The sequence below is a fragment of the Leucobacter aridicollis genome, from assembly GCF_024399335.1.
Taxonomy (GTDB): Bacteria; Actinomycetota; Actinomycetes; order Actinomycetales; family Microbacteriaceae; genus Leucobacter; species Leucobacter aridicollis_A.
Genome location: NZ_CP075339.1, coordinates 1602004 through 1659674 on the forward strand (window position 1 = coordinate 1602004; position 57671 = coordinate 1659674).

47 protein-coding genes, 1 tRNA gene and 2 pseudogenes (1 of these 50 running past the window's edge) are annotated in these 57671 nt (G+C 66.5%); 33 read left to right on the plus strand and 17 right to left on the minus strand.

From position 1 onward, the window contains the following. On the plus strand, positions 1 to 418 hold the 3' portion of the coding sequence (locus KI794_RS07190) for a GNAT family N-acetyltransferase (protein WP_255809621.1). 1214 nt of this gene lie to the left of the window's left edge; only the last 418 of its 1632 coding nucleotides appear in the window; its start codon lies off the left edge, out of view; it ends in the stop codon at positions 416 to 418. Between the two features lie 25 nt (positions 419 to 443). Here KI794_RS07190 and cyoE read toward each other — a convergent pair whose 3' ends face one another. Beyond that, positions 444 to 1511: a heme o synthase gene (gene cyoE, locus KI794_RS07195; RefSeq protein WP_255809622.1), complete on the minus strand. Its 1068-nt coding sequence runs from the start codon at positions 1509 to 1511 to the stop codon at positions 444 to 446. Between the two features lie 229 nt (positions 1512 to 1740). Here cyoE and KI794_RS07200 point away from each other — a divergent pair, with 229 nt between their 5' ends. After that, entirely contained in the window at positions 1741 to 5034 is a 3294-nt protein-coding gene (locus KI794_RS07200; RefSeq protein WP_255809623.1) for a DEAD/DEAH box helicase, read from the plus strand. Positions 5035 to 5061: 27 nt separating this feature from the next. Here KI794_RS07200 and KI794_RS07205 read toward each other — a convergent pair whose 3' ends face one another. Then, positions 5062 to 6495 carry an HNH endonuclease signature motif containing protein gene (locus tag KI794_RS07205; protein WP_255809624.1) on the minus strand — a complete coding sequence of 478 codons (1434 nt, stop codon included), beginning with the start codon at positions 6493 to 6495 and terminating at the stop codon, positions 5062 to 5064. A gap of 495 nt (positions 6496 to 6990) precedes the next feature. Between KI794_RS07205 and KI794_RS07210 the strand changes: the two genes are divergently transcribed. From KI794_RS07210 to KI794_RS07235, 6 genes are all read left to right on the plus strand, one after another. Then, a complete protein-coding gene (locus KI794_RS07210; protein WP_255809625.1) occupies positions 6991 to 7686 on the plus strand; it encodes a hypothetical protein in 696 nt (231 codons plus the stop codon). Between the two features lie 209 nt (positions 7687 to 7895). Then, positions 7896 to 8885 carry an NUDIX hydrolase gene (locus KI794_RS07215; protein ID WP_255809626.1) on the plus strand — a complete coding sequence of 330 codons (990 nt, stop codon included), beginning with the start codon at positions 7896 to 7898 and terminating at the stop codon, positions 8883 to 8885. Beyond that, on the plus strand, positions 8882 to 10219 hold the full coding sequence (nadA, locus tag KI794_RS07220; RefSeq protein ID WP_119279453.1) for a quinolinate synthase NadA: 1338 nt from the start codon (positions 8882 to 8884) through the stop codon (positions 10217 to 10219). Before KI794_RS07215 ends, nadA begins: the two co-directional genes overlap by 4 nt. Further along, complete coding sequence (locus tag KI794_RS07225; protein WP_255809627.1) at positions 10216 to 11886, plus strand: L-aspartate oxidase; 1671 nt, start codon at positions 10216 to 10218, stop codon at positions 11884 to 11886. Before nadA ends, KI794_RS07225 begins: the two co-directional genes overlap by 4 nt. 83 nt (positions 11887 to 11969) lie before the next feature. Next, entirely contained in the window at positions 11970 to 12818 is an 849-nt protein-coding gene (gene nadC / locus KI794_RS07230; protein ID WP_255809628.1) for a carboxylating nicotinate-nucleotide diphosphorylase, read from the plus strand. Beyond that, the gene (locus tag KI794_RS07235; RefSeq protein ID WP_255809629.1) at positions 12815 to 14005 is read left to right on the plus strand and encodes a cysteine desulfurase family protein; all 1191 of its coding nucleotides are present in this window, start codon (positions 12815 to 12817) and stop codon (positions 14003 to 14005) included. The genes nadC and KI794_RS07235 overlap by 4 nt, the downstream gene beginning before the upstream one ends. Here the strand turns inward: KI794_RS07235 and KI794_RS07240 are convergent. Beyond that, positions 13917 to 14942, minus strand: a complete 1026-nt coding sequence (locus KI794_RS07240; protein ID WP_255809630.1) for an EamA family transporter — start codon at positions 14940 to 14942, stop codon at positions 13917 to 13919. The genes KI794_RS07235 and KI794_RS07240 overlap by 89 nt on opposite strands. A gap of 79 nt (positions 14943 to 15021) precedes the next feature. Between KI794_RS07240 and KI794_RS07245 the strand changes: the two genes are divergently transcribed. After that, positions 15022 to 15906 carry a LysR family transcriptional regulator gene (locus tag KI794_RS07245; RefSeq protein WP_255809631.1) on the plus strand — a complete coding sequence of 295 codons (885 nt, stop codon included), beginning with the start codon at positions 15022 to 15024 and terminating at the stop codon, positions 15904 to 15906. A gap of 12 nt (positions 15907 to 15918) precedes the next feature. Here KI794_RS07245 and KI794_RS07250 read toward each other — a convergent pair whose 3' ends face one another. Together KI794_RS07250 and KI794_RS07255 are read right to left on the minus strand one after the other, a co-directional pair. Beyond that, positions 15919 to 17550: an ABC-F family ATP-binding cassette domain-containing protein gene (locus tag KI794_RS07250; RefSeq protein WP_255809632.1), complete on the minus strand. Its 1632-nt coding sequence runs from the start codon at positions 17548 to 17550 to the stop codon at positions 15919 to 15921. Positions 17551 to 17832: 282 nt separating this feature from the next. After that, positions 17833 to 18486: a TetR/AcrR family transcriptional regulator gene (locus tag KI794_RS07255; protein ID WP_119279465.1), complete on the minus strand. Its 654-nt coding sequence runs from the start codon at positions 18484 to 18486 to the stop codon at positions 17833 to 17835. An 86-nt stretch (positions 18487 to 18572) separates the two neighbouring features. Here KI794_RS07255 and KI794_RS07260 point away from each other — a divergent pair, with 86 nt between their 5' ends. After that, positions 18573 to 19358: an SDR family NAD(P)-dependent oxidoreductase gene (locus KI794_RS07260; protein WP_255809633.1), complete on the plus strand. Its 786-nt coding sequence runs from the start codon at positions 18573 to 18575 to the stop codon at positions 19356 to 19358. A gap of 56 nt (positions 19359 to 19414) precedes the next feature. Here KI794_RS07260 and KI794_RS07265 read toward each other — a convergent pair whose 3' ends face one another. Beyond that, on the minus strand, positions 19415 to 21163 hold the full coding sequence (locus tag KI794_RS07265; protein ID WP_119279469.1) for an FAD-binding protein: 1749 nt from the start codon (positions 21161 to 21163) through the stop codon (positions 19415 to 19417). A gap of 77 nt (positions 21164 to 21240) precedes the next feature. Between KI794_RS07265 and KI794_RS07270 the strand changes: the two genes are divergently transcribed. From KI794_RS07270 to erm, 3 genes are all read left to right on the plus strand, one after another. Continuing rightward, positions 21241 to 22197: a LysR family transcriptional regulator gene (locus tag KI794_RS07270; protein WP_255809634.1), complete on the plus strand. Its 957-nt coding sequence runs from the start codon at positions 21241 to 21243 to the stop codon at positions 22195 to 22197. 9 nt (positions 22198 to 22206) lie between these two features. Then, positions 22207 to 22887 carry an SOS response-associated peptidase family protein gene (locus tag KI794_RS07275; RefSeq protein WP_255809635.1) on the plus strand — a complete coding sequence of 227 codons (681 nt, stop codon included), beginning with the start codon at positions 22207 to 22209 and terminating at the stop codon, positions 22885 to 22887. Positions 22888 to 23111: 224 nt separating this feature from the next. Further along, on the plus strand, positions 23112 to 23888 hold the full coding sequence (gene erm / locus KI794_RS07280) for a 23S ribosomal RNA methyltransferase Erm (RefSeq protein WP_119279473.1): 777 nt from the start codon (positions 23112 to 23114) through the stop codon (positions 23886 to 23888). Here erm and KI794_RS07285 read toward each other — a convergent pair. Further along, positions 23863 to 25098 (minus strand): aminotransferase class I/II-fold pyridoxal phosphate-dependent enzyme, encoded by a 1236-nt coding sequence (locus KI794_RS07285; RefSeq protein ID WP_255809637.1) that lies wholly within the window; start codon positions 25096 to 25098, stop codon positions 23863 to 23865. The genes erm and KI794_RS07285 overlap by 26 nt on opposite strands. A 64-nt stretch (positions 25099 to 25162) precedes the next feature. Between KI794_RS07285 and KI794_RS07290 the strand changes: the two genes are divergently transcribed. From KI794_RS07290 to KI794_RS07300, 3 genes are read left to right on the plus strand one after another with little or no spacing between them, the layout of a single operon-like run. Further along, positions 25163 to 26008 (plus strand): GNAT family N-acetyltransferase, encoded by an 846-nt coding sequence (locus tag KI794_RS07290; protein ID WP_255809639.1) that lies wholly within the window; start codon positions 25163 to 25165, stop codon positions 26006 to 26008. Beyond that, entirely contained in the window at positions 26005 to 26394 is a 390-nt protein-coding gene (locus KI794_RS07295; protein WP_119279477.1) for a fluoride efflux transporter FluC, read from the plus strand. The genes KI794_RS07290 and KI794_RS07295 overlap by 4 nt, the downstream gene beginning before the upstream one ends. Further along, positions 26394 to 26831, plus strand: a complete 438-nt coding sequence (locus KI794_RS07300) for a fluoride efflux transporter FluC (RefSeq protein WP_119279479.1) — start codon at positions 26394 to 26396, stop codon at positions 26829 to 26831. The genes KI794_RS07295 and KI794_RS07300 overlap by 1 nt, the downstream gene beginning before the upstream one ends. Here the strand turns inward: KI794_RS07300 and KI794_RS07305 are convergent. Continuing rightward, complete coding sequence (locus tag KI794_RS07305; RefSeq protein ID WP_255809642.1) at positions 26824 to 27687, minus strand: SDR family oxidoreductase; 864 nt, start codon at positions 27685 to 27687, stop codon at positions 26824 to 26826. The two genes, KI794_RS07300 and KI794_RS07305, sit on opposite strands and share 8 nt — an antisense overlap. Before the next feature lie 64 nt (positions 27688 to 27751). Here KI794_RS07305 and KI794_RS07310 point away from each other — a divergent pair, with 64 nt between their 5' ends. The 6 genes and pseudogenes from KI794_RS07310 (at position 27752) to KI794_RS07335 (ending at position 36438) form a co-directional block, all read left to right on the plus strand. Continuing rightward, positions 27752 to 28078, plus strand: coding sequence for a winged helix-turn-helix transcriptional regulator (locus KI794_RS07310; RefSeq protein ID WP_119279482.1), 327 nt, complete (start codon positions 27752 to 27754; stop codon positions 28076 to 28078). A 32-nt stretch (positions 28079 to 28110) separates the two neighbouring features. Beyond that, positions 28111 to 29939, plus strand: a pseudogene (locus KI794_RS07315) (gamma-glutamyltransferase family protein). A 400-nt stretch (positions 29940 to 30339) separates the two neighbouring features. Then, the gene (locus KI794_RS07320) at positions 30340 to 30744 is read left to right on the plus strand and encodes a hypothetical protein (protein ID WP_119279486.1); all 405 of its coding nucleotides are present in this window, start codon (positions 30340 to 30342) and stop codon (positions 30742 to 30744) included. 119 nt (positions 30745 to 30863) lie between these two features. Next, the gene (locus tag KI794_RS07325; RefSeq protein ID WP_119279489.1) at positions 30864 to 32366 is read left to right on the plus strand and encodes a DUF3375 domain-containing protein; all 1503 of its coding nucleotides are present in this window, start codon (positions 30864 to 30866) and stop codon (positions 32364 to 32366) included. A gap of 56 nt (positions 32367 to 32422) precedes the next feature. Beyond that, positions 32423 to 33085 carry a DUF4194 domain-containing protein gene (locus tag KI794_RS07330; RefSeq protein WP_370647884.1) on the plus strand — a complete coding sequence of 221 codons (663 nt, stop codon included), beginning with the start codon at positions 32423 to 32425 and terminating at the stop codon, positions 33083 to 33085. Further along, entirely contained in the window at positions 33082 to 36438 is a 3357-nt protein-coding gene (locus tag KI794_RS07335; RefSeq protein ID WP_119279491.1) for an ATP-binding protein, read from the plus strand. The genes KI794_RS07330 and KI794_RS07335 overlap by 4 nt, the downstream gene beginning before the upstream one ends. A gap of 38 nt (positions 36439 to 36476) precedes the next feature. Here the strand turns inward: KI794_RS07335 and pdxY are convergent, their stop codons facing one another. Both pdxY and KI794_RS07345 read right to left on the minus strand, forming a co-directional pair. Further along, positions 36477 to 37331 carry a pyridoxal kinase PdxY gene (gene pdxY, locus KI794_RS07340; protein ID WP_255809644.1) on the minus strand — a complete coding sequence of 285 codons (855 nt, stop codon included), beginning with the start codon at positions 37329 to 37331 and terminating at the stop codon, positions 36477 to 36479. A 77-nt stretch (positions 37332 to 37408) separates the two neighbouring features. Continuing rightward, the gene (locus tag KI794_RS07345; RefSeq protein ID WP_255809645.1) at positions 37409 to 38791 is read right to left on the minus strand and encodes an FAD-binding oxidoreductase; all 1383 of its coding nucleotides are present in this window, start codon (positions 38789 to 38791) and stop codon (positions 37409 to 37411) included. Positions 38792 to 38874: 83 nt separating this feature from the next. Here KI794_RS07345 and gluQRS point away from each other — a divergent pair, with 83 nt between their 5' ends. After that, positions 38875 to 39840 (plus strand): tRNA glutamyl-Q(34) synthetase GluQRS, encoded by a 966-nt coding sequence (gluQRS, locus tag KI794_RS07350; RefSeq protein WP_255809646.1) that lies wholly within the window; start codon positions 38875 to 38877, stop codon positions 39838 to 39840. On the opposite strand, the gene KI794_RS07355 is transcribed toward gluQRS, so the two are convergent. After that, positions 39830 to 40186 (minus strand): hypothetical protein, encoded by a 357-nt coding sequence (locus KI794_RS07355; protein ID WP_119279497.1) that lies wholly within the window; start codon positions 40184 to 40186, stop codon positions 39830 to 39832. The genes gluQRS and KI794_RS07355 overlap by 11 nt on opposite strands. Before the next feature lie 53 nt (positions 40187 to 40239). Next, positions 40240 to 41064 (minus strand): SGNH/GDSL hydrolase family protein, encoded by an 825-nt coding sequence (locus tag KI794_RS07360; RefSeq protein ID WP_119279642.1) that lies wholly within the window; start codon positions 41062 to 41064, stop codon positions 40240 to 40242. 194 nt (positions 41065 to 41258) lie between these two features. Between KI794_RS07360 and KI794_RS07365 the strand changes: the two genes are divergently transcribed. The 6 genes from KI794_RS07365 (at position 41259) to KI794_RS07390 (ending at position 47434) form a co-directional block, all read left to right on the plus strand. Beyond that, entirely contained in the window at positions 41259 to 43070 is a 1812-nt protein-coding gene (locus KI794_RS07365) for a DEAD/DEAH box helicase (protein ID WP_370647872.1), read from the plus strand. Between the two features lie 35 nt (positions 43071 to 43105). Beyond that, positions 43106 to 43594: a Cys-tRNA(Pro) deacylase gene (ybaK, locus tag KI794_RS07370; RefSeq protein ID WP_255809647.1), complete on the plus strand. Its 489-nt coding sequence runs from the start codon at positions 43106 to 43108 to the stop codon at positions 43592 to 43594. Between the two features lie 158 nt (positions 43595 to 43752). After that, a tRNA-Leu gene (locus KI794_RS07375) sits at positions 43753 to 43838 on the plus strand. Between the two features lie 417 nt (positions 43839 to 44255). Next, positions 44256 to 44741 carry a hypothetical protein gene (locus KI794_RS07380; protein ID WP_119279500.1) on the plus strand — a complete coding sequence of 162 codons (486 nt, stop codon included), beginning with the start codon at positions 44256 to 44258 and terminating at the stop codon, positions 44739 to 44741. Positions 44742 to 44846: 105 nt separating this feature from the next. Next, positions 44847 to 46526 (plus strand): ABC-F family ATP-binding cassette domain-containing protein, encoded by a 1680-nt coding sequence (locus tag KI794_RS07385; RefSeq protein ID WP_255809648.1) that lies wholly within the window; start codon positions 44847 to 44849, stop codon positions 46524 to 46526. Continuing rightward, positions 46523 to 47434, plus strand: a complete 912-nt coding sequence (locus tag KI794_RS07390) for a M23 family metallopeptidase (protein WP_255809649.1) — start codon at positions 46523 to 46525, stop codon at positions 47432 to 47434. The genes KI794_RS07385 and KI794_RS07390 overlap by 4 nt, the downstream gene beginning before the upstream one ends. 32 nt (positions 47435 to 47466) lie before the next feature. On the opposite strand, the gene KI794_RS07395 is transcribed toward KI794_RS07390, so the two are convergent. From KI794_RS07395 to KI794_RS07410, 4 genes are all read right to left on the minus strand, one after another. Continuing rightward, positions 47467 to 48234, minus strand: coding sequence for an SDR family NAD(P)-dependent oxidoreductase (locus KI794_RS07395; RefSeq protein WP_255809650.1), 768 nt, complete (start codon positions 48232 to 48234; stop codon positions 47467 to 47469). Between the two features lie 8 nt (positions 48235 to 48242). After that, entirely contained in the window at positions 48243 to 49202 is a 960-nt protein-coding gene (locus tag KI794_RS07400) for a M23 family metallopeptidase (protein WP_255809651.1), read from the minus strand. Positions 49203 to 49415: 213 nt separating this feature from the next. Further along, positions 49416 to 51233 carry an ABC-F family ATP-binding cassette domain-containing protein gene (locus KI794_RS07405; protein WP_255809652.1) on the minus strand — a complete coding sequence of 606 codons (1818 nt, stop codon included), beginning with the start codon at positions 51231 to 51233 and terminating at the stop codon, positions 49416 to 49418. Between the two features lie 7 nt (positions 51234 to 51240). Continuing rightward, positions 51241 to 52197, minus strand: a complete 957-nt coding sequence (locus tag KI794_RS07410; protein WP_119279510.1) for an EamA family transporter — start codon at positions 52195 to 52197, stop codon at positions 51241 to 51243. A gap of 100 nt (positions 52198 to 52297) precedes the next feature. Here KI794_RS07410 and KI794_RS07415 point away from each other — a divergent pair, with 100 nt between their 5' ends. The 3 genes from KI794_RS07415 (at position 52298) to mshC (ending at position 55822) form a co-directional block, all read left to right on the plus strand. Next, a complete protein-coding gene (locus KI794_RS07415) occupies positions 52298 to 53608 on the plus strand; it encodes a M20/M25/M40 family metallo-hydrolase (protein ID WP_119279512.1) in 1311 nt (436 codons plus the stop codon). Between the two features lie 73 nt (positions 53609 to 53681). Beyond that, complete coding sequence (locus tag KI794_RS07420) at positions 53682 to 54551, plus strand: undecaprenyl-diphosphate phosphatase (protein WP_119279514.1); 870 nt, start codon at positions 53682 to 53684, stop codon at positions 54549 to 54551. Continuing rightward, positions 54548 to 55822, plus strand: coding sequence for a cysteine--1-D-myo-inosityl 2-amino-2-deoxy-alpha-D-glucopyranoside ligase (mshC, locus tag KI794_RS07425; RefSeq protein ID WP_255809653.1), 1275 nt, complete (start codon positions 54548 to 54550; stop codon positions 55820 to 55822). Before KI794_RS07420 ends, mshC begins: the two co-directional genes overlap by 4 nt. 27 nt (positions 55823 to 55849) lie before the next feature. Here mshC and KI794_RS07430 read toward each other — a convergent pair whose 3' ends face one another. Further along, positions 55850 to 56821 (minus strand): PAC2 family protein, encoded by a 972-nt coding sequence (locus KI794_RS07430; protein WP_119279518.1) that lies wholly within the window; start codon positions 56819 to 56821, stop codon positions 55850 to 55852. Positions 56822 to 56917: 96 nt separating this feature from the next. On the opposite strand from KI794_RS07430, the pseudogene KI794_RS07435 reads away from it, so the two are divergent. Beyond that, positions 56918 to 57475: pseudogene (locus tag KI794_RS07435) on the plus strand (HAD family hydrolase); the annotation flags it as partial. Positions 57476 to 57671 lie beyond the last annotated feature (196 nt).

Sequence of the window (57671 nt, forward strand, 5' to 3'; positions counted from 1 at the left end):
CGACGCCTTTCGAGACCACTGGGGTTCGCGCCCCATGAGCGCGCAAGAGTGGGCGGACGAACGAGAGCTCGGGGAGTTTTCCCCTGAACTGTCGCGCGTGCTCGTCACGGGTCGCGGCTCAGACGCCGACCCGATTCGGGTTGTTGCCGCCGCGCTCACGGAGGTGAACGAGGACGAGTGGGAGCTGAACGGCGGCCCGTTTGGGTACATGTCGACAATCGGCGTCGTACGCGATTGGCGAGGTCGCGGGCTGTCGTCAGCGGTGATTTCGGCAGTGCTCGAAGCGTACCGCGCCGCGGGTTTCGTCAACGCCCTGCTCGACGTCGACTCTGCGAACCCGAGTGGCGCGCTCGGCATGTATGAGCGTCTCGGGTTTACCGCCCGTGACCGTTCGGTGACGCTCGCGAAGTGGGTCTAGGGGAGCCGCAGCCGGGCGTCTCCGTTTAGGGGAGGAGGGCGCCGATCGAGATCATCAGGCTGTATGCCATGATGATGATCAGGGAGAACCTGAACATGCGACGTGCCCAGGCGTTGTCGTCCTTTGCGCTGAAGCCCTGGATGCCGATGACGATCCACCAGACGCCAAGCGCCCCCATGACCGCCGCATACACCCAGCCTGTGTAACCGAGCGGGGTGAGCGCGACCGATGCCACGACGTACGCGATCGTGTACAGCAGGATCTGGATCTTGGCCGCTGGAATCCCATGCACCACGGTGATCACGGGAACGCCGGCACGAGCGTACTCGTCTCGACGGTACACGGCGATTGAGTAGAATTCGGGCATCTGCCAGAAGAAGATGGCGAGGAAGGCGAGGATCGCCGCCGCATCAACCGTCCCGGTGACCGCAACGTAGCCCGCGAAGATCGGCGCTGCGCCTGAGATACTTCCCACGAGCGTGCCGTGCACGCTCATGCGCTTTGACAGCATGCCGTACAGCACCACGTACGTGAAGAACCCGGCGAGGCCAGTCACGACGACGAGCCAGTTTGTCCAGGCAACGAGGATCGCGTTGCCGAACACAAACAGCACAACCGAGAAGGTCACCGCGTTTCGCACGCTAACGCTGCCAGATACGGTTGCGCGTTTCTTCGTGCGCTCCATCCGGTCATCAATATCGCGGTCGAGCACGTTGTTCAGCACGCAAGCGGCGGCGATGACGAGCGTGGTGCCAACGATCGTCGCGAGAAAGAGAAGCCCGTCAAAGGCGCGCGCAACACCGGCGGCGAGCAGGAAGCCGGCTGCGGCAGTCAGGACGTTTCCGTACAGCACGCCCGGCTTGGTCAGCGAGTAGTATCGCGCGAATGTAGCGCGTAGGGTATCGCCGTCTGCACGGGACGCGATCTTCGCGTCAGTTCCCCGGCTGCGCTCGGAGAAGACTGCCGCGTCTGCGAGCTCGGCGAACTCTGGAGCGATCTCGCTTTCTCGCGCAGCGGTCTCACGATGACCCTTCGGCGTCTCAGGGGTGCTCGGGACCTGCTGGTCGTCCTCAGGGATCCCATTTGCGGGCATACGAATCTGGCCTTTCTCAAGCCCGTGCGCCATTTGGCTCCGGCTTGCCGCCTGCTGTGCGGCGTGTCTGCAGCGCTGGCGGTGCCAGGCGCCGTAGCCGATAGGCCGCAGACTTTGCTCTTCAAATATACCGTGTCTCTGCACGCCGAAAGGCCAGCTGGCGTGCAGGTTCACGTGTACTCACTCGACGCAGGGAGCGTCTCCGGCACGGCGTAGCATTGAGGCACGTATGAATAGTCCCGATGTCGATGCTCCTCCGCCAGCGCAGCGTGGCCCTGAGGCTGCGTGGCGAGCGCGGCTCGGGGAGCTCCTTGGGAGCAGGGACGGCTCGCTCGATGGTACGCAGCGAGCGGTCCGCGAACGCGGTGCCTCCTCGGCACGCGGAAGCGTCATAGCGGGGGGACAGTTCGCGCAGCTCGGCCTGCAATTCGAGGTTCGCGAGATGATTCCCCGCTCCGCAGACAACTGGAATGGGCCGCTGTCGCGCTCAGTGAAGCCCGGGCAGGACGCCGGGAGCGGTATCTTCCAGTTGGGAATTCGGCCGGCGATCAGAACGGAGCGCGGCTGGGCTCGGGGGAGCCTCACCTGGGCGAACATCGGCCATCACGGGAGTCGGTTAAGCCTTGACCCCGCGCAGCAGCGATGGTTTCGGCAGCTGCACGCTCTGCACCGAGCCGGCGAGACTGTCGCCATCGGGAAGGATCCTGATTGGGTCTTTCTCGACGAATACCTGAGTCCGGCGTTGTGGACTCTGCTCCGTCAGTCTGAACGCCTTGGAATCGCGCTCGTCGTCGCCGGAAAGGGCGCTTCGGTTCGGTTGCACGAACGGGCAGAGCTCTGGCTTGACACCGTCGCAGCCGGCGGCGGCGCGGTCGTGCTGACGCCGAGGCTTGAACTCGACGGCGCAGAGGTACCTTTCGTCGAAACCGGTGCAGTAGGAAACCACGGTGTCTACATCGCCGGGCGCGGGCGCGACCGCTCCGTCCACCTCGCGCCGACGACGAACGAGACGACAGCCTCGGAGGTGGCGCTCCTTTCGGGGGCACTCGAGCCGGGCGGCCTTACAATCGCTGCACAGGAGCGGACAGAGTTCCTCGCCGACGGACTGCCAGAGCTGCAGTCGGAGTTCACCGTGGCGAGCAGCGACGGGTCGGTGACGCTGCCCGATCCGGACCGGGTGCGGCTCTTGCTGACGGCGGCCTGGCGCGCAGGACACCGACTGCTACTCACCTGGAGCGATGAACGCCCCACTCGACGCCGCGGCGAGGGGCGCCCAGCGACCCTCGGCAGTGTGATCCCCGATGAGATCCTTGCCCAAGAACTCTTCCCCGACGCATGGCGCGGGGATGCGCCAGAATGGCTCGACGCCGAGGCGCAGCGCGGGCTGCCCGGCCCCCTTGAGCTTCGTGGGGTGGCTGCCGCCGAATTCTTGACGAAGGTGGTCCCTCAGCTCCGCGATACACCGGGGGTCACGGTGCGTGTTTCGGGGGCTGTCCCTGCGTACCGCGAGCTGCAAGGGGTGCCGCACCTCAAAGTGACGACGGTGCCGAGCGAACGGGAGGATTGGTTCGACCTCGGCGTGCTCGTCACGATCGAGGGGCGGACAGTGCCGTTTGGGCCGCTATTTAAAGCGCTCGCGACAGGGCGAACAAAGCTGCTGCTTGTCGACAATACGTATCTTCACCTGAACCACCCTGCATTTGCGCCGCTGGCGGCCCTCATTGCGGAGGGCCAGGACCTTGACGAATGGGAGACTGGGCCGCGTGTTCCGAGGCACCAGGTGCCGAATTGGGCAGACTTTGAAGACCTCGCAGACGAGTCGGAAGCCGCCGTTGAATGGCGTGAACTGGCCCGTGAGATCGGCGCTGCGCGACCCGTGCCAGTGCCCGAGCCTGCCGGTATCACTGCTGAACTTCGGTCATATCAGCGCGACGGCTTCCACTGGTTGGCGTTTCTGTGGCGCAACAGACTGGGCGGCATCCTCGCTGACGACATGGGGCTCGGAAAGACCCTCCAATGCCTGACGCTGATCGCCTACGCCAAGGAAGGCGAGCGTGGTGGTCTTGATGGGCCGGGTGTGTTGCGCGATTCAGTCGAACCCGGCGATTATCGCGAGTCTGGCGGGCCTGCAGAGTCCAACGGCTCCGATGGTTCCGGTGGTTTCGGCGGCGCTTCGATCCCCTGGCGGCGAGCCGCCGGGCGGGCCGAACGTCGGCCGTTCCTCGTTGTCGCGCCAACGTCAGTGATGAGTAACTGGGCCGCGGAGGCGGCACGCTTCGCGCCGGGCCTGCGCGTTCGCGTCCGCGCAGCGACGGAGGCCGCGAGCGGTCGCACGGTGCGAGATGATGCCGCCGAGGCGGACCTCATCGTGACGAGCTACGCGCTGTTCCGACTCGACTTTGCGAGCTATCGGTCAGCCGCTGAAGACCCGGAACTCGGAATCGCGGGCCTCATTCTCGACGAGGCGCAGTTCGTGAAGAACTCGGCTGCCCAAGGAAATGAGCTTGCCGAGACCCTCCCGGTGGGATGGAAGCTCGCCGTGACGGGAACACCGATTGAGAATTCGCTCCGAGAGCTGCACGCGCTCACCAAGATTGTCGCGCCTGGGCTCTTCCCGTCCGCTCGCCGCTTCGAAGAAGACTACGTGCGTGCCATTGAGCAGCCTGCGCCGGGTAACTCGGTCGGTACAGGGGCCGGGAGCGGCCCGAAACTGCAGCGAGAACTCCGTGCGCGGCGCACGAAGGAACTTCGACGTAGGATCAGGCCGTTCATGCTGCGCCGTACCAAGGCTAGCGTCGCTGCAGAGCTTCCCGAGAAGCAGGAACAGATCCTTGAAATCGAGCTAGACTCACGTCATCGGGCGCTCTACGACGCCTTCCTGCAGCGGGAACGGCAGAAACTGTTCGGGCTGATGGAAGATCTTGATCGGAGTCGGTTCACTTTCTTCCGGTCGCTCACGCTCCTGCGCATGCTCGCGCTCGATGCGACGCTGATCGATGGGCAATACTCTGAGATTCCTTCTGCGAAGCTCGAGGCACTCGCGGAGCATGCCCGCGCGCTTGCCTCCGAAGGTCGGCGTGCGCTCGTGTTTAGCCAGTTCACCTCGTTCCTTGAGCGCGCGTCGGCTCACCTCGCGGCTGAAGGGATCCGTACGATTACGCTTGATGGCGGGACCCGAAATCGAGACTCGGTCATCGAGCGTTTCCGAGATGGTGAAGTGGATGTATTTCTCATCAGCTTGAAGGCGGGAGGAGTGGGTCTCAACCTCACCGAAGCCGACACCGTGATTCTGCTTGATCCCTGGTGGAACCCGGCGAGCGAGGCCCAGGCAATCGACCGTACTCACCGGATCGGTCAGCAGAAGCCTGTAAACGTTGTCCGCATGATTGCGCTCGGGACGATTGAGGAGAAAGTCCTTGAACTGCAGCGACGCAAGCGTGCACTCTTCGACGCAGTGATTGACGATGAGGAACTCTTTTCCAAATCTCTCACGGCCGATGACATGAGAGACCTGCTCGCCTGATCGTTTCCTCGCCTGGTAGCGGGCCCGTCACTCCGCATGCGCCCTGCTCGTGCGAGCGCGAAACCTGACAGTGCTGGGAGCGCGTGAGGTGTGCTCGGCCCCCGTCGGGCTCACCCACGTGAGTGCCCCAGCATCGTGTTGGATGAGCCTCCAACCGCTTGTGTGCTTCAACACGTGATGGCCTCGGCAGAGGGAAGCGAGATTGTCGGTACTTGTCGCGCCGCCGTGGGCAGCATCGATCGTGTGATCGATATCGCAGCTCGTCGCCTGCCTGCGACAACCTGGCGCTCGGCAATGGAGGTCTCGGGCGATGATCAACCGCCGCATGTGCGCGGATGGCCGATACGTCTTGACGCTCATGACGGTGCCGCCAACCGTGACGTTCACGAGGTCCCAGCTATCGCCGGCTGCGGCGGCCCGTTCCGCTGCCTCGCGCGCAACCTTTCCGCCGATCGGGCCATACCCAACAAGCTCCGCGACGCCACCAACATTGGCGTTGTCGCAAGCGGGGTCGCCCGTTGATTCAGTATCCGTGAGCGGTACGTCGTGCAGCCGATGCGCAGGTACAACGACCTGAATGCGGCCAGATATGCCCCGGCCGATCGGGGCCGACCCTTCGGCCGCAACCGGAACCTCGCCTGTCAGCAGGAGATCTGTGAAGAGGTCAGCCTCAATCTGCGAGCGAGTGCGGCCCCCGCCCTGCTCATGAGTGGAGAGTGCTGAGCGAGGGGTGCCCGCTCCACCCCTTCCACTGCCTGTGCCGTCGGCCCCCAGCGAACTCGCGGCTGCGGGTGACTCCGTCTTCGCAATGTGCTTGGCAATCTGAGCGACCCTGTCACGAATCGCGTATGCTGCCGTCGCTCGGAGGTACGCGGCGAACTCCGCCATGCCGTCCGGGAGATCGCGCACCTGTACGCATCGCCGTCTCGTGGCTGACTCGTGCTGTTCGTCAAGTGGAAGATCTGCAAGCTCCAGCGCAATCCGGTGGGCAATTGGCCGAAGCCTGTTGGGCGTCTCGACGCGGGCGTGTGGAATCACCTCAGCTTCATACTGTGCGCGCCGCGTCGACGCCTGCTCTGGTGGAAGAGATTGAAAGACAAGCCCCTCGTCGACGGTGACGTGCACGACCTGCAGCGAAACGCGGCCTGCAGCGAGTTCGGTTAGGGTTGCTTTGTAGACGTCGACCGTGTGGTGAGCTGTATGCATGAGCTTTTCGGCCGCGTACTCGCTGAGGTGGAGGCGCGCCGCGACCTCGAGTCTCAGCGAGCGCAGTTCGAGCTCTGGATTCCGAGAGCGGCTACTCTCGCCGACAGTCGCGTGCCCGAAAGTGCGCCGCATCAGGCCGCCAAGCGCGCGCAGCTGAGCTGCTTCAGCCGCTCGTGCAGCCGATGCTGCGTCGGCCATGTCGGCGAGGTCTGTTGCGTCAGCCCGGTCGTCGGCGTCGAGTCCATTGGCGGTCACGGGTGCATCTGAGCCCGGCACAGTATGGCTAGGCGGTGATGCGGCCGTGGAATCGGGGACCGCTGCGGTGGAAGTCGTTGGGGCGCCTGGGGCGCCTGGGTGGCCTGGGACGTCTGGTGGTTGCTCGTGTTCGGAAGTATTTAACATGGGATGAGTCAAGCACTGGTGCACACCCCGGCCGGCGCTTTCCACAGGATGAGGTCAGTTTGCCGCTACCAGCGGAGGACGTCACCCTTGTGGACCGAGCAAGCAATGCTTCGCGCTCCGCAAGTCGCCAGTGCTATGAGCGGCACTTAGCGCCCTGGCGGCCCCTGGTGGCGCCCGAGCGTCGCCCGGGGCATCCCAGCGGCACCCAGCGGTACTTGGCACCCTGACGGCACTCAGCGGCGAATGGGGCATCACTTGTCACTCTGGAGTTGAGCGCCTACGCTGAAAGAGCAACCAGAGCCTGAGCGCCAGGTCGCGGACCGGCGCCGTCCTATGTAGGGAGCCGGAATGACAGCGTTGCCGCCAAATGGTCAAGTTGGGCAGCCCGTAAACGGCGGACAGCCGCCCCAGGTCGCACGGCAAGTCCTGCCACACCCGAACCTACACCCGAACCGACACCCGAACCGACACCCGAGCCAGTACCCGAACCAGCGACCGCGCTCGAGCGTCGGCGCGGTTGTCGCCGTAGTGCTCGGGGCGATCCTCACGCTCGGGGGTTTGCCGTTTGGCCTCGCAGTCGGCGCTCTCGCGACGGTTCCAAAGGTATTCGAAATGATTGAGGAGGTCACCGAGGTGACCCCGAGTGGCACGGTGACAGCTAGCAGAGCAGATGACGCGTTCTATCTCCTTGCGCCAGAAGATGCTCCGAATGCTTCGTTCCCTATCGAATGCACTGCAACGACTGAGTCCGGGAGGAGTCTTCCTGTTCAGGCGGTCCGCCCCTACTCGTTCAGCTCCGAGTATCGAGGCGGCGACTTTAACTCCTTTGCGATCGTGCGGGCGGAGAGCCCTGGAGAGATCCTGATCGAGTGCCCAAGCGATGTCGTTGGCGTCGTCGCCGCGCCCGCCTTCAACGCCGCGAGCTTCTTTGCCCCGCTCTTCGGGTGGTCAATTGGCGGTGTCGTCGCGACGGTCATGGGTGTTGCGCTTGTAGTGGTCGGAATCGTATTGCTCGTCCGGCGACCGCGCGCCGTGCAAGGTTAGCGAAGGAGCGAAGGGCAGCGTCCGTCGCCCCGTCGGCGACCTGGACCTACATGCTCGTCGACAACAACCCGCTTGGTACGCGGGCAGACCGCGCGACTCGTGGGTTGAAGCGCCTCACTCGCCGATAGGGCAGGTTTGACAGCTCTCGGAATAGGCGTATGCTGACTTATGGTCAGAATGACTTTAAGTCTGAATTGAGCGGAGCGAGGATGCACTACCAGCGCGCTAGCGTCGCCGAGCGTCGCTATCTGCCGCCAGCGGTTGCAGTGTCAGTCGTCGCATTCGCCCTGCGACCGCCCGCGGACGCCGAGCATGTCGGCGAGGCCGCCGCGGCTCCCACAATTTGGCTTCCCCTCGTGCGAAGGACTCGCGCGCCTTTTCTCGGTGAATGGGCGCTACCAGGCGGGCCAACCGAGTGGGATGAGACACTCTCCGATACCGCGCTCCGCACCCTGCGGGCCGCTGCCCGAAGGAATCCGCGTCACCTCGAACAGCTTTACTCATTTGGCGGTATAGAGCGATCGGCGGACGCCCAGCGGCTCGTCACCATCGCCTACTGGGCGCAGTACGGCGAGCTCGAGCTCGAGCTCGACGCCGAGCCAAACGCTGACGCCGACCCAAACGCTGGTGTCGAGCTGCCGCGCGAGGGGCGCGCTCGCGTGGATTCCGATCCTGATCCCGTGCCTCGGCCCCGCCGCTGGGACGACCCGCTCCCGCCCCTGTCATCACGCGACGGAGGCGACGCGGGGGCGGCTGAAACCGCGGAGGCACTCGAACAGACCGCGGGGGAGAACGTCGCCTGGTTCTCAATCGACCGACTTCCGCAGCTCGCGTTCGATCACGCCGAGATCATTGACCATGCCGTCGACAGGCTTCGCGCCAAAACCGAGTACGCGGCGGTCGCGCACAGGTTCCTTGGTGGGTCATTCACGCTCGGGCAGCTCCGCGCGGTTACTGAAGCAGTGCTCGGCCAGGCCATCGACCCAGCAAACTTCAGGAGGCAAGCGCTCGCCCGCGGCGGGCTCGTCGACACGGGCGAGCTTGACTCTGGCGGTGCGCACCGGCCAGCCCGGCTCTACAGGTTCAGCGAGTCTGACCAGACCCCGGACGTCACACGCCGGAGAACGCCAACCGCTCCGCCAACCGCATTAGCCCCCAGACCCGACACGACCAAAGAAGACGCGAGGAGCAACTCATGAGCAGCGTGCACGAACTTATCCGCGGCGCGGCAGCCCGCGAGGCGGCTGTATCCGAGCGACCCGGCCGGCCAACGACGGCCCCACATCGCAAGCCGATAGCGCTCCGGGCGACAGGCTCGGTATCTTCGTGCGATGCCGACCTCGCAGACGATCCGTGGTCGATCGACACGAAGCCCGGCTACGGTCCCGGTGCCTCCGTCGGTGACGTGATCCCGGGGACGGCGCCGCGCCAGGGCCCGCTGCCCGAGCGATACACGAACGCGAGCGACGCTGAGCTTGACCAGTGGATCACGGCGGCGAAGGCGGAGCTTGGTGACCGCGTCCGGATCCTCGGCCACTTTTACCAACGCGACGAAATCGTGAAGTACGCAGACTTCGTCGGCGACTCGTTCATGCTTGCGCAGGCCGCGAAACAACACCCTGAGGCCGAATCGTTCGTGTTCTGCGGTGTGCACTTTATGGCCGAGACAGCCGACATCCTGTCTGGCCCTGAGCAGTCTGTCGTCTTGCCGAACCTTGCCGCCGGATGTTCGATGGCAGACATGGCGACGATCGAGCAGGTCGAAGCGTGCTGGAGCGAGCTGACAGCCGCGCTCGGTCCAGCCGCCGAGGGTGAGCTGCAGCCAGTGATTCCCGTCACCTACATGAACTCGTCTGCAGCGATCAAGGCGTTCTGCGGGCGCAACGGCGGCATCGTGTGCACGTCGTCGAACGCCCGCACCGTGCTCGAGTGGGCGTTCGAACGCGGCCAACGCGTTGTGTTCTTCCCCGACCAGCACCTCGGACGCAACACGGCGAAGGCAATGGGGGTCCCTGAGGAGCTCATGCCGCTCTGGCGCCCGCATCTTGCACTCGGCGGAAACACGGCTGAGCAGCTCAGAGATTCGAAGGTCATCCTGTGGAACGGCTTCTGCTCGGTGCACAAGCGTTTCACCGTCGCGCAGATCGAGCAGGCACGCGCAGAGTATCCCGGCGCGCGGGTTATCGTGCACCCAGAGTGCCCGGCGCCGGTCGTCGAGGCAGCTGACGGGGCAGGATCGACGGAGTTCATTCGCAAGGAGGTCGAGGCGGCGGCGCCGGGCGCAGTTCTCGCCATCGGCACCGAGATCAACCTCGTGAACCGGCTTCAGCAGCAGCGCCCTGACCTCACGATCTTCTGCCTCGACCCGGTCGTGTGCCCGTGCTCGACAATGTATCGAATCCACCCCGCCTACCTTGCCTGGACACTTGAGTCGCTCCTCGCTGGGCAGGTGCCGAACCAGATCAGCGTCACGGATGACGTGGCGCACGACTCGCGGATCGCGCTCGAGCGGATGCTTGCGGCGAAGCCGTGATTCTCGTCATCGGAGCAGGTGTTGCTGGGCTCTCGTCCGCGCTTGCGGCGGTGGCGAGGGGCGCAGAGGTGATGCTCGTGACGCCGGGACGCTTGCGGGATGGCGGCAACACTGCGCTCGCGCAGGGAGGAATCGCCGCGGCTGTCGGGCCGGGCGACACGACTGACGCGCACCTCGCCGACACTGTCAGTGCGGGGGCAGGCCTCGTCAACGCCACGGCCGCGCGCGTGCTGACTGTCGAAGGCGCCAGGATTGTGCGCGAGTTGCTCGCCGCTGGGCTGGCAGTCGACCGCGCCAGCGATGACTCGGTGCTACTCGGGCTTGAGGGGGCTCACAGTGTGCCCCGCATACTTCACTCGGGTGGCGACCGCACGGGGGCGGCGCTGCATGCCTTCCTGGCAGAGCGTGCGCTTGTTGCAGTCGCCGAAGGAAGGCTGCAACTCCGCGAAGAAACCAGACTGACCGCACTCATCGTCGATGCCGGGGAAGTGACGGGTGCGCAGCTCCGAACTGCCGGCCCATCCGGCGACGCCAGCGCGAACACCGCGCAGCCCGCTGCCGCTGTCGTGCTGGCGACGGGCGGCTATGCCGCAATGTATCCGCGCACGACGAACCACGCGGGGGCGCGGGGCGAAGGGATCCTCATCGCCGCGCGAGCCGGTGCGCTTGTCTCTGACCTCGAGTTCGTGCAGTTTCACCCAACCGCGCTTGAGAGCGGTGAGCTCATCTCGGAAGCGGTCCGTGGCGCCGGTGCCGTGCTGCGAGACTTCGCAGGGCGGCGGTTCATGGAGGGGCGTCACCCGCTTGCCGAGCTCGCGTCGCGCGACGTCGTGTCTCGCGAGATTCACCGCGTGCTCCGTGAGGGGACTCGGGGGCCAGGGGGCGGCGGAGCGTCGTTGGACACAGTCTTTCTCGATGCGACCCCCATCGAACGGGAGCACGGCCGTGGGGCCCTCGAGAGACTGTTCCCCGGTATCTCTGCTGCAGTTAGGGCCCAGGGCTTCGACTGGACACGCGATCCAATCCCGGTGACGCCCGCTGCTCACTACTCCATGGGTGGCGTCGCCAGTGACGTGCTCGGGCGAAGCAGCCTTCCGGGCTTGTTCGTTGCCGGAGAAGTCGCATCAACAGGCGTGCACGGTGCCAACCGGCTCGCCTCGAACTCCCTGCTTGAAGGGCTCGTCTTTGGCGAGCGTGCGGGCGCAGAGGCCGCGCGCTACGCAGCCTCTGGCAAGCAAGGCTGGGACGTCGCTGCGGCTGCGCTTGGGGTTGAGATGGACACCGACCCAGGTCAGAGCGTGGCTCGCCTCACCCAAGGTGGGGAAGGGTGCGCCACAGCGGGCACCGGCGCGGCAGGTGTGGCCAGGGCGACAGCCGAAGCCGCCACCGCAGGTGGAGCCACCGCGGTCGCGGAAGCGATCGCGGGATCTCTCGGGATCGAGCGCGACGCCGACGGGCTGTTGCGAGCTTCCAGCGTCTTCGCCAGGGAAGCTGCCCTCGGCTCAGACCTGGCGGAGTTCGCTGGCCTCGTGTGCGTTGCGGCGCTCGCGCGCACTGAATCTCGCGGGGCTCACCAGCGATCCGACCACCCAGATACTCACGACCGCTTTGCCCAACGACGCGGGCTCGTACTGACGCCTTCGAGGGAGCCAGTCGCTGTCGGCTAGCGTGACGTCGCACCGAAGCCCCCGATTTCACCCCACATTCACCTGAGCGCAACGCTCACGCCACAACCCCGAGGAGCTGCCACGTGCTTACCCCGCAAATCGTTTCTGATGTCGTTGGGCGCGCCCTCGCTGAAGACGCCCCGTGGGGCGACCTGACTGTCGCGCTCGCGATTCCTGAGGATGCGAGAATCACGACGGTACTCGTTGCGCGCGAGTCGGGAGTGTTCGCGGGCGGGCCGCTGATCCTTGAGACCTTCAGGCAGGTCGACGACCGGATCGGCGTGACCGATCTCGCGCCGGAGGGAACCGCTTTCATCGCGGGCGATGTGCTCGCGCGGATCGCTGGTCCGGCACGCGGGGTGCTCACTGGTGAGCGGGTGGCACTGAATTTTAGCCAGCGCTTGAGCGGCATCGCGACGCTCACGTCGACGTTCGTCGCTCTCGTCGCGCACACGGGTGCGCGGATCGCTGACACCCGGAAGACGACTCCGGGCCTCCGGGCCCTCGAGAAGCACGCGGTGGCCGCCGGCGGGGGATCGAACCACCGCTTCGGTCTCTCTGACGCGATCATGGTGAAAGACAACCATCTGGCGGCCCTCGGGGCGGTCGACGCGGCGACGACGACGGCCGCGCTCGCGACGCTGCGGGCCAGAGCTGGGCACACGACGTCGATCGTTGTGGAGGTCGACAGGCTCGACCAGATCGAAGCGGTGCTCGCCGCAAACCCGACGGGGGTGCTGCTCGACAATTTCTCCCTCGAAGACCTTCGCGCGGGGGTGGCTCTCATCGGTGACCGGGCGCTCGCAGAGGCGAGCGGCGGCGTGAATCTTGACACGGTGGCTGGCATTGCGGAGACCGGCGTCGATGTGATCTCGGTCGGGTTGCTCACACACGGGGCGCGGGCGCTCGACCTCGGGCTTGACGCCGAATGAACGCTGGCGGAACAGGCGGCGGCGCCCACCCTGGCGGTTATCTCGACGCAGCGGCGACTGCTCCGTTGCGGCCGGAAGCACTCGACGCAATGCTGCGGGTGTTCACCGGAGGACAGGCGAACGCATCGAGCGTGCACTCGCCCGGGTTCCGCGCGCGCGAGGAGATTGAGGCGGCACGCGCGCGCATTGCCGCGGCACTTGGCGCCCGGCCCGCTGACGTGATCTTCACGTCGGGCGGGACGGAAGCGAACTCGCTCGCGATTGTGGGGCTCGCCCTCGCCACCCCCCGCGGTCGGCACCTCGTCACCACCGCTATCGAACACTCATCAGTGCTTGAATCGTGCCGGTACCTTGAGCGGGTGTTTGGCTTCGAACTCACGGTGCTGCCCGTCAATGGTGAGGGCCGAGTGAGCCCCGCCGATCTCCGCGGAGCCCTTCGACCCGACACGACGCTGGTTTCGATTGGCCTCGCGAACGGCGAAGTCGGCACTGTGCAGGACGTGCCGGCGCTCGCGACTCTCGCGGGTGAGGTCGGGGCGATCGTGCACACTGACGCGGTGCAGGCTGCGGCATCGCTCCCCGTTTCGGTGAGCGAGGGGGACGCGTGGCCTGGCGGCGCCGTCGACGCGCTGAGTGTCGCCTCGCACAAGTTTGGCGGCCCCCAGGGCGTCGGCGCACTCGTCGCTCGAAACCGGCTCAGGCTCGAACCAATCATCCACGGCGGCGGGCAGGAGCGCGGGGCTCGATCCGGCACCGAGAACGTCGCCGGAATCGCGGGGTTCGCCGCGGCGGTCGGCGCGGCCACCGCGCAGATCGGGGCGTCGGCGCTCGCGCTCATGGAGAGCCGGGACGCGCTCACCGACAGGATCCTCGCTGAGGTGCCCGGCGCCCGGCTCACCGGGCATCCGACGGAGCGGCTGCCCGGCCACGCCTCGTTCACCGTGCAGGGGGTGAGCGGGGAATCGATGCTCGTTGCGCTCGATGCTGCAGGGCTCGCGGTGTCCTCAGGCTCGGCCTGTGCTGCGGGCAAGTCCGAGCCCTCTCCGGTGCTGCTCGCGCTGGGTGTCTCCGACGAGCTTGCGCAGACCGCCGTTCGGTTCAGCCTTGCAGGCCCGCTTCCTGGCGAGACGCTCGATCGGATCGTTCGCGTGCTGCGGTCCGAGGTGCTGCGGGGCGTCGCGGGCTGATGCCGCCGCCGGGGCTGGCTGTCGTGCGCAGCTGACCGCGCGTCGGAGGCGCGAGCTGCCCCGCGAGCATCGCGGCGAGGGCGACGCCGAAGCCGACGAGCTGCACGGGTGCGAGCGACTCGCCAGCGACGAGAACGCCTAGTGCGGCGGCGACGAGTGGCGACAGTAGCCCGAGCAGAGCGGTCGAGGTCACGGGCAGCTGCCTGATTCCCGAGAACCAGATTGTGTAGCTCGCCAGCGCCCCGAACACAGCAAGCCAGGCGTACCCCCACGCCGCCGCCGCGTCGACCACGGGCGGGACGCCGTCGATGATGAGCGCGGGCCCGGCGATCACTAGGCCGGCCGCGGTGAGCTGCCAGCCGGCGAGCGCCATCGCCGAGACGCCCTCGGGCCTGCCCCAGCGCTTCGTAAGGACGACCCCCGTGCCCATCGACAAGGTGCCGGCAAGCCCCGCGAGGATGCCGACGGGGGAGAACCCGGCACCAGGACCGAGAACGACGAGGCCGACGCCGACGACGCCGACGATGCCCCAGCCAAGACGCCAGCCGGAGAGCCGCTCACCGAGGATTACGACCGCGAGAAATGCGACGATGATCGGCTGGCCTGCGCCGAGCGTCGCGGCGACGCCGCCTGGGAGGTGCTGCGCCGAGATGAAGAGCAGCGGGAAGAAGGCAGCCATGTTTAAAGTGCCGAGCACAAGGCTCTTCCACCACCAGGATCCCCGCGGGAGCGTCCGGGTGATAAGCAGCGCGATGAGACCCGCGGGGAGTGACCGCATGAGCGCGGCGAAGAGCGGGTGGCCGTCGGGAAGCAGGTGCGTCGTCACGAGGTAGGTCGTGCCCCAGATCGCCGGGGCGAGAGCGGTGAGCGCGATGAGCGAAGTGCGGGGCCGAGAGGCGGCGGCCAGCGGAGCTGGTGATACTGATGGGCTGTTCACGCTTCCATCGTCCTCGCGCCCGGTCAATCAGTCCAACGCATAATTGTGATTGCATTCATGAAATGAGATCATTAATCGTATGGAGCTGCAGCAGATGCGATACGTGGTCGCGGTCGCTGAGGAGCGGAACTTCACCCGCGCGGCGGAACGCTGTCGCGTCGTCCAATCGGCCCTGAGCCACCAGGTGAAGGCGCTCGAGCGCGAACTCGGGGTGCGGCTGTTCGCGCGCACGAGCCGCCGGGTGGAACTCACCGCCGCCGGCGAGGCCTTTCTGCCGCACGCCCGCGCGAGCCTTGAATCGGCTGAGCGCGCCATCGCAGACGCCGCCTCGGCAGCCGGCGAGGTGCGCGGCACCCTGACGATTGGGCTGATCCCGACCGTGACCGCGCTCGACGCGCCCGCAGCGCTTGCTGAGTTTCACCGCTCGCACCCCGCCGTGCAGATCGCGCTGCGTGGCGGTGGGAGCAACGAGTTCGTCGCGGCGATTGCTGCGGGCAGGATGGACATCGCCGTGCTCGGGCTTCCAGACGACTCGCCCCCGAAAGGAGTCGCCCACCGCGAGCTTGTCCGCGAGCGCTTCGTCGCCGTCGTGGGAGAGCAGCACCCGCTCGCTGGCAGGGGGCGGGTGAGTCTCGCCGACATTGCCGAAGAGACCTTCGTCGACTTCCCAGTGAGTACCCCGGGGCGCGCGCAGTCCGATCTCGCGTTCGAAGCGGCAGGAGTGCGCCGTGAGGTCGCCTTCGAGGTGATGGACATGGGCATTATCGTGGAGCTCATTCGGCACGGCCTCGTCGTCGCTCTCCTTGCACCCGCCCTCGTTGCCGACATGGCAGGCATCGCCACAGTCGAACTCACCGACGGGCCGGGAAGAGTCGAGTACCTCGCTTGGAGTGAGTTCAACCCGTCGCCCGCCGCGCTCGCGTTCCTGCGAACGGTCGAGCGCGGCGGCCGCGCACGCGGTTAGGCCCGCGCCGAGCTACTCAGGCAGCTCGGGGAGCTGCGTCATACGCCCCTCCTCGTCGAGTGCGAGCACCGTATCGATGCCGATGCGCCGAAGGAACCCGAAGTCGTGGCTCACCACGAGCAGCGCGCCCCTGTAGGCATCGAGCGCCTCGGCGAGTTGGGCGACGCTCGCAATGTCGAGGTTGTTTGTCGGCTCGTCGAGCACGAGCAGCTGCGCAGGCGGGTCGGCGAGCAGCAGGGTCGCGAGCGAGACGCGGAACCGTTCGCCGCCCGAGAGGGTGCGCACGGGCCGGTCGACAGCGTCGCCGCGGAGCAAAAGCCGGGCGAGCTGGTTGCGGATCGCTCCCTGCTCGGTGCCGGGCGCGACGCGCTGCACGTTCTGGATCGCGCTCTCATTGTCCACGAGGCCGTCGAGCCGCTGCGGCAGATAGCCGACGGTGTCGGTCACGAGCCGCGCCGCAGGGCGATCCGGATCACCCTCTCGCTGCCCGAGCAACTGGGCTATGAGTGTCGATTTGCCGCTGCCGTTCGCACCGACGAGGGCGACACGCTCGGGCCCCTGCACGACGACAGTGCGGCCGCCGTCCGCAAATTCGGCTATCCGCCGGCCTCGCGGAACCCCCGGGTCCGGGAGGGTGAGGTGGATGTGCTCGTCCTCTCGAACCCGCGCGTCTGCCGCGTCGAGCGCAGACTGTGCGGCGCGAACCTTGTCGTCGAGCGCGCCGCGCATAGCCCCGGCGGACTCCTGGGCGCTACTTGCCCGCCTTCCCTGGAGAATCTTCGGTATGCCCCCGTCTTTCTGGGTCTTCTTCGCGGTGCGCTCGCGACGCGCGAGCTTTGTCTCCGCCTCAACCCGCTGACGCTTCTCGGCCTTTAGCGTCTGCTGCGCGGACCGTGCCGCCTGCTGTGCAGCCGCCTGCTCCTGCTCGAGATGCGCCTGCCACTCGCTGTAGGGTCCGCCAAATGTCGTGAGTGTCCCCGCGTGGAGCTCAGTCGTGTGTTCCATGCGCTCGAGGAGCTCGAGGTCATGGCTCACGACGACGAGCGTGCCCGGCCATTCGTCGACGAGTTCGGCAAGCCGGGAGCGCGTCGGCCGGTCGAGGTTGTTCGTCGGCTCGTCGAGCAGGGTGATCGCCGTGCGGCGGATGCTGAGCCCCGTGATCGCGATGAGCATGGCCTCCCCGCCAGAGACCTCGGAGACGCGGCGATCCAGATCGCTCGCCGCGAAACCGATGCGGCCGAGCGCCTCGTCCGCGCGCGACTCGATATCCCAGTCGTCGCCGATCGCGTCGAAGTGCGCCTCGGCCACGTCGCCCGACTCGACGGCTCGGATTGCGGCGAGGGTGTCGTGAATGCCGAGCAGGTCCGCGATCGTCGCGTCGCCTGCGAGCGTGAGCGTTTGCGCGAGGTATCCGACGTCGCCGGCGGTGTCGATGTGGCCCGACGTTGGGGCGAGCTCGCCCGCGATGAGTCGGAGCAGCGTCGACTTGCCGGCGCCGTTTCTGCCGACGAGCCCGGTGCGGCCGGGCAGGAACGAGCCGCTCACGCGATCGAGTGCGACGGAGCCGTCGGGCCACTCCAGCGTGACATCGCGGAGTGTGATTGCAGACTTCTGGGCCTGTGCGTTGGGTGCTGAATGCAACATGGTGAGGGGTCCCCTCTTTCCTCGGCGGACTGTGGGGTCGCCGGAATCGTGTTCGAACTGCGTGCCCGAAACGGGCGAGCGAACCGAGCGTCCTGGCGTTCAACAGATACCCAAAACAGTGGGGAGCGCCGAGCGGGCGTGGAGGTTCGCAGCGAATCGCTACGGGGCGGTCAACGCACGGGGCAGTGCCCAATAGTGCGGACGGCGGCGGTAGCGCGGAGGCTAGATGCCATCCACCTCAATCATCTCCATGCGGGACAGAATAGCACGCCGGGCGTGGCGCTATGCGGCGAGGCCTCGGGAGAGGCGGGCAAAGACCTGTTGCGCGATCGCCGCGGGGACGCCTTCTGCGCCGTCAGGATCGGCGTCACCAGCCGCCCAGTGCTCGAGCCCGAGCCTGATCGCGTCTGACGCGACCGTCGCGAGGATTCTGACGTTGAGCGGGTCGATGCCGGGGCCGCATAACTCGCTCAGGATCGGGCGGAGGCGCGCCTCAGAATCGGCATTCACCCGATGCCAGACGGCGCGGAGGAGCGGCGTCTCGGTGATGCTGCGGAGCACGCCGCGGGTGACGCGAAGCTCCTCGCGGTCGGCCGCTGTTTGGGGGAGGAGGACCTCGTCGATGAGGCGCGGAAACAGCGTGAGCGGGTCGCGCTCGGGAGCGTCGGCGAGCAGCCGCACCCAGTTGTCAGCTCCCGACGTCAGGAGCGGGGTGATCGCATCTTCCTTCGCCGAGAAGTGCCTGTAGAACGTCCGAAGCGAGATGCCCGCGGCTTGGGCGATCGCCTCCGCCGTGACGTGCTGCGGGCCGTGCTCGGCAAAGAGCCCGGCGGCAGCCCGGGCGATCTCCAGTCTCGTTTCCTCACGGCGGCGTTCAGCGAGGGTCTGAGGTTGGGTCTCGCTGGTGGCGGGCGTGAGTGCGTCCGGGAGGTGCATGAGGTCAGTCTATGGCATGATGTGCCATAGTGGCATGACGTGCCATGCGTCGGTCGACGGTGGCTGACCGAATGAGAGGAACCCCCATGAATCGCTACGAGAATCGCCGCGCGCTCGTGACCGGCGGCGGATCAGGCATCGGCCAAGCGACCGTGCTGCGCATGCTCGCGGAGGGCGGCCGGGTCGTCGCCGCAGATATGAGTGAGGCGGGTCTCGCTGACACGGCCCAGAAGGCAGGTGCCAGCGCGGACAGGCTCTCGACGGTGGTGCTGAACGTCGCCGAGGAGGAGTCGGTGCGGGCCGGCGTTGCGGCCGCCATCGAGTGGCTGGGTGGACTCGACGTGCTTGTGAACGCCGCCGGCATCCTCCGGTCCTCTCATACGCACGAGACGAGCGTCGCGGAGTTCGAACAGGTGCTTGGCGTGAACCTCGTCGGCGCGTTCACGGTGATACGCGAGGCAATCCCGGCCCTCACGCAGGGCACTGACGCCGCGGTCGTGAACTTTAGCTCAACCTCGGCGGACTTCGCCCACCCGTACATGGCGGCGTACGCGGCGTCGAAGGGTGGCGTGCAGTCGATGACCCACGCGCTCGCGTCGGAATACGCGAAAGACGGCATTCGGTTCACCTCGGTGCAGCCCGGCTCGATCTCGTCCGGCATGACCGACGGTTCCGGTGCGAGCGGTCAGAACCGCGGGCCGGGACTGCCCGAGGACGCGGACATGTCGCTGTTCATGAAGCTGAGCCCGGTCCTCGGAACTGGATACGCGGGCCCCGAATCGGTCGCGAGTGTTGTTGCAATGCTCGCGAGCTCGGACGGCAAGTTCATCACGGGGACGGAAGTGCGGATCGACGGCGGCACCCACTTCTAGGAGTACCGGCGTGCCGGAGTCGCTCGGGTCGCCCCGAGCGGCTCCGACAGGCCCGGCTACTCGGCGAGCTTGCCCGCTGGCGAGTCGTCGATGCCCTGCTCCGCGAGCGCGCGGAACGAGTCCGGGGCCTCGGCGGCTGGCTCGAACGTGACGCCAGCATCGGGGGTCCACACCATGTTGCCACGCAGAGCCGCGTTCTGCTCGGGGAAGTCGGAGCGGTTGTGGGCGCCGCGCGTCTCACGGCGCTCACGCGCGCTCTCGAGTGTCGCGCGGGCGGCGAGCATGGAGCCGTACATGTCGAACGCGTGAGCGAGATCGTCGAAGCCCGCGATGTCGGGGTGCGCCGTAAGGTTCGCGACTCGCTCCCCGAGTTCGTCGAGCTTCTCGAGGCCGGCGGTGAGGCCCTCCTCGCTGCGCACAACGCCAGCGTGCTCGGTCATGAGGTTGCGCAATTGGCGCTGGAGCAAACGAGGGCTTTCCTCGCCGGCGCCAGTGAGGAGCTGCTGCATCTCCTGGCGGGCCTCGGCGACCGCGGCGGGGTCGCGGGTGATGCTCGTGAGCCCGGAAATGTAGCTCGCCGCGTCACCGCCTGTGAGCCGGCCGTAGACGAGCAGTTCAATGAGCGAGTTGCCGCCGAGGCGGTTGGCCCCGTGTAGCCCGCTCGCGGCCTCGCCAATCGCGTACAGTCCGTCAACGCCCGTCGCGTGCTCCTCGGCGCTCACCCACACTCCGCCCATCGAGTAGTGCGCTGTCGGCGCGATCTCGATGGGGCGCTGCGTGATGTCGAGCATCTGCAGGTCGATGAGGTTGCGGTACACGCGGGGGAGCTTCTCGAGGATCAGCTCGCGCGGCAGATGCGAGACGTCGAGGAAGACGCCGCCGTTCGTGGTGCCGCGCCCCTCGATGATCTCGGTGTAGCTTGCGAGTGCGACCCTGTCGCGGGTCGAGAGCTCCATCCGCTCCGGGTCGTACTTCTCCATGAAACGCTCCCCGAGTGCGTTGCGCAGGATCCCGCCCTCCCCGCGGGCGGCCTCTGAGACGAGCAGGCCTGCTGCGTCGGCTGGCTCGAGGATGCCTGACGGGTGGAACTGGACGAGCTCGGCGTCGCGGATCTTCGCGCCGGCGAGGGCGGCGAGCCTGAACGAGTCGCCCGTGTTCTCGTCGCGCCGCGAGGATGTGTTGCGCCAGATGCGCGTGTGGCCGCCGGCCGCGAGAATGACGGCGTCGGCGTGGATCACGACGGGGGTTCCATCGACGATGTCGAAGCCATACGCGCCGAAGACGCGACCGTCGCCGACGAGCAGCCGGGTGATGTAGATCGAGTCGATGATCGGTACCTGGAGTTCCTGGGCGCGGCGGAGCAAGGTGCGCTGGATCTCGAGGCCGGTGTAGTCGCCCGCGTAGCAGGTGCGCCGGTAGAGGTGCGCTCCGAAGAAGCGCTGGCTGATCCGCCCGTCGGCCTCGCGCGCGAACGGCATGCCCCAGCGCTCAAGATCCTCGATGCCCTGCGCGGCGTTCTTCGCGACAATCTCGACAATGTGCGGATCGGCAAGGAAGTACGATTCCCGCAGTGTGTCTGCGGCGTGCTGCTCCCAGCTGTCTTCGGGGTCCATTGTGCCGAGCGCGGCGTTAATGCCGCCCGCGGCGAGGGTGGTGTGGGCGTCGTGCTTGCGGCGCTTGCCGACCGCGAGCACCTGCACTCCTCGCTCGCCGAGTTCGATTGAGGCGCGGAGGCCCGCACCGCCCGTACCGATGACGAGAGCGGAGGTTGAGATGAGTCGTTCGTGTGTGCCTGGTGCAGTCATGAGAGCAACGCTAGATACTGACGCTCGATACATCCAATGAATAGTTATCATCGTGACGATGCGCGTAGGCTATGCTCATGAATCTTGAGCAACTGCGTGGCTTTGCCGAGGTCGCGCGCACGAGCCACTTCACCCGAGCCGCAGAGGGGCTCCACGTGACTCAGCCGTCGCTGTCCCGTCAGATCGCCACGCTCGAGGCCGAGCTCGGCGTCGAACTGTTCCACCGTGCGCGTGGCAACGTCTCGCTCACCGCCGCGGGCGAGCGGCTGCTTCCGATCGCGAAGCGCATGCTCGCCGACGCGGAGACCGCTGCCGCGGCGATGGCCGAACTCGCGGGACTCCAGGGCGGCAGGATCAGGCTGGGCGCCACCCCGACGCTCTGCACGAGCCTCGTCGTCGAGGTTGTGGCGCAGTACAGCGCTCGGTACCCAGGGATCGACATCGAGATCCTCGAGCGCGGCTCTCGCAGCCTCATTTCGGCCCTCGTTGAGGGGCAGCTCGACTTGGCGCTCATCGTGACGAGCGTGTCGTCCGAGTCGGGGAGGGCAGTGCTTGAGCGGGAGCCGCTCCTCTCTGAGCAGCTCGTCGTCGCGGCGAGCGCTGACGCCCCCTGGCCTGCCGCCCTCGCGGCGCCAGTAGACCTCGCGGCCCTCGCCGCTGTACCGCAAATCATGTTCCCCAAGAATTATGATCTGCGCGCCGCACTCGACGCAGAGTTTCGCGCCCAGGGCCTCACTCCGACAGTCGCGGTCGAAGGCGTTGAGATGGACGCGGCATTGCGCTTCGCCGAGCGCGGCCTCGGCGTCGTTGTTGTGCCAGCGATGGTTGCGGTAGAGCGGCCGACGCTGCGGGTCGCCCCGCTCGCAGGGCCAGGCATCTCCCGCACCGTCAGCATCGCCCGCAGGTACGACATGACGCCGACCCACGCCGGGGCGGCGATGCACGCGCTCATCCGTGAGACCGCCGACCGCTTCGCAAGTGACGACGCGAGGCTGACGACGCTTGTTCGGCGGGTTGGCCCCGCCCAGGGGTAGCATTGCCGCATGTGCGCCGGATACGGACTTGAGCTGCGCGGACCGACCTCGACCACGGGGGAGCGAGTCGGCGTGCTCGCGTTCGTGCCGGGCCGCGACGACGATCAGCTCGAGCTCGTGCGCCGATGGCTCGACGAGCAGCATGGCGAGGCGAAGATCACCGGCCGGAACGCGCGGAATCTCAACCCGATCATTCGGCACGGGGAGACAGGCCCCGTGGCCGAGCTCGCGTGGTGGTGGCTTCACGTGGGCGGCCAGCCCGCGAAGTTCAACGCGTTCAACTCGCGCTCGGACCGGCTGCTTGCGAGCTGGCGTGAACCGTTCCAACACCGGGCGCTCGCGCCCGCGAGCTGGTACGTCGAGAAGGGCGTGCGGTTCGAGCTGCCCGGGGGCGAGCCGTTTGGGATCGCCGCGATCACCGCACCCACTGCGGAGGAGGCGCTCACGAGCTACTCGATCGTGACGCGCGAGGCAGTCGCCGATGCCGCTCGAGTGCACAACCGGATGCCCCTCGTGCTTCCCGCATCGCTGCACGACGAGTGGCTCGACCCGGCCAGGCAGGGCGATGCGTCGCTCGTGGACCGGGCGGTCCGCGCGTCGGAAGAACTCTCCGCGGCGCTCGTCGCGGCCGGGCCGGTGGCGGGTGCGCCGAAGGCGGCCGCGCCAGACCCGCAGCCGACGCTGTTCTAGCCAGCTCCGCTCTGGCCGCGGTAGGGTAGCCCACATGGGTACATTGATTCGTGCGTGCGCAGTGGCGTACGCACGTAGCACGCGGCGGCGCCGCGCCTAACGGCGCGCCGCACCTTCGCTCCGCGCGTCGTCCTCCGAGAGCCCTCAGCGCCTCGGGGGTGAAGTGGTGTACATGGTGCACCTGCCCCTGTGGCGCTCCACAACGTTTCTTCTGGAGTGCACCCATGCCTCGTTCACATCACGGCGGCCGACACGAGCTCGGCCAAAACTTTCTCATCCACCGACCGACAATCGACCGCATTGCCGGGCTTACTGCCTCCACGCGAGGGCCGATACTCGAGCTCGGCGCGGGCGACGGCGCCCTCACGTTGCCGCTTGCGCGGCTCCGCCGGCCGTTCACCGCGGTAGACATCGATGAACATCGCGTCGCGCGGCTTGCGCGGGCCGTGCCGGGGGTGCGGGTGAGTGTCGGCGACGCACTCACCGTACCGATCGCAGCGCCCGTCATCGTCGGGAATCTGCCGTTTCACCTCACGACGCCGATCCTTCGCCGCCTGCTCGCGGAGCCCGGGTGGCTTGATGCGATCCTCCTCGTGCAGTGGGAGGTCGCGCGCAAACGCGCGGGCGTCGGTGGCGGCACGATGATGACCGCTCAGGCCGCACCCTGGTTCGGCTTCGAGCTGCACGGTCGCGTGCCAGCACGCGCATTCTCGCCGATGCCGAGCATCGACGGCGGGATACTCGCCATCCGGCGGCGCCCCAGACCGCGGGTGCGCGAGTCCGAGCGCCGTGCATACGACGCGTTCGTGCGCTTCGCCTTCACCACACGGGGCGGCTCAATCGGTGCCGCCGTGCGCGCAGCATGCGGAGGAGACCATGGCGCGGCCACGCGGGCACTGCAGGAGGCCGGAGTCGCGTCACGCGCGTTGCCGCGCAGCGTTGGCGCTGAGCAGTGGCCGATCCTTTGGCGCGGCGTCAGGAGCGGTCGACTGCGTGCGTAAGTTGGAGCGCCGCGAGGCGTTCGATCGCGGTCGCGAGCGTTGCGTCGTCCTTCACGAAGGTGAAGCGCACCCAGTTGCGAAGCCGGTTGGCCGTTGCCGACCCCGCGCGGCAGAACGCCGCGAGCGGCACGCACGCGACCCCGATCTCAGCGGGGAGCCATCGGGCGAACGCTGCGCCGTCGGGCACATCACGGGTGAGGAACGGGGTCGCGTCGGCGCAGACAAAATACGTGCCCTGGGGGCGGACAGTGCCGAACCCGACCTCGGTGAGGCTGTCGAGCAGCACCTGCCTGCGGTGGTCGAGCGTCTCCCGGAGCGCAGCGATGTCGCCGTCGCCCTCGACCAGCGCCCGGGCGATCGCCGACTGGAATGGGGCGCCGCCCGAGTAAGTGAGGAACTGTTTGATCGCGGTGACCGCTTCGATGAGCTGCGCAGGTCCAGTGGCCCAGCCGATCTTCCAGCCCGTGAGTGAGAAGGTCTTGCCAGATGAGGAAACAGTGATCGTGCGCTCGCGCATGCCTGGCAGCGTGGCGAACGGAACGTGCTCGGCCCCGTCGAACGTCAGGTGCTCGTACACCTCATCGGTAACAACAACCGCGTCTGCCCGCGCCGCCGCCTCAGCGATTGCCGCGAGCTCCGCGCGGGTAAGCACCGCGCCGGTGGGGTTGTGCGGGGTGTTCACAAGGATCAGCCTGGTCGCCGGGCCCACCGCCTCATCGAGCGCCGCGCGGTCGAGCGCGAACCCGCCCTCGGTTGGCGCGAGCGGAACGGTGACGTGCGTCGCGCCGGCCATCGCGATCGCCGCGGCGTGCGAGTCGTAGAACGGTTCGAGCGTGACCACCTCGTCGCCGGGGCCAGCGAGCGCAAGGATCGCTGCGGTGAGCGCCTCGGTCGCGCCGACGGTCACGAGCACTTCGGACTCGGGATCGAGCGCGATACCGTAGTGGCGGAGTTGGTGGGCGGCGATCGACTCACGCAGGGCCAGCGATCCGCGTCCCGGCGGGTATTGGTTTTCGCCAGAGCGCATCGCCGCGACAGCGACCTCCCGGACCCACTCGGGCCCGTCTTCGTCGGGGAATCCTTGCCCGAGGTTCGCGGCACCGGTCGCGGCGGCGAGGGCGCTCATCTCAGCGAAGATTGTCGGCTTCGTCGTCCCGTCTTCAGCTGTGAGTCCTGCTGCGGCCGCTACTTCTCTCCACCGTGAGTCCATACCCACCAGAATAGGAGGTGAGGCACGAAGCGGAGACGAATGTGACACGAGACGGGGTAACTGCATGATTGAGATCCAGCGACTGAATCCGATCGACGAGCTGCGTGCGGACCCGAGCCCCCTTGCTGAGTTGTGGCTCGCCCTGTTCGATCACCACGTATCGACAGGCGCAGCCGGGATGCCGACGCGGCCCCGGACGGGAAGCTGGCCTCAGCGCCGCGATCACTATCTCGACACTGTGGCTGGCTCACCGCACGCCTCGCTCTGGGTTGCACTGGAAACCGACAGGCCAGTGGGCTACGCGTTAAGTTTCGAGGACACACTTGACGGGGAGCCGGTCGAGGTATTGGAAACGCTTTCCTTACTTCCCGGGACGCGCGGGAAGGGGCTCGGGACCGAACTCGTTCGGGGTGTCGAGGATGACGCACGCGCCCGCGGGATCAGGCGTGTCGCGATCGATGTGATGGGCGGCAACGACGGCGCACTGCGGTTCTACGAGCGGTCGATGTATCGGCCGTATTCGGTCACATGGATGAGGTCACTTCCGCCCGCCACGGACGCTGTCGAGGCCTTGGATCTCGCATCCCCGAAGGCTGGGGATGCCCGCGCCGCTTTTGCGGAGCTCGGTCTCGCGCTGACAGCGACCGGTCAGAGCGACGATACCTGGGCCACCGCCGGGAGCGTCGCGACAGTCGCCATACCCACGATCGACGCTGCAGGCGAGTCTTCTCCGGTGGCGTGGGTGAATGAGCTTGAGCGTGGGGCAGACCTGCTCGGCGCGGCAGGCTTCTGGACTGTCTGGTTTGAGATGCCTGCCTCTGCACTCACAGCGCCCGAAGGGCCGATCGGCGGCGCCCTGGCTCACCGCGGGTTTCACCACGGCATGTCGCGCGTGGTGAAGGCGATATGAGCGCTGTGCCCGGGCCTCGCGACGTTGCGCTTGTGGGCATCGGAGGCGCACTTGGTTCTGTGACTCGCTACCTCACAGGGTACGCGCTGCCCTGGGACGCGAATGTCTCGACCTTTGCGATCAACGTCGTGGGATCTCTGCTGCTTGGGCTGATGGTTGCAGGCTTTGCTGGCCGTCGGCCGCGGCTCCAGCTCACCCTCGGCACAGGCTTCTGCGGCGGTTTCACCACGTACAGCGCCCTCGCCGTCGGGATCGCCGAGCTCACGAGGTCTGGCGAGGTCTTTTCGGCGATGCTCCTTGCGCTCGGCACCGTGGCGTGCACTGGCGTTGCTTCACTTGTGGGGGTATTAATCGGGCGCCGGTTATCGGCTGCGAGCGCCGCGTGATGGCTGCACTTGTCGTGGCCGTCGGCGGCGGGCTCGGCGCGGTACTGCGCTTCCTGCTTGATTCCTGGGTGACGCGGTCACTGTCGCGCTCGCAGAGGGGAGACTCGCACGTGCGCGGGGGCCAGCGTTTCCCGTGGGGGATCACCGTGGTCAACCTCACCGGTTCTCTCACGCTTGGCGTGCTCGTCGGGTGGCTCGGACGTGACCTAGCGGACTCGGCCGCGGCGCACTCCGCGGGTCCGGCTGCGCTGCTGTGGCTGACCCTCGGAGTCGGGCTCCTCGGCGGGTTCACGACGATGAGCACAGCGAGTCTCGACACGGTGCGCCTCGCGCAATCCGGGCGGATCGCAGCGGCCGCGGGCAACGCGCTCGGCACGCTCGGTGCCGGTGCGCTGCTCGCGGCCGCAGGGATCCTGATTGGGCAGGCGATCAGCTAGCGGTCACGGCCTGTGCCCACGTGGCAAGCGGCATCGGCGCGACACCGATTCGCGCCTCGGCGCTCGTCGCCGGATCAAAGGTGAAGTCGGCCTCGGCCCCGAGCGCAGTGTAGAGCCCGGCGACGCCCGCCGCGGCTCCCTCTCCGAGAAGCGGAGCAATGCTCGCGCCGAACGCTGCTGGCGTGACCGGCTCGAATCGCACCTCGCTGCCGAGCGCCGCCCCGAACGCGGCGGCGAGTTCTGGCCCGGTCACCGCTGGGACGTGGCCGACACGTACGACCCCGGTCACCGATGGGTCGCGAAGCAGCGCGGCAACGGCGGCTGCGACGTCCATGTGCGACGCCCACGACACCGCGAAGTCTGGGCGAACCGGGTAACGGAGCACGCCCTCCTCGCGCACGCCTGCCTGCACGTGGGGGAGCAGCAGGTTCTCGAGGAACAGCCGGGGCTCGACGACTGCCGTCGGGATCCCGGTCGCCGTCGCGCCAGCGATGAGCACTGCCAGCGACGAGTCGCTGGGGGCCTGCAGCGGGGTGCCCGGCGCGCTCACGATGCTGCCGCTCGTCGAGATGACGACCCGGCCGGGGCGCGCCGATTCGAGCGCAGCGATCGTGGCGTGAGCGATCCTGAGCCGCTCGTCCTCCGGCGCCATGGGCAGATGCACGAACACTGCTTCCGCGTCCGCGTAGACCGCGGCGAGATCTGTCGCCGATGTGGCGTCGACCGCGAGCGCGCGTGCGCCGTCGACCTGCTTGCCGCCGCGGCTGAGAGCGATGGGCTGCTCGCCGAGAGCGGCGAGGGCAGCGACGACGGGGGAGCCTTGGGCGCCTGTTGCGCCGTGAATAACTGTTGTCATGTTCCAATAGTGCAGTCAATGCATCAGTTACATCAACTGCACTAATGGGAGTAGGGTGAAACTCATGGAAACTGAACTTCCGGAGTGCGGCGTCGCCAGATTTCTCGTGCTGCTCGAGGGGCCGTGGGCGACACTCATTGTTCGCGAGCTGCTGCGCGGGCCGCTCCGATTTGGCGAGCTGCGCGAGTCGCTGCCCGGCATTAGCCCACACACGCTCACGAGTCGGCTGCGGCAGTTCGAGACGCACGGGCTCGTCACCCGCACCGTGTACGCCGAGGTTCCGCCGCGCGTCGAGTACGAGCTGACGCCGTTGGGTCAACAGCTGCGCACCGTGCTCGACGCGATGGCGGAGTGGGCGCTGAGCGTGCCTGCGGCGGGACAGACCCGATGACACCGCCCGTTGCGGTTGAGAAAGTGAGCCCTATGCCATTCACCCCGCCACCCGCATTCACAACACGGCCGACGCTTCAAGGCACCTTCGGCATGAGCGCGTCCACGCACTGGCTCGCGACCGCGAGCGCCCAGGCGGTGCTCGAGCGTGGTGGAAATGCGTTCGATGCGGCCGTCGCCGGAGCCTTTGTGCTGCACGTTGTCGAGCCGCATCTCAATGGTCCTGGTGGCGATATGACCGGTATCATTCATGCCGCAGGTTCGAGCGGTCCGAGAGTGGTCATGGGGCAGGGGAGCGCCCCTGCTGGGGCCACTGTCAAGCACTTCCTCGAAGCTGGCCTAGAGCTCGTTCCAGGATCCGGCGCGCTAGCCACCGCGGTGCCGGCCGCGGTCGACGCCTGGCTGCTGCTGCTCGCGGAGTACGGCACGTGGGAGCTGGCGGACGTCCTCGAGTTCGCGATTGGATATGCCAGGGAGGGGCACCAAGCCCTACCACGTATGAGCACGACGATTGAGAGCGTGAGGGAACTGTTCGTCGAGCACTGGCCGACCTCCGCGGAGCTCTGGCTCGTTGACGGGAAGGCACCTGCGCCCGGCACGATCCTCACGAACGATGCCTACGCACGGACGCTCGACAGGCTCGTTGCTGCTGGAGCTGAGTTGCCGGGCGGCGGCGACAGGGTTGCTCGGATTGAAGCAGCTCGCCACGCGTGGTCCGACGGCTTCGTCGCCGAAGCCGCTGCCGAGTTTGTTCGCGGTCCGCATCGCCACGCTTCGGGCACCGACCACGCCGGCGTGATCGCTCGCGAGGACTTCGCGGGCTTCCGGGCGAGCACCGAGGAAGCCGTCACGCTCGAGTTTCGCGGCGCCACGATCGCGAAGACCGGGGCATGGGGATAGGGGCCTGGGGACAGGGGCCTGCGTTGCTCCAGACGCTTCAGATACTGTCAGGCTTTGCCGATCATGAGATCGACCCCTCGACGGCCGACGGAGCACACCGCATCATCGAAGCCCAGAAGCTCGCCTATGCCGACCGCGAGGCGTACTATGGCGACCACGAGGTCCCCCTTGACGTGCTGCTGTCGGAGGAATACGCCGCAGAGCGCCGCTCCTTGATTGGCGAACGCGCGTCAACCGAGTTTCGGCCGGGCACGATACCGGGTCACACGCCATTCCTGCCGCCCCTCCGCACGAAGTACCGGCCTCCGGCGCTCGCTGCTGGCGATGCCGCTGTTGGCGTAGGCGAGCCCACCGTCACGAACGTGGGAGTGACCAGAGGCGACACGTGCCACATCGACGTCGTCGATCGTTGGGGAAACATGGTGGCTGCGACGCCCTCTGGCGGATGGCTGCAGTCGTCGCCCGCGATCCCGGAGCTTGGCTTCTGCCTCGGGTCCCGCCTGCAAATGACGTGGCTTGAGCCAGGCGGGCCGTCGACGCTGACGCCGGGCAAACGCCCCCGGACAACGCTCACTCCGACGCTCGTGTTGCGCGACGGCGAGCCCGTCCTTGCTCTCGGTTCGCCCGGCGGAGACCAGCAGGATCAGTGGCAGCTGCTGTTCCTGCTGCGCGTGCTCGTCGGTGGCTACACCGAGCAAGAGGCGATCGACGCTCCGGCGCTGCACACGACCGCAGTACCCGAATCGTTCTGGCCGCGCACCTGGACCCCGGCCGGCGTAGTCGTTGAAGATCGACTTGGCGACGACGTTATCGAAGCACTCGAGGCCCGGGGTCACCGAATTACGCGGGCGGGGGACTGGTCACTCGGTCGCCTCTCGTGCGTCGGCCGGGACCCGCAGACGGGTACGCTCTCCGCCGCAGCGAACGCTCGTGGAGCGCAAGGGTACGCGGCTGGTCGATAGCTCGGAGTGAGTCGCCAGAAGCGGCTGATGGAGTCCAACGCGTTGAGATACGCCCCGAACGCGATTCGGTGTGGCTCACTCAACAACAGATTCCCGAACTGCTCGGAACGACTCGAAAAGACATCACGATTCACCTGCGCAAGGTGTGACTGGAGGAGGCGCGCGACAAAGCGTCAAGCTGCAAGGAGTCCTTACCGGTCCGAAGTGAAGACTGTCGGACGGCGAACTCGTCGCAGTCTCACATGTGGGCCTCAGGTTGCCCCTGAAGCTCGGTGACAAACACTAGCGCGGGCGAGCAAACAGCAGCCAGAATGATAAAAGGTCAGAGTCGTTCCAATTGTCACCGCTTGGTCTTGGCTGTGGAAGACTACCTCTCAGGAAATGGTGCCTCTGCTGTGGAATGGGGAACATGGTGTGTGAATGCAAGAGCGAGACTCCCGTCAACGTGCGATCCGTCAACGCCTTCATGTTTCAGGCCTTGAGCAACGCAGCCGGAGTGTTTATTGCCGGTACTCCAGTCTTCATCTATGCAGTCGCGAGCGGGGCAAAGGATGACGAGATGTACGCCCAAGTGGCAATAGGTGCGCTCATTGTGGTTGCCGCTCTGCTGGCGTTGTGGGGCGCACGGGCGATTGCGGGCCGACTTCCCGCAAGTTCGTCGGCCAACACGGCTGATTCCGGCGACGCGAGCTTGGCGCATCACGATGACGAGGGTTCGGTGACTTTCGAGGTGGCACTGACCGCGATTCCCGTGGTGGGGATCTTGTTTGGCGTTGCGTGGATGGTTGCCCAAATCTGGAGATGACTCGAATAAGCGCCGGAGGCCTCCTATTCCTGCTGTCGATCATGCACCAGGCCTGTGTCGGCTCGATTGCGCGGTGGCGACTGTCAATGGAGCGTCGTGCCCAGCGGTATCCTTGGTAAGTGACAAGCTCTCGTTCAGAAATCGCCTTCCAGCGTGCGCTGGTGGCCTTCAAGAACCCGACGCTCGATCTGCTCCACGGGAGGTATGCGCCGTTCGTCGTTTCGGTTCTCTCCGGGATGTTCACGGCTGAGCGGCCATCAGTGCCGATCTCTGACGCCCACGTTGAGGTCGGTAATTTTGTCGACGAGCTTCGGGCAGCGGGCTACGACGCCGACGAGCGTCGGCTCCCCAGCGGATCCGGCCGCGACATCTGCAGGTATTGGGCGCGAGTCGGATGGCTCGTTCCGCAGATCCAAGACGGCGTCGAGCTGTATAGGCTCTCGGCTCAGGCAGTCGGAGCGCTTGAGATCGCTGGGCGCGCGGGTGGCGGCAGTGCGAAGGTGTCGCGCTCGCGCGTGCGAACGCTGCTTGAGTCTGTCGAGCAGCTCACCCAGAGCGCAGAGACTGACCCCGCGAAACGCATCGAGCGGCTCCGCGCCGAAAGGGCCGAGATCGACGCCGAGCTCGCCAGCCTGGAAGATGACGACGACTCCTATACGCCCATCGACGACGAGCAGTTGCTCGAGGACACGGAGAACGTGCTGCACCTCGCGCGCGAGCTGCCCGCCGACTTTGTGCGCGTCGCAGAGTCGATCAACGCGATGCAGCGTGACGTCATCGCCGAGCTTCGGCGTGACGAGCGCCCAACAGGCGACGTACTGCGGGAGTACCTGCAGCGCGGAGAGCACGTCATGGACGCCACGCCAGAAGGGCGCGCCTTCGCCGGCGCCCTGAAACTCATCGGTGACCCCGTGCACATTGAGGAGCTCACCGATCAACTGCAGTCGATCCTTGGCAGGCCGTTCGCGCGGCTCATGAGTGCCGAGCAGCGATCAGACCTCCGCGCGATCGCGAAGCGGGTGGAGCAGGGCGTCGAAGAGGTGTTGGCCGCACAGCGCCGGGCCTCTCACATCATCACGACACAGGTGCGCACGCACGATCCGATTCGCGATCGTGAGGTCGACAGCCTGTTGCGTAGCGTGATGGCGGGGTTGCAAGCCTGGGTTCCCGAGTCGAACGCCAGAGACCGCGTCGAGCCGCTTCGCGCGTTGCCCAGCGCTGGAATCCACCACCTTCGCCAGACTGTCAGTGATCCGCGGCCACCAAACGTGCCCGCGCCGCTCAGCGAGGCCGCGGAGGCGCGAAGTTCCGCTGAGTTCGTCGACGCCGACACGCGTGCGTGGGGTGGACCCAACTACGTTGAGCTCGAGGCTTACGTTGCGGGCCTTCCCGGCAAGGACTTCGACCTTGCCGAAGCGTTCGACAGTATTGGCGATGACGCGACGCGCCGGCCAGCCGATCTGCTCGGAATGCTTGAGCTCGCGCATCGCGCGGGCATGACTGAGGGGGAGCGGGTCTCGACTGTCGAGGCCATTCGCCCAGACGGCACGGCGCGGAAGTTCGCGTTCGCCGCCGTTACCGCCCGCACGGGACGCGACAACCCCAAGAGTGAAACCGAATGAGTGAGATGCCAGAGCCAGCCGAGACGATCAGTTCAGACGAGATGCCTGACGCCGAGATGCCTGACCTCGGCGACGGTTTCGTCGCACCAGCGCCGATGGAGCGTGACCGCGAGGAGTACTTTGCGGGGGACCGCGGGGTGCTCGACCCTGCAGTTCGGCGCGTGCTTGTGCGAATTCTGCAACGCCGAGTGCTCTTCGCAGACAAGCACAAGGAGGACTGGTCGGTGCTGCTCGAGAACCATCAGGTCATCGAGTCGCGTCTGCACGATTTGTTCATCAGGCTCATCGTTGACCCTGAGCGCGGCGTCGCCTACAAGCAGCAGGTCCGCTCCGAGGAGCTCGAGGTGCCCGTGCTGTTGCGCGACGAGGCCTACAACCGCGCTGAGACGCTCGTGCTCGTCTACCTTCGCACGGTCTACCAGCGCGAGTCGACCGCGGGTGAACCCGCGGTGCGTATCGACGTCGAGGAGATCGAGCAGACGGTGCTCAGCTACTTCACCGACAGCGACGGAAATACGGCAGCACGCCAGAAGACGGTCGAGAAGGCACTGAACCGGCTTCGCAACGAAGGCATTATCGACGAAGAGTCCGAGGGGCGCTACCGGGTCACCCCGCTCGTCGAGGTTGTGCTGAGCGCTGACCGCCTCGGTGAGCTGCAGCGGTGGCTCAAGGAGCAGGTCGCTGACACCGCCGACAAGAACGAGGAATCCGCATCATGACCATGCTCGACACGCTTTTTGGCCTCATCCCCGCCGAGTCGCGCGGCCAGCAGTGGGTTGCAGACGAGCTCCAGCTCGTGAACTGGGGCGGCTACGACGGCGCACACAGGGTGCGGTTCTCACCGCGCGCGACGCTGTTGTGTGGCGGGTCAGGATCCGGTAAGTCCACGCTCATGGACGCCTACATCGCGCTCATGATGCCGCATACGACACCGTTCAATGGCGCCTCAAACGGCGGCGTCTCGGGTCGTTCGCGAGGCGAGGAGCAGCGCAATATCCTGTCCTACGGCCGCGGCAAGCTCGACGAGTCGCGCACCGATGCGGGGACGCAGGTGCGCGTGCTGCGCGGGGACGGCGAGGACACGTGGACTGCGATCGCGGCCACCTGGCTCGATCACGACGGTTCGCGATTCACCGCGTTGCGAGCCTGGTACATTCCGGCGACCGCGCGAATCATCGAGGACACGGTCCGGGTTCGCGCAACTGTCGACGGGACTTTCGACCTTGGCGCCCTTGAGGCAGCGGCGGCTCAGCGGCTGAGCGACGCCGCTGTTCGGGCGGCCGGGCTCGAGACGTACTCGACCGACCGAGAGTTCTCGGCGAAGATCCACTCGGTGCTCGGCATCGGCGCCTCAGGCGCCGGGGCGAAGGCGATGAGCCTGCTTGCGCGCATCCAGGCGGGACAGCAGATCACGACAGTCGACGAGTTGTACAAGCGGATGGTGCTCGAAGAACCCGAGACGCTCGCGACTGCCGACGCTGTCGTCGAGCACTTTGACGAGCTTGAGAGCACGCGCATGCGCATGGTCACCGCGCAGCGGCAGGTGCGCGCCCTGCGGCCGATCCGCGACATGCGGGGCCGGATCCTCGCCGCAGCGGATCAGCTGCGCCTCATCGACGACATTGGCCGATTCGACGACCCAGACTCACTCTCGGCGCTCTGGCGGACCGGGCGCAGGCTCGAGCTCCTGCGCGACGTCGAAGCCGAGTTGCGGCAGGACAAGGCCGCGGCCGACACTGAGGTGCGCACACAGCAGGCGCTGGCGGCGGCGGCTGAAGCTGAACGCGAGGGTCTCGTCGAGGTGCTCCGAAACTCCGGCGGCGACCAGATCGAACGTGCCGAGCGTGATCTCTCGATCATTGAGAAGCAGCTCGAGGTAGTGAGCGCCTCGCGCCGCAGGTTCGACGAGGCAATCGCTCCGATCGGTGAAGACGCGAGCACGGAGAAAGCATTCAGGCAGCTCATCGGCCGTGCCCAGGCCGCGCTCGCCGACCCGCACGCGAAGGCCGCGGTGCGCGACGCCTACGCCGACGCCCGGGGCAAGACGAACGCGCTGCGCGAGCAGGTCTCCGACCTCGCGAAGGAGAGCGGCCGCGCCGAGTCGCTCCGCGGAAACATTCCCGGTCATCTCCACGAGGCCCGCGAGCTGCTTGCCAGCGCAGCGGGGATCCCAATTGAGGAGCTGCCGTTCGTTGGTGAGCTCATCGAGGTTCGCACCGAATTTGAGCCGTGGCGCCAAGCGTTCAACCTCGCCCTCGGCGGGTTCGCCACGACGCTGCTCATCGACACCGCGAACCTCGGCAGGTTTCGGCAGGCAATCAACGAGGTGCGGCTCCCGATGCGTCTGCGCTACGAGGGCGCCCACACCGATCGCGGCTGGCATGCGCGGCTCGACTCCGCGAAACTCCCCGGCAGGCTTGAATTCCGTGACACCCCGTTCACTGGGTGGCTGATGGACAGGCTCGAGGAGCAGTTCGGCTTCGTCTGCGTTGACACCGCCGCGGCTCTCTCGGAACACCGCATGGCGCTGAGCATCAGCGGGCAGATGTCGCAGGGTTCCCGCGGGGCCCACGGTGGCCACGGCCGCGCGAACGTGCTCGGCTTCTCAAACCAGCGCAGGCTCGACGACCTCGCGGGTCAGGCGGGCGACCTCTCGGCGCGGCTCACCGCGGCGACGAAAGCCGAGAAGGAGGCTGCTGCAGCCCTCGACGCGCTCGATGCGCGACACGCAGCCTACGCGAAGATCAGTGACCTCACGTGGGATCAGGTCGACGTGGCGACGCTTGAAACGCAGCGCGACAAATGGCTTGCGCTCGTTGCAGAGCTCGTGTCGGGGAACCCCAAGCTTGAGCCGCTGAAGGCCCAGATCGGCCAACTCAAGCAGAAGCTCGCCGACCTGCAAAAGGCGCTCGGCCGCGCCGAAGCGCGTCAGGAGAAGATCGCCACAGATTGGGCCCACATCACCGACGAGGTTGACGAGGCGCAGCGCGCCGTCGACGACGCTGAGGACGCGGAGCGCCGACTCGATCCTGATCAGCTCGCCTACCTCGACGAGCGATTCGACAGCCCGGCGGGTGCGCCCGCACGCAGCAAGCTTGAGGCCCTCGCCAGGTTCGACGCGGCCCTCGACAGTGCGTCGCGCCTGCTGCGGGAGGACCAAGCCGCCGCGCAGCTCACGCTCGAGGAACAGCGGCTGCACCTGAAGCGAGCTCTCGAGGCGTTCCTCGAAAGCTGGCCGAACCCGAACCTCCGCGCCGACCCAGATTCGTCGCTCGCCGACTTCGAGCGGATTCTCTCGGAGCTTGAGACGAGCGGACTCCACGAGCTCGAAGCCGAGTGGAAGCAGAGCCTGCTGAAGCTGTCGGGCAACGACCTGACAAACCTCGACTCGATGCTCAGCCGTGCGCTTCGTGAAATCAGGGAACGCATCGAGCCCATCAACCGCATCATGCAGGATCTGCCGTTCTACGACGATGAGCACCGGCTGCAGATCACACCGCGTGAGAATCAGTCGGAGGCGAGGCGCAGGTTCCGCGCCGAGCTGCGCGAAGTCCGCGCGCTCATTAGCGAAGCGAAGTCGGATGAGGATCGCGCGGAGGCGTACGAGCGGATGAAGAAGTTCATCGGTAGGATCAGGCGTTCGGCCCCCGACTTCGCGGAACTCGTCGACGTGCGCAACCACGTACGCGTGAGCGCCGAGAAGGTGCACGCAGTGACGAAACAGCACGCGGCGCTGTACGACCACATCGGCGAGAAATCTGGTGGCGAGTCGCAGGAGCTCATCGCCTTCATCGTCGGTGCTGCGCTACGGTACCAGCTCGGCGACGCCGACGCCGAGCGGCCACGCTACGCGCCCGTCTTCCTCGACGAGGCCCTGATTAAGGCCGACGCACACTTCACGAAGCGCGCGATCGGGGCGTGGCGGGGACTCGGCTTCCAGCTCGTCATCGGAGCCCCGAACGACAAGTACAGCGCGATTGAACCGCACGTCGACGTCGAGTACGACATCTTGAAAGACACGACCGGGAGGTCGTGGGCGAAGCCGAAGGTGGGGCTGCCGGAGGCCCGGTAGCCCGGTAGCTCTGGTAGCTCCGGTAGACCTGAGGATGGCTAGCGGACCCGCTGCGCGGCGAACTGCATGCTCGGGTGTGCGTAGGCCTCCTGCGACTCGACGAGCTGCAGTTCGCGCTGACCGGAGGCGAGCGTGTTTTCGAGCAGGGTGAACACGCTCGATGCAGTACGGGCGAGTGCGTCGCCGGTGTCGCCAGTCGCCGTGAGGTGCGCCGTGAAGAGGGCAGCGGTGACGTCGCCCGAGCCGTTCGCCTTGAGTGGCAGCCGCGGGGTCTCGATGAGCCAAGCCTCGTTGCCGTGGACGGCGAGCATCTCGATCACACCGTCGGCCGCGCGTTCTGGGCGCTCTACGCTCGTGACGAGGACCGTGCTTGGCCCAATCTCACGTGCGAGGTCGACGGACTCGAGCGTGGACTCGAGCGTCGTCGGAGTCGTGCCCGTGATGAAGCCGAGCTCGAACTGGTTCGGGGTGATGAGGTCTGCGCGCGGCACGACGCGGTCGCGGATAAGGTTCTGGACCTCGGGGGCGACATGGCAGCCCGAGACAGCGTTGCCAAGCACTGGGTCGCACGCGTAGACAGCGTTCGGGCTGTGCTGCTTCACCCTGTCGACGGCGTCGAGGATCGCGTCACCAATGTCGTCGCCGCCCTGGTAGCCGGAGAGCACAGCGTCGACGCCTGCAAGCCCGCCGCGCTCCTCGATCCCTGTGACGATTTCCCGTACGTCGTTGCCCGAGAACATCGGTCCCCGCCACGCGCCGTACCCTGTGTGGTTCGAGAACGCGACGGTAAAGACTGGCATGACCTCGACCCCGATCCGCTGCAGCGGAAACACTGCGGCCGAATTGCCGACGTGGCCGTAGGAGACTGATGACTGGATCGACAGAATGCGCATTGTCTGATCCTTTCACTGGACCACGCAGTGATCCACTTCGCGTCTGTGTGAGTGGACCACTCGCCGGTGTGCTCCCGTTAGATCGCGCGACCCGGGGTGAGGATGCTGCGCGGATCAAGCGTGCGCTTGATTGCCCGCTGCACGTCGAGCGACACCTCATCCAGTTGCCAGGCGAGCTCATGCTGCTTCACAAGCCCGATGCCGTGCTCTCCGGTGATCGTGCCGTCGAAAGAGAGCGCGAGGCGGGTGATGTCGTCGATGATGGCGTCGGCCGCGGCGATCCCAGTTGGAGTGTCGGGCGCGGCGACTTTGCAGTGCAGGTTTCCGTCGCCAGCGTGTGCGACGCTCGCGACCTCGACTCCGTGCTTCTTCGAGATGTCGGCGACCCCAGCGAACATTTCCGCGAGCCGCGAGACAGGCACACCCACGTCGCAGGAGATCTTCAGCCCACGGGCGCTGAGCGCAGGATTCGACTTTCTGCGCGCCTCAACAAGGTTGTCGTTCACGGCGACCGCGCCCGCTATCGCGCCGCGCCCGCGACAGATGGCGAGGATGGCCTCGGCATGCGCGGCTGCGCCTGCGCCTACGGTCTGGCCGACGAGCAGTGCGCCGCGCGGGATGCGAATCCCCGATGGGAACACTTCCTCGATCGCCCGGACGGTGAGGGAGTCCATGAGCTCGAGAACTTCGGGTCGCGAGTCGGACCCGACGATCTCCGTGACAGCGGCGCCCGACTCGGCGAGCGCTTCAAACTCGGCCCAAAACGTCACCGGAGCGCCAACGGGGACCGACTCGAGCCGAACCACCGCCTCAACGATCACCCCGAGAGTGCCCTCGGACCCGACGAACAGCCGCGTCAGATCGTACCCGACGACGTTCTTGCGAGTCCTGGCGCCAGTCCGCAGAATCCTGCCATCGGCCAGTACAACGGTGAGTGCCGCAACCCAGTCGGAGGTCACGCCGTGCGCGACGCAGCGAAGTCCGCCTGCATTCGTCGCGATGTTGCCGCCAACCGTGCAGGTTCGAACGCTCGCCGGGTCGGGTGGAAAGAACAGTCCGTGCGCGTGCGCCGCGTCGTCGAGATCGGCCGTGATGACTCCCGGTTGCACCGTGGCAAGCCTGTCTTCAGGTGCGATATCGACGATCTTGTTCATGCGCTCAAGCGAGACGATTAGTCCACCGTCGTACGCTGTCGCCCCGCCAACGAGGCCAGTGCCAGCGCCGCGGATGCTGACCGAGACCTCGTGCTCGTGCGCCCACGCGAGCGCCGCCGAGACGTCCTCAGCGGACTCCGCGAGCACGAGGCCGAGCGCCGTGCCCGCAAATGTGGCCCGCGAGGAGTCATTCTCGTAGGTCGCGACGCGGGATCTGTCAGTCACCAGTCTCGGCCCGAGCGCTTCGCGTAGGTTTGCGAGATCCCGCTCCCGCACGCCACTCTTCCCGGTCTCGCTTGTGTTCACCCGTACCTCCTCGTCGCTTCTCGCCCCAGCGTAGCGCGCAAGCCGCTGGCGGCGTCGCGCCTGCGCCGTGGGAACATAGAGCGGTGAGTACCCTACGAGCGTCAACTCCGTCGGCGGCGACCCACCAGGGTGCCGGTCGATACGCCCCAAGCCCCTCAGGCGAGCTTCACCTCGGGAACCTGCGAACCGCCCTTGTTGCATGGCTGTTCGCGCGGTCGACCGACAGGCGATTTCTCGTGAGGGTTGAGGATCTCGACCGCGCGCGTGACGCCGGGACCGCGGGTGCGCAGCTCGCCGACCTGCGAGCCCTCGGCCTTGATTGGGACGGTGACCCGGTGCTGCAGACTGATAGCGGCGAGGCGCACGAGGCAGCGATCGCCCAGCTTGCGAGCGCCGGGCTCGTCTACGAGTGCACGTGCACGAGGAAGGACATTCTTGCGGCGCCCACAGCGCCGCACGCTCCTCCGGGGGCGTACCCGGGAACGTGCAGGGACCTGACCGATGCTGAACGCGCGGCGGCCCGGGCGAGGATCGCCCCGCGACTTCCGGCGCTCAGACTGCGGGCGCCCGAGGGGGAGTCGCGCCTCGCGTTCGACGACGCGCTCCTGGGCCGCACGGAGGGCGACATCGACGACCTCGTTCTCAAACGCGGAGACGGCACCGTCTCCTATAACCTTGCGGTTGTCGTTGATGACGCGGCGATGGGTGTCGACCAGATCGTGCGCGGTGACGACCTCGCATCGTCAACTCCGCGCCAGATCCTGCTACAGCGACTGCTCGGGCTTCCAACCCCACCCGAGGTGAGCTACGCGCACGTGCCCCTCGTGCTCGGGCCGACGGGAGCTCGCCTCGCGAAACGAGACGGGGCGGTAACGCTGAGCGACCTCTGGGCAGCGGGCATGGCATCAGCCGACGTGCTCGCAATGCTCGCCGGGTCTCTGGGGCTCGCAGGCGCCGAAGAGCGCGTAACCGCATCGCAGCTCGTCTCACGATTCGACCCTGCGGCGCTCCCACGCGAGCCCTGGGTCTGGCGCCCTGCTAGCGCTTGAAAGCGCGAATGACGCGAGCGAGCGCCCTGCCAGCAACCCACACGAACGGCACGCCAACCGTGAGTAGCGCGATGAGGTTCGGTTCGAACTTCGTGTGACCGTCGCGGGTGATGTACGCGCCGATCGGCAGCGAGACGCCGCCGCCACCGCCGCCCGAGCCCTCGCCCGAGAGCGACTCGTCTGAGCCGGCGCCTGATCCCGCGCCGCCCTCGCCCGCACCAAAAATGTAGCTGCCGACTGCGACAGGCATGATTGCCGTGCCGTCAACTTCGACGACCTCGCCGTAGGCAGTTGTCACGCCTGTCTGAGTTACGGTGTCTGCGATCTGCTTCGTAATGTAGGGCATGCTCCCACCATACTTTGCGAGGCCGAGTGTGCGAAGTGAAATCTCCGTGAGACCTAGTCGGCGTGACCGTGGCGCGGCCGAAGCGGTTGCGGCTCGGGGCGCTTCGGCTCGATGTCGTCGCCAGAGGACACGTGCTTGAGTCGGCGGACCACCCACGGAACAAGGTGCTCTCGGGCCCAGACAACGTCGTCCTTGCGCGCCTGCCGCCACGTGCGCTCGAGAAGCGTCGGCGGATCCAATGGCCCAAGGTCGTGCTGAACGTTGAGCGCGTCGAGCGCCGCCCGGGCAATCGTGTGGTGTCCGAGTGCATTCATGTGCAGCCTGTCGCCAGCCCAGTATCTGCTGTCTTGGAGCTCCTCGATAGCCCACTGATCGACGACGTAGCAGTCGTGTCGCTGCGCGACCTTGCGAACGTTCTCGTTGAAGATCGCGACCTTGCCCCGGATCGAACGGAAGACAGGCTGAAACGCAACATCGACGCCTGTGAAGATCAGGATCGTCGCGCCTGTCTCCTTCAACCGCGAGACGATGTAGTCGAGCTTCGCAGCGACCTCGTCGGGATCGGTGCCGGGGCGAATGACGTCATTTCCGCCGGCGCACACGCTCACGAGATCGGGGCGCAGCTCCATAGCCGCGTCGAGCTGCTCGTCGATGATCTGCTGGATGAGCTTTCCGCGGACAGCGAGGTTCGCATACGCAAACTCATCGTTTTGTGCGGCGAGCACCTCGGCGAAGCGGTCGGCCCAACCACGAAGTCCGCCGGGGCTATCTGGATCCGGATCGCCAAGGCCCTCAGTGAAAGAATCACCGATGGCGATGAATCGCGACCACGGCAACTCCTGGTTCTCACCAGTTCCATCGTGCGGTCCGCCGCTCAAGCGTGAATCGTCAACCACAGTCTCGGCTCCTTGTTCATTCTGCTATTACCCATGTCGCATATGGTCTGCGCTAACCTGCATTGGCGCAGCTTCTCCACCTCGAAGGGGGCAGCCTCTCAGCGCCACAGAAGCGACGCGCTCGGGCTGACGCGCTCCAAGACACGAATAAGCGTTCATGGGTAGTCTAAGACGTTGTGATTGAATCGGCAGAAGACGGGACTCTCCTCCCAGGAACGTTTGCCGCCGAGCACCTCCCGCCCGCATACCCAGAGCGGGCTGCGCGCGGTACCGCGGGAAACCTCCGAGCCTGGCAGCAGGAGGCGATTAACCTCTACCTTGAACGAAACCCGCGTGACTTCCTCGCATCGGCGACCCCCGGCGCTGGCAAGACGACGTTCGCGTTGAGGCTCGCCGCGACACTGCGCGGTAACCAGACAGTGTCCCAGATCATCGTCGTCGCTCCAACAGAGCACCTGAAGGTGCAGTGGGCCGACGCGGCCGCCAGGGCAGGGATCAGGTTGAACCCGCGCTACTCGAACAACGACGGGCTCGGGTACGGTCGCCACTACGACGGCGTCGTCGTCACGTATGCCCAGGTTGCGATGAAGCCGGTGCAACACAGGCTGCTCACCGAGTTCACCGACACGCTCGTCATCATGGACGAGGTGCACCACGGTGGTGATGCGCTCAGTTGGGGCGACGCCATCCGTGAGGCCTACGGGACGGCAAAACGCAGACTCTCCCTCACGGGAACCCCGTTCCGCTCCGACGAAGCGCCGATCCCGTTCGTGCAGTACGCCCCGCAAGGCGACGGATCCAGAGTCTCCCTCACCGACTACGACTACGGCTACGGTCGCGCCCTCGCCGATGGAATCGTTCGCCCCGTCATTTTCATGGTCTACGCGGGTAAGATGCGCTGGCAGACCTCAGCCGGCGAGGAAATGGAAGCCCGGCTCGGCGAGGGCAACACGAAAGACGTCACGAGCCAAGCCTGGCGCACCGCCCTCGACCCCGCAGGGGACTGGATGGGCAAGGTGCTCCGGGCCGCAGACCGGCGACTCACAGAGGTGCGCGGCCACATCCCCGACGCCGGCGGCCTCGTCATCGCGACCGACCACGCCTCGGCGAAGGCCTACGCGCAGATGCTCCACGAGATCTCGGGTGAGGAAGTGGCGCTGATCCTGTCCGACGACGCTGGGGCCTCGGAGCGAATCGACAGCTATTCCGCGGGAACCTCGCGCTGGATGGTCGCTGTGCGCATGGTGTCTGAGGGCGTGGACGTGCCGAGGCTCGCCGTCGGCGTGTACGCGACGAGCTCGTCGACGCCGCTCTTCTTCGCGCAGGCGATCGGACGCTTCGTGCGCTCACGTCGCCGGGGCGAGGTCGCCTCGGTATTCATTCCGAACGTGCCGCCGCTCATGGAACTCGCCGCGCAGCTCGAGAAGGAGCGCAACCACGTACTCGAGGGACCAAAGTCCGCCGAAGAGATGTGGGACGCAGAGGCGGCACTCATGGCCGAGGCTGAGCGCGAGGACAAAGCCTCAGACGACCTCATCGAAGATGAATTCAAGTACCAGGCGCTCGAGTCTGACGCTCACTTCGACAGGGCGGTGTTCGACGGGGCAGAGTTCGGCGGCTACGCCGAGGTCGAGACCGAGGAAGAACTCGACTTCCTCGGATTCCCCGGCATCCTCGAGCCGCAAGAGGTACGCGCTTTGCTGCAGCAGCGGCAGTCGAGGCAGGCGCGTCGCAGCGCGCAGAATCAGGGAATTCTCGAACACGCACCCGAAAAGGCTGAGGCGCCTGGCGCTCTGCATCGAACGCTGAAGGAACAGCGAAAGCTGCTCTCGAGTCTCGTCGGTATGTACTCGCGGGTGAGCGGCGAGCCGCACAAGGACATTCACAATGAGCTCAGGCGGTCGTGTGGCGGGCCTGCCGTTGCACAGGCGTCCGTCACCCAGCTGCAGAAGCGCATTGACCTGCTCAGGCGGCGGCTCCGGCCGTAACCCCGAGCAGTCGCTGCGCACGTATGGTGGTGGTCATGGCAAAGAAAGCGGCTGGGGCGACACCGGCGATGGTTGCGCTCACGAAGGCTGGAATCGAATTCACCGTCCGAAGCTACACCCACGATCCGGCGGAAACCGACTTTGGGGGAGAAGCTGCGCGCGAACTCGGGATTGAGGAGACGCGGGTCTTCAAGACGCTGCTCGCCGATCTCGATGGCTCGCTCGTCGTTGCGGTTGTTCCAGTTGCGGGAATGCTCGATCTGAAGGCGCTCGCATCTGCGCTCGGTGGCAAGCGAGCGCAGATGGCGGACCCGAAGATCGCCGAGAGGAAGACCGGCTACGTCGTCGGCGGCATCAGCCCGCTCGGGCAGAAGACGCGTTTGGCTACAGTCATAGACATATCCGCGCCCGGGTTCTCATCGATTCTCGTCTCCGGGGGTCGGCGAGGGCTTGATATCGAGCTTTCTGCCGAGGATCTCGCACGTGCGACGGGCGGGAGCTTCGCGGCAATTGCGAGAGTGTGAGAATGGCGAAGATCGTTGCGGGCATTGGCATGCAGGACTGTCGGGCGGCTTGAGGGGGCCCGCGCCGCGCCCGGCTGCGCGGGGTGATTCGCATTGCGCCAACATTCCATGCTAAATTATTCTCTGTTCGGCCGGTGAGAAACCAGCCAGACAGATTCGCGCGGATGGCGGAATTGGTAGACGCGCTAGCTTGAGGTGCTAGTGCCCGTATTAGGGCGTGGGGGTTCAAGTCCCCCTTCGCGCACGTGAATCGAGTAAGGCCCCTGCTTCGGCAGGGGCCTTCTTGCATTGTGGTGGGCCGGCAGTGCCCGCCGACAGCGCTTGGCGGTGCCCGCCCAGTGCACACGACCCCTGCACGCCGACAGCGCGTGGCGGTGCTTGCCGAGTGCTCACGACCCCTGCACGTGTACACGGTTTCTACGGTTTGATTTCGTGTGCACTCGCGAGAAGCGTGTACATCGGGAGGTGGCAGGCGGCAGGTGGCAGGTGGCAGGTGGCAGGCGGGAGGCGGCAGGTGGCAGGCGGCAGACGGTAGGCTGCAGGCGCGGCGCTGGCCCGGTCACGCTGTCGGCGAGGCCCGATGCTCCCACAGCGGCGCGGAGGCTGCCCCACGGTGGCTGGCGCAAGCCGAACCCTGTGGCGCTTCGGGCATACTTGAGGCATGACGGAAGCCTCTGGCGCGGCCAGCCAAGACCACAGTCTGGGGGATCGGCGCCCCGCACTCGCTCTGCGCCTCTTCGGGCTCTATCTCGCTGGGGCGATCCTGCTCTCCGCGGCAACGCTGTGGCTCGGAGGTTGGCTGTTCCCGTCTGCTGGAGCCCGCTGGCTTATCGCTCCGGCCTCGGTTCTCACGCTTCTGGCTGTCGCCGTCGGCACGCGCCGAAGCCCCGAGCGACTGCGTGCGATCATGCTGTCTGCCCTCGCTGGAACACTGCTTTACGTAGTGAGTGTGGCCTCAGGCGTCATGCTCACCGCCGACGCCCACCAGGCGACCGCGGCCGAGCTGCTCGGCGGCTCGTTCTGGATGTCGTTCGCAATGCTGCTCGTCACCGGTCTCCCGCTAGCCGCCTTCACCGTCGCCGTCGTTGTTGGGGCCGTGCAGCGCCTGCTTGTGAGGAAGCCGCGCGCAGGCCAGCGCTACTTGTAGCCCGAGCCCCAGCGTCCGATCGGAGTGAAGGGCGCCTTGCCTGGCCGTGTGCCGTCTCGGCAAATGCACAACCGGAGCGCGCCCGCCGGATGCTACGTTCGTTGGATGGCTCATATTGATATCGCTGCCGTGAGCTATACGCTCTCAGACGGGCGCCCACTCCTTTCTGAGGTTTCCTTCTCGGTTGGAGAGGGGCAGCGGGTCGCGCTCATTGGGGCCAACGGTGCGGGCAAGAGCACGTTGCTGAAGATTGCCATGGGGGAGCTTCCTGCAGAGTCTGGTGCGGTTGCGACAACCGGGTCTGTCGGGGTGATGCGCCAGTTTATTACCGGTGGCACCGTGCACGAACTGCTGCTGTCAGTGTCTCCTCCGAAGCTCCGGGAAGCGGCGGAGCGCCTCACCCGAGCCGAGGCGAAGATGAATGAGAGCGGTTCGACACAGTCGCAGATGGCCTTCGCAAACGCGGTAACCGCGTGGGGCGACGTGGGCGGCTACGACGCTGAGGTGCTGTGGGATACGTGCACTGTCGCTGCTCTTGGGATCGCCTATGACGAGTGCCGCGACCGCCTGCTCGATTCTCTCTCTGGTGGTGAGCAAAAGCGACTCGCCCTGGAAGCGCTGCTCCGAGGACCAGACGAGCTACTCATTCTTGACGAGCCCGACAACTCGCTCGATGTGCCTGGCAAACGCTGGCTCGAAGAACAACTCAGGGCGACGCACAAAGGCGTACTGTTCGTGAGCCATGACCGGGAGCTGCTCGCGCGAACGGCGACGTCCATCGTCACGCTCGAACTCGGAGCTGCGGGAAGCACCGCCTGGTCACACTCGGGCAGCTTCACGACCTATCATGAGGCGCGCAAACGCCGATTCGAACGTCTCGAGGAGCTCCGCAAGCGCTGGGACGAGGAGCACGCGAAGCTTCGCGAGTTGATGCTCATGTACAAGCAGAAAGCCGCCTACAACTCGGACATGGCCTCCAGGTATCGAGCGGCGCAGACAAGACTCGCGCGCTTCGAGGAGGCTGGCCCACCCGAGGAACAGCCGCACGACCAGCACCTTGAGATGCGCCTCTCGGGAGGCCGCACTGGCAAACGGGTCATCGTCTGCCAGGAACTCGAACTCACTGGGCTGATGCTGCCCTTTGACTTCGAGGCCTGGTACGGGGACCGCATCGCGGTGCTCGGTTCGAACGGTTCTGGGAAGTCCCACTTCTTGCGCCTGCTCGCTGCGGGCGGGAGCGACCCGAATCCGGAGCACGAGCCCGTGAGCGACGTCGAGATCCCCGCGGTCGCTCATACTGGCAGCGCACGGCTCGGCGCGCGAGTACGCCCTGGCTGGTTCGCCCAGAATCAGGGCAGACCCGACCTCCGCGGACGTACGCTGCTTGAGATCCTGCATCGCGGCGACGAACACCGAGCGGGCATGCCGCGCGAGGAAGCCGCTCGTGCGCTCGCCCGCTACGAGCTCGCACGCGCCTCCGAACAGCTGTTCGAGTCGCTGTCTGGCGGCCAGCAAGCCCGCTTTCAGATTCTGCTTCTCGAGCTCGGCGGCGCGACGCTTTTGTTGCTTGACGAGCCGACTGACAACCTCGATCTCGTGTCTGCGGAAGCGCTGCAGCATGCCCTCAGCATGTTTGAGGGGACCGTCATCGTAGTGACTCACGACCGCTGGTTCGCCCGCGACTTCGGCCGGTTCCTCGTCTTCGGTAGCGATGGCGACGTTCGCGAGTCGGCGACACCCGTCTGGACCGAGACGCGCGTCGAACGAACGCGTGGTGCGCGATGAGCGGCGTGTTCGGTGCCGCCTATCGCGTACGAGGGGTGGTGCTCGGCTGGGCGACGGCGCTCCTCATCGGCGGGGTGCTGCTTCGGTTGGTGCTGCCTGCGGGCCCCATCGCGAACGTCGCTGGAGTCGTCTCGCTCGTCGCGCTCATCGGGTACGTCGCCGCGGTCGCCGTCTCCTGGGCGGGCCGTTCGCGCGCCGCCGAGTACGAGGACACGCGCGGGGAGGTGTGGGTGCAGCCGCCCGTCCGGGGGCGCTGGCTCGCGCTCAATAGCCCCGCGACGCAGGTACCGAGTCACGGCGTTCGCGGCTACGGTCAGTCGCACGCCGTCGATCTCGTCTATGCCCCGGCAGGTGTCTCCCGCCCAGAGTTTGGCGCGGGGCCGAGCATGCTCCCGGCGACCGACTTTCCCGCTTTCGGGGAGCCGGTGCTCGCGATGCTCGACGGCGTCGTCGAACGCGCGAGCGACTGGCGGCGTGATCACCGCTCACGCTCGACGATGGCCGCGATGCTGTACATCGCGTTCGAAGGGACTGTGCGGTCCATCGGCGGCCCGGGCTTCGTCGTCGGCAATCACGTCGTAATCCGCGGCAGCGACGGGGTTTACGGGGTCGTTGCGCACCTGCGGCGCGGCTCGCTCCGGGTGCGGCCGGGGGACAAGGTGGTGGCCGGACAGGTGATCGCCGAGTGCGGCAACTCGGGGAATTCGACGGAGCCGCACGTGCACGCTCAGCTCATGGATCGGCGCTCGTTTCTCGTGGCCCAGGGTGTGCCTATGGCGTTTACGGGAATCACGATCGAACCGGCCCCGCTGGCTGCCGCGTCAGACGCCGAGCGCGACGGTGACGCGGCGGCTGAGCCTGCGCCTCAGGCAGGTATGCCGAGGTCGGAAGACTTCATAGAGGCCTAGCTGGCGCGCCCGCGCTGGTGCTGCGCAATGGGTCAGCGACCGGCCCCGGTGCTCCCCAGCCGCTCGAGGAGCCGGTCGGGCAATACCGAGATGAGCGGCCGAGCAAGCCTGTAGCGCCAGTCTGAGACCCGCATGGGCTTTCCTGAGTACACGGCCCGCAGTCCGTCGCTCACGACGCGACCAGCGTCGGCCCAGGCGATTCGGGGAAGAGCTGGGAGGTGGTCCTCGCCCATGCGCTCGTGAAACTCTGTTGCGACGAGGCCGGGGCAGAGTGCTGTCACCCTGACTCCGCGTGCGCGATACCGCGCGTGGAGTGAGCGCGAGAGGGAGACGACCGCGCTCTTTGCAGCGCCGTATGTGCCGCTTGGCATGAGCGCGGCCGCGCTTGCGACGTTCAGGATCCAGCCCTGGCCCCGCGTGAGCATCCCGGGCACGGCAGCGTGTGCGAGCCGCAGGGGAGCCCAGGAGAGGAGTTCGTGCAGGCGCCGCTCGTCGGTAAGGCTGCTTGTCTCGAAGCTTTCGTAGACGCCGAAGCCCGCGTTGTTGATGAGGATGTCAACTGGCCGTTCTGTGTCCGCGAGTCTGGCGGCGACAGCGTCAAGCGAGGCAGGCACAGTGAGGTCCGCTGCAATGACTTCGACGTCGACTCCGTAGCGGCCGCGGAGCACGTGTGCGAGCCGTTCGAGCCGTGTGATGTCGCGCGCGACGAGCACGAGGTCTACTTGGCGAGCCGCGAGTTGCCGCGCAAACTCGGTGCCGAGTCCGGCTGACGCGCCGGTGATGAGCGCACGGTAGGACATGTCGCGGATTAGTCGCGCTTCGCGGCGGCGCGCTTTGCGGCCTTGTCGACCTGTTCTTGAATGTAGGGGAGCGGGTCGATCGGCACGCCACTTCGCCTGAGGGCGAGGTGCAGATGATCGCCGAACGACATGCCTGTGTTGCCGACCCTGCCGATGAAGTCACCGATTTCGACCTTGTCGCCAACTTTATGGTCGTGGGAATCGACCTGCATGTGGCAGTAGCGGCTGGTGAGGGTCTCGCCGCTGACGTTGTGCTGCAGCTTGATCGAGAAGCCGCAACCGTCAGTGGCGTAGCCCGCCTCGATAACCTCGCCCGAGCCAATTGCGAGCACGGGGGTGCCGCCCGGGGCAGCGATGTCTTGCGCGTCGTGGAACTGTTCGACAGGCGCGGTGCGGTATGCGAAGCCGTCGGTGAGGGGGAACTCCCTGTCGAAGGCGAACCGAATATCTGTTGACTCGAGAGATGCTGGATCGACGAGGCCGGCCTCAGCCGTGATCTGCTTGTAGGATCCTGGGTCGACTCCGAGCTCGACCGAGCCGATGGCATCGAGCGCGTCTTGGGTTGCAGTGACCTCGGAACTCTGGAGCTGTTGGTCTGCCCGGGCTGCCGCAGCCTCGGGGGTGCCGAAGGCATGAGAGAACACGGGAAGCGTGGTTGTGACCGCAAGCGACCCTACGCAGGCAAGTGAGAACGTGGCCGCGACAACGCGCTTCGCACGCGGGCGGCGCTTCGATGTCGGCTCTGCGGCTGTCTGGCGCTCGCCCGAGGGCGCGCCGCCAAGTGCAAACTCGGGCAGCGGCGTGAGGAACAGGCCTTCGAGCTGCTGCGAAGGGGACGTTGGCTGGGCGGCTGTGGCGGTCGAGGCAGTCGGTGTTGCGCCGCTTGTCGCCTGCTCGTTCCGCTCGCGCGCCTCCCGGAGGGAGCGTCGACTTGGATAGGCCGTCGGCTCTTTCGGGGGAAAAGACATGTAGTAGTGCAGAGCGGTAACTTGTTGTCACGAGGGGCCCGACCGCTTCACCCGGTCCCTCGAAGCTGGAATTGTGTAACCATAGCAGAGCCTATCGCGCCCGGGTAGGGCTCCGCCTCCGCCGCGCGGCTTGCGGCAAGGTCTGCCGACACCGGCAGTTGCGCAACGTTTGTGCAACGATTCGCAGAATTTTCGCCTCGATTCAGGCAATGTTCAGGCGATATTCATGTCAGCACCAGGCGTTTTTGTCCGTGCCTCGGGGGTGAGGCTGAGTTGCTGATCGTCCCATCGCGTGCGGAGCCATGGATCATGAGACGCGATGACTACGGTTCCTGTGAAGTTCGTGACAGCGAGCTCCAGCGCGTCAGCGAGCGCGGGCGAGAGATGATTTGTTGGCTCGTCGAAGAGAAGGAGGTCAGGCGGTGAAGCGATCAGGATCGCAAGCGCTAATCTGCGCCTCTGGCCAACGCTTAAGGCGGACAGTGGGACGCCCTCGTCGCGGGCGTTCAGCAGCCCGAACGTGCTGAGCGGTCTCTCTGCGGCGAGCCGCGCACCGACGCCATCCGCGTAGACGTCGGTGACTCGTCTGGAATCACCGAGGCCACGGGGATCCGCAAATGTTGCGTCCTGCTCCAAGAGCCCGATCCGCGTGCCGGGCGCGACTCTCAGGCTCCCGGTGCCTGGCTCGCCCGGCCTGGCGAGCAGCGAGAGCAGCGTCGACTTTCCAGCGCCATTGGGCCCCGTGACGAGAAGCTTCCCGCCGCGCCGCAGGGTAAACGTGGTTGGGGCAAGCCTGCCGGCGACTGCGATCGATGTCGCGGCAATGACGGGGCCGTCGTCTACCGCAGCGGAGCTACTGTGCGTGTCGCTACCCAAGGAATCGGCTGGCTCGAGTCTTGGCGAGGTAGGCGCTTCGAGCCCTGCAAACGCGAGCTCAAGCGGCGGCGCCGCAATCTGCTTCGCGGCGAGCGCGTCGAGGCGCGCTTTCGCGTCGTTGACTCTGCGGGCGACGACGCGTGCGTTGCGGTCTGCATAGAACTTCTGCGCCGCTCGGGTCTCAGTGCGCGGTTTCCACTCCCCGTGCCCAACGATCTGGCCAGCGCCGGCGGAAGCACGCAAGCGGCGAAGCTCGGCCTGTTCGGCAGCATACTGTTCCTCCCAGCGTGAGCGGATCCGCCTTCGCTCTTCGACGTACTGCGAGTAGCTTCCCGTGAACCGTGCCACGCCGATGCCACTGCCTGCGCCGTCCTGAACAAGTTGCGCGGCACGGGTGTGCGGCCGCGGCGTGGGATCGAGGTCGACGAGCGAGGTTGCAGCGTCGTCGAGGAACGCGCGGTCGTGACTCGCGAAAAGGACGGGACCATGCCAGCGGGTGAGTGTGTGGATGACGTACGCCGTCGCCTGATCGTCGAGGTGGTTCGTGGGCTCGTCGAGGAGGAGAACATCGGGGGAGTTGAGAATCGTCCACGCGAGCGAGAGCCGTGCCCGTTGTCCGCCTGAGAGTTCCGAGGTTCGGCGATCGCGTGGGATTGACTCGATGCCAAGCCCGGCGAGCGTGCGTTCGACCCGGGTCTCGAGCTCCCATGCCCCGAGGCGCTCGGCGTCGTCGAGGGCCTCGGCGTATGCGGTTTCGCGGGCGCGCAGCTCCGCCGTGTCTCCGGGCGCAGCGAGGGCAGCCCCAGCCGCATCGAGCCTCGCGGCGGCGTCTAGGACCGGCCGTGTCGCTGCGGCGAGCGCGGTCAGGATCGTGTCAGCGCCGGCGAACGGAGGCTCCTGATGGAGTAGCCCGATCCTCGGGCTTCCTCCTCCGGGTGCCGTTGCTGACACGGTCCCTTTGGAAGGGACGAGCGTGCCGGCGGCGATGCGGAGCAGCGTCGACTTTCCGGAGCCGTTCTCGCCGATGAGTCCGACGCGGGCGCCCGATGGGACCGCGAACGTGATGTCGGTGAGCACGCGGCGACCACCGTATGTGTGAGAGACGTCGTCGAGGCGTAGGTGCGTCGAAGCGGGAGCGGGAGCGGGAGCGACCACGACTCAGCTACCTCCGGCTGGTTCGCGAGGCGGAGCCCGCTCGAGCCCGCCGCAATTCTCCGACTTTGACCGTCACGACCCCCGCGACAATGAGGGCGGCGCCGAGCCACTGCATCGGGGTCGGTATGACGGCGAGCAACACGATTGTCCACACGATCCCGAAAAGTGGTTCCGCATATCCAGTGAAACTCGCCACGGTCGCGCCTAACCGACGAGAGGCTGCCACGCCAAGCAGGTACGAGAGGACCGTCGAGATGAGTACCATGCCTGCGACGACGAGCCAGGGAGAGACAGTCGATCCTGCAATGTCGGCGGGCGCATTCGAGAGATGGAATGGCAGCAGGCCGAGCGCGCCGGCGACGATAAGCGGCACCGCACCGACGAGAAGTCCGAGCCCGACAAAGGGGAGCGTTGGGATGCCATGGCCGCCGGCCGCGCCTGTTGCGTAGTACGCGGCATTTCCGGCGGCAGCGATGAGCGCGAACGCGATGCCGAGCGGGTGGAGTGAGACGCCGGCGAGCACCCCTGAGATCGCGACAACGCCGAGCACTGCGACACCGGCGCCCGCAAGCGTAACGCCCGACGGAGCGACCCGGCTGCGCGCCCACATCCAGAAGACGAGCATCACCGGCCCAGTGAACTCGATGAGGAGTGCGAGGCTCGGCGGGATGAACTGGACGGCGAGGAAGAAGGCGAGCTGGCAGCCAGCGACCGCGAGCACGCCGAAGACGACAAGCTGCAGCCATGCGCGCCTAACGAGATCCCACTTTCCGCGCATGAGCAGGAGTGTCGGCCCGAGAAGCACGAGGGCAGACAGCGTAATGCGGGCCGTTGTTGCGGCGCCGGCCGACCATCCGGCGGCCATCAGCGAACTCGCGAACACGCCCGAGAGCGCGAACGACGCTGCCGACCCCACCGCGAGCAGAAAGCCAATCACCGCGGTGCTGGGGGCGGAAGATCGCATCGGTACCTCTCAGATATTTCCGCCACACCGCGTTGACTGTGGCTGCGTAGCTGAGAGCGTATCGCGTTCCTTGTGCCGCCCGTCGAGATATGGTGGACGTATGGCAACAGAGCTCAACGTAGAACTGTCGGAAACCGCGCGGATCGCCCGCGACCTCATTCGGATCGATACGTCGAACCGTGGAGAGGGCGACGCGAACCCTGAACGTCCAGCAGCTGACTACGTCAGCGCGTACCTGCGCGAGCTGGGGCTCGACCCCGTCACCATCGAGTCTGCACCGGGCCGCGCGAGCGTTGTCGCTCGCGTCGCTGGTCGCGAGCCTGAGCTTCCCGCCCTGGTGCTCCACGGGCACCTTGACGTTGTTCCCGCAGATCCAGCGAACTGGACTGTCGACCCGTTCGCGGGCGTCGTGAAGGACGGCCTGCTCTGGGGGCGCGGTGCTGTCGATATGAAGGACATGGACGCGATGATCCTCACCGCGATCGCTGAGCTTTTGCGTGCTGGCGAGAAGCCGCGACGTGACGTTATTCTTGCGTTCTTCGCCGACGAGGAGAACGGCGGCGTATACGGCTCGCATCACCTCGTTGAGCACTACCCGGAACTCTTCGCCGGTGCGGGATCGGCGATCAGCGAGGTCGGTGGGTACTCCATCGAGATCGCTGGCCAGCGTGCCTACCTGGTGCAGACCGGCGAGAAGGCCCTCGACTGGATCAGGCTGCGCGCTCGCGGAACCGCCGCGCACGGGTCGCGTGTGTGGCACGACAACGCGGTCACGAAGCTCGCGACGGCGGTCGCCGCGCTCGGCAACCATGAGTGGCCGATCGCCCTGTGCGATACGACTCGCGAGCTCATCGACGAGATTGCCGCGATCGTTGGTGAGGATCCGAAACAGATCAACCCAGAAGAGATGGTGCTGAGCCTTGGCAAGGGCGCTGGCCTCATCCAAGCAAGCCTGCGGAACACCTCGAACCCGACAGTGCTCACCGCCGGGTATAAGCACAACGTCATCCCTGACACAGCTGAAGCGCTCGTCGACGTACGCACCCTGCCCGCGGAGCGCGACGATGTGCTCGCAAAGATCCGCGAGCTCGTTGGTCCCGAGATCGAGATCGAGACTGTGCATTCGGACATCGGGCTTGAGGTACCGTTCGCGGGTGAGCTCGTCGAAGCTATGAAGGCTGCGATCGAGGCGCACGATCCGGGCGCTCGCGTGCTGCCGTACCTACTGTCGGGCGGCACCGACAACAAGGCCCTCGCGCGACTCGGCATCACGGGGTACGGGTTCGCGCCGCTGAAGCTTCCGGCCGACCTTGACTTCCCCGGGATGTTCCACGGCGTCGACGAGCGTGTTCCCCTTGACGCGCTTGACTTCGGGCACGGCGTGCTCGCCGATCTGCTCCGCTCCTACTGATCGTTCAGCCCAGCTTGGGCTAGTCTGGACGACGGCCCGCAGCGCGTGCCACGAGACGGAAGGCCACCACCGAATGGGTATTTTCGAGGCGATCATCCTCGGCATCGTGCAGGGGCTCACAGAGTTTCTGCCGGTTTCATCGAGCGCTCACCTCCGGGTGACGAGTGAACTGCTCGGTATCGGAGATGCGGGTGCGGCATTCACCGCAATCACCCAGATCGGCACTGAGGCGGCGGTAATCGTGTTCTTCTGGCGCGACATCGTGCGCATCATCGGCAGGTGGTTCAAATCCCTGTCTGGCAAGACTGTGCCGCGCAACGACCCAGACGCGAAGATGGGCTGGTGGATCATTCTCGGCACCGTGCCGATCGTGGTGCTCGGGCTGCTGTTCCAGGACGCAATCGAAACGACACTTCGCTCGCTCTGGTTCACCGCGATCTCCCTCATCGTGTTCGGCCTCCTGCTCGGCGTTGCCGATAGGGTCGGCCAGAAGGTTCGTCCCATCGAGAAGCTCACCTGGAAGCACGGCCTGATCTACGGCTTTGCCCAGGCCGCCTCGCTCATTCCAGGTGTCTCGCGCTCAGGCGGTACGATCACCGCCGGCCTCTTCATGGGCTACAAACGTGAGGCCGCCGCGCGCTACTCGTTCCTGCTCGCGATCCCCGCTGTGCTCGGCTCGGGCTTTTACCAGGTCTTCAAGGTCATCAAGGCGCCCGAGGCGCAGACGCCGTGGAGCATGACGATCATCGCGACGGTCGTCGCCTTTGTGATCGCCCTCGTGGTTATTGGCTTCTTCATGCGTTACATCTCAAAACGGAGCTTTATGCCGTTCGTGATCTACCGCGTGCTCATCGGTGTCGTCATCATTGTGCTGCTCATCACCGGCGTGCTCACCCCCGGCGGCGAGGTTCCCGCGATCGCGTTCCAGGATGGTGTGCAGTGAGAACATGGACTCCGCCGATAGTTCCTGAGCTTCCCGGGGCTGGCGAAGCGCCCAAGCTCTTCAACACGGCAAAGGGACGGCTTGAGCACCCAGCGATCCAGGACGATCGCGCCACACTCTACGTTTGCGGACTCACACCGTACGACGCGACGCACATCGGGCACGCCTTCACATACCTGACATTCGACATCATGCAGCGTGCCTGGCGCGACGCCGGCATCGAGACTGTCTACGCGCAGAACATTACCGACATCGACGACCCGCTTCTCGAGCGTGCGAACGCGACAAACGTCGACTGGCGGGCGCTTGCCGACGAGCAAATCGGGCTGTACCGCTCGGACATGCACCGGATCGGGATGATCCCTCCCACGCATTTTGTCGCAGTGACCGAGGCGATCGACGAGATCGCGGACGGCGTGAACCGACTCATGGAACTCGGATACGCCTATCGCGTACCCACACCGGAGTCGGAGGCCGGCGACGACATCTACTTTGACGTCCGAGGCGCGCAGCAGCAGTCGCAGTGGCGGCTTGGCGACGTCGCGCCCTACGAGCGCGCGCTGCTCGAGACGCTAAGCGCCGAGCGCGGGGGTGACCCAGAGCGCGAGGGCAAGCGAGACGTCCTCGATCCGCTGCTGTGGCGCGCGGCGCGCGAGGGGGAGCCGAGCTGGGGCTCAGTCGTCGGCGAGGGCCGGCCAGGCTGGCACATCGAGTGCACGGTCATCGCCCAGCAGGCGCTCGGAGACCTGTTTACCGTGCAGGGCGGTGGCCACGACCTCGTCTTCCCGCACCACGAGTTCACGGCTGCACACGCGACGGCGCTCTCGGGTAAGCCGCTCGCGCACGCATACTGCCACGCTGCGCTCGTATCGTACGACGGACACAAAATGTCGAAGTCGCGTGGCAACCTTGTCTTCGTGTCGAAGCTGCTCGATGGCACGCACGCAGGCCACGCTGTCGACCCATCGGCGATCCGGCTCGCACTGCTCGCAAACCACTACCGGAGCGAGTGGGAGTGGTTCGACAGCGACCTCGAGCGCGCCGAGCGTCGGCTCGCTGCCTGGCGAGAGGGGCTCGAACGCGAGAGCGCCGAGCCGGCCTCGTCCGCTGCGGTGCTCCAACAGCTTCGCGCCGCCCTCGCAAACGACCTCGACACGCCAGTCATGCTCGCGACGCTCGACGCAGCCCTCGACGCGGGTGTCGACGATCCCTGCCTCGTCGCGAACGCCGTCCAGGCACTGCTCGGCGTCAGGCTGCAGCCGGAGGAGTAGCGAGCCAACCAGGATGCTCGGGGCGGTTCAGCGCTCAGGCTGGGGCGCCTCGGGATCCTGATCCTGGTCCGATTGGTCACTAGGCTCGTCGGCATCGCCGCGCGCATCCTGCTCGAGGAACTTCTCGAACTCGGCGGCGAGAGCATCGCCAGTCGTCTCCGCAGCGAGCGCGTCGTCGCGCGCCTCCTCGAGGCTGCGAATGTAGCGCGTCATGTCGTCATCGTTTTCGGCGATGCGGTTGATGTTCGATTCCCAATCGGTCGCCTGCGCGAAGAGCTCGCCGCGGGGGATCACGATGTCTAGCAGCTCCTCTAGCTTGTCGAGGATCGCGAGCGTCGCCTTTGGTGATGGCGCCGAGTGCACGTAGTGGGGCACCTGCACCCAGAGAGCGAGGCTCGCAATAGTCGCGGTTTCAAGCGCCATCTCGATTGCAGTCACAATCCCGACGGGGCCTTCGTAGTCACTTCGTTCTGCCCCGTAGCGCTCCCGCACCTCGGGGTCCTCTGCCGTCACAGTCGTGATGATGGGGCGTGAGTGCGGGGCGTCCGAGTACATCGAGCCGAGGAGCACGACAAGGTCGACACCCCACACTTCGGCGAGTTCGACGACCTCGTCGGCGAAGTTCTCCCAGTCCCTCCCAGGCTCGTACCCCGGGAGGAAGAAGAGGTCGAGCACAGGCGAGCCGTCGATCCGGGTGATCGCATCGGCGTCGCTCGTCTGAGACAGCTGTGCGTCCTGTCCCGGCCTGTGCACGGTCCCGTACAAGCGCGTGTCGGGCCAGTCGATCGTGCGCCGGCCACTCTCGTCGCGGTACATGCGCGGCCGCTGCAGCTGCAGATCGACGAAGCTCTCGCCGCCGATCACGTGCAACAGCTCCGCCTTCTGCAGCTTGATGAGATGCTGCACCGCCTCAGACGTAGCGTCACCAGCGTCGCTCCATCCCTGGAACGCAGCGATGAGCACGCGCGGTGCGAGGTCTGGGGCTGAAGAATCATTCACCTGACCAGACTATCCCCAGGCGTGTGGCGGCTGCGCGCGGCGACTGGTCTTAGCGGTCCAGAGCGATGGGGCGGCGCTGGCGATAGGATTGTGAGAATGACGACTGCGACGACACACGGCCTCCCTGCAGCCGCCCTCTGGGACATGGATGGCACGATCATCGACTCAGAACCGCTCTGGGTCAAGGCAGAGGTCGCGATGCTCGACCGCTACGGCCTCGCATTCCCGGCGGGAACCGAGACGCAGCTCGTCGGGCTTGGCCTTACCGCCGCAGCCGAGCGCTTCCAACAGATTGGCGTACCCCTGAGCGTCGATGAGATCATCAGCGAATGGTCGCGCGCGCTCGTAGCAGGGCTCGCCACGGAGGCGCCCAGGTGGATGCCGGGGGCACTCGAGCTGCTCGCAGGGTTCCGCGAGCTTGGAGTGCCGAACGTGCTCGTCACGATGTCAGTTCGCCCCATCGCAGATGCGGTCGTTGCGCTCCTGCCCGAGGGCACATTTTCGGCAGTCATCGCAGGCGATGAGGTGGAGCACGAAAAGCCCCACCCCGACCCCTACCTGCGCGGCGCGGCGGCAGCCGGCGCGATCGCTCGAGACTGCATTGCGTTTGAGGACTCGCGCCCGGGCGTCACGTCTGCAGTCGCGTCGGGCGCTGTCGTGATCGCGACGCCAGGTCTGGTACCGCTCGAGTCGGGGCTCGCCCACGACACACGGACAACGCTTTCCGGGCTCGACGCTGCCGGGGCGAGCGCCCTATGGGCGCGGCACCGCACCCATCCAACCGAGGAGAAGACAGTGACCACTCACGAACACCACGCCGCCGAGGCGTCAGACGCCGCCGCACCAGCCG

Excerpts from the sequence above, each read along its gene's own strand:
- cyoE (WP_255809622.1), bottom strand. The coding sequence starts at position 1,511 with ATGCCCGCAAATGGGATCCCTGAGGACGACCAGCAGGTCCCGAGCACC.
- KI794_RS07200 (WP_255809623.1), top strand. The coding sequence starts at position 1,741 with ATGAATAGTCCCGATGTCGATGCTCCTCCGCCAGCGCAGCGTGGCCCT.
- KI794_RS07210 (WP_255809625.1), top strand. The coding sequence starts at position 6,991 with ATGACAGCGTTGCCGCCAAATGGTCAAGTTGGGCAGCCCGTAAACGGC.
- KI794_RS07215 (WP_255809626.1), top strand. The coding sequence starts at position 7,896 with ATGCACTACCAGCGCGCTAGCGTCGCCGAGCGTCGCTATCTGCCGCCA.
- nadA (WP_119279453.1), top strand. The coding sequence starts at position 8,882 with ATGAGCAGCGTGCACGAACTTATCCGCGGCGCGGCAGCCCGCGAGGCG.
- KI794_RS07235 (WP_255809629.1), top strand. The coding sequence starts at position 12,815 with ATGAACGCTGGCGGAACAGGCGGCGGCGCCCACCCTGGCGGTTATCTC.
- KI794_RS07245 (WP_255809631.1), top strand. The coding sequence starts at position 15,022 with ATGGAGCTGCAGCAGATGCGATACGTGGTCGCGGTCGCTGAGGAGCGG.
- KI794_RS07250 (WP_255809632.1), bottom strand. The coding sequence starts at position 17,550 with ATGTTGCATTCAGCACCCAACGCACAGGCCCAGAAGTCTGCAATCACA.
- KI794_RS07255 (WP_119279465.1), bottom strand. The coding sequence starts at position 18,486 with ATGCACCTCCCGGACGCACTCACGCCCGCCACCAGCGAGACCCAACCT.
- KI794_RS07260 (WP_255809633.1), top strand. The coding sequence starts at position 18,573 with ATGAATCGCTACGAGAATCGCCGCGCGCTCGTGACCGGCGGCGGATCA.
- KI794_RS07265 (WP_119279469.1), bottom strand. The coding sequence starts at position 21,163 with ATGACTGCACCAGGCACACACGAACGACTCATCTCAACCTCCGCTCTC.
- KI794_RS07270 (WP_255809634.1), top strand. The coding sequence starts at position 21,241 with ATGAATCTTGAGCAACTGCGTGGCTTTGCCGAGGTCGCGCGCACGAGC.
- KI794_RS07275 (WP_255809635.1), top strand. The coding sequence starts at position 22,207 with ATGTGCGCCGGATACGGACTTGAGCTGCGCGGACCGACCTCGACCACG.
- erm (WP_119279473.1), top strand. The coding sequence starts at position 23,112 with ATGCCTCGTTCACATCACGGCGGCCGACACGAGCTCGGCCAAAACTTT.
- KI794_RS07285 (WP_255809637.1), bottom strand. The coding sequence starts at position 25,098 with ATGGACTCACGGTGGAGAGAAGTAGCGGCCGCAGCAGGACTCACAGCT.
- KI794_RS07290 (WP_255809639.1), top strand. The coding sequence starts at position 25,163 with ATGATTGAGATCCAGCGACTGAATCCGATCGACGAGCTGCGTGCGGAC.
- KI794_RS07295 (WP_119279477.1), top strand. The coding sequence starts at position 26,005 with ATGAGCGCTGTGCCCGGGCCTCGCGACGTTGCGCTTGTGGGCATCGGA.
- KI794_RS07300 (WP_119279479.1), top strand. The coding sequence starts at position 26,394 with ATGGCTGCACTTGTCGTGGCCGTCGGCGGCGGGCTCGGCGCGGTACTG.
- KI794_RS07305 (WP_255809642.1), bottom strand. The coding sequence starts at position 27,687 with ATGACAACAGTTATTCACGGCGCAACAGGCGCCCAAGGCTCCCCCGTC.
- KI794_RS07310 (WP_119279482.1), top strand. The coding sequence starts at position 27,752 with ATGGAAACTGAACTTCCGGAGTGCGGCGTCGCCAGATTTCTCGTGCTG.
- KI794_RS07320 (WP_119279486.1), top strand. The coding sequence starts at position 30,340 with ATGGGGAACATGGTGTGTGAATGCAAGAGCGAGACTCCCGTCAACGTG.
- KI794_RS07330 (WP_370647884.1), top strand. The coding sequence starts at position 32,423 with ATGCCTGACCTCGGCGACGGTTTCGTCGCACCAGCGCCGATGGAGCGT.
- KI794_RS07335 (WP_119279491.1), top strand. The coding sequence starts at position 33,082 with ATGACCATGCTCGACACGCTTTTTGGCCTCATCCCCGCCGAGTCGCGC.
- pdxY (WP_255809644.1), bottom strand. The coding sequence starts at position 37,331 with ATGCGCATTCTGTCGATCCAGTCATCAGTCTCCTACGGCCACGTCGGC.
- KI794_RS07355 (WP_119279497.1), bottom strand. The coding sequence starts at position 40,186 with ATGCCCTACATTACGAAGCAGATCGCAGACACCGTAACTCAGACAGGC.
- ybaK (WP_255809647.1), top strand. The coding sequence starts at position 43,106 with ATGGCAAAGAAAGCGGCTGGGGCGACACCGGCGATGGTTGCGCTCACG.
- KI794_RS07380 (WP_119279500.1), top strand. The coding sequence starts at position 44,256 with ATGACGGAAGCCTCTGGCGCGGCCAGCCAAGACCACAGTCTGGGGGAT.
- KI794_RS07385 (WP_255809648.1), top strand. The coding sequence starts at position 44,847 with ATGGCTCATATTGATATCGCTGCCGTGAGCTATACGCTCTCAGACGGG.
- KI794_RS07390 (WP_255809649.1), top strand. The coding sequence starts at position 46,523 with ATGAGCGGCGTGTTCGGTGCCGCCTATCGCGTACGAGGGGTGGTGCTC.
- KI794_RS07395 (WP_255809650.1), bottom strand. The coding sequence starts at position 48,234 with ATGTCCTACCGTGCGCTCATCACCGGCGCGTCAGCCGGACTCGGCACC.
- KI794_RS07400 (WP_255809651.1), bottom strand. The coding sequence starts at position 49,202 with ATGTCTTTTCCCCCGAAAGAGCCGACGGCCTATCCAAGTCGACGCTCC.
- KI794_RS07410 (WP_119279510.1), bottom strand. The coding sequence starts at position 52,197 with ATGCGATCTTCCGCCCCCAGCACCGCGGTGATTGGCTTTCTGCTCGCG.
- KI794_RS07415 (WP_119279512.1), top strand. The coding sequence starts at position 52,298 with ATGGCAACAGAGCTCAACGTAGAACTGTCGGAAACCGCGCGGATCGCC.
- KI794_RS07420 (WP_119279514.1), top strand. The coding sequence starts at position 53,682 with ATGGGTATTTTCGAGGCGATCATCCTCGGCATCGTGCAGGGGCTCACA.